Source organism: Ruegeria sp. CDSB136 (assembly GCF_059610965.1).
On sequence record NZ_JBXWOP010000002.1, the window covers coordinates 108180 to 163983 of the forward strand.

Consider the following 55804-nt stretch of genomic DNA (forward strand, 5'->3'; position numbering starts at 1 on the left):
CGATATACTGATCAACATTCATCCAGTATTCGGCTTCCGCCATATCCGTTGGCGTTTCTGCACGCGGGGCGGTGAAACGGGCGAAATACCACGACGAATCGACAAAGGTGTCCATCGTGTCGGTCTCGCGCTTTGCCGGGGCTCCGCATTTCGGGCAGGCGCAGTCACGCCAGGTCGGGTGACGATCCAGCGGGTTGCCGGGTTTGTCGAACGTGACATCGTCGGGCAGGCGGACCGGCAGGTTTTCCTTTTTCTCGGGCACCACGCCGCAGCTGTCACAATGAACAACGGGAATCGGGCAGCCCCAATAGCGCTGGCGGCTCAAACCCCAGTCGCGCAGGCGGTATTTGGTGACGCCTTCGCCCCAGCCGGCCTTTTCGGCAAAGTCGACGGTGGCGTCGATCGCCTCGTCACCCGTCGCCTCGGTCAGGCCAGCGAAGTGATTCACCCAGCGAACCTTTTCGGATTTGGGCGGGACAAAAGCGATCTTGTCGACCGGCGTGTCGTCATCCAGCGCAAAGAAGGTGTCCACCACGGGCAGGCCATATTTGCGGCAGAAATCGAGGTCGCGCTGGTCATGCGCCGGGCAGGCAAAGATCGCGCCAGTGCCGTAATCCATCAGGATGAAGTTGGCGATCCAGACAGGGAGTTCCCAATTCGGGTCCAGCGGGTGTTTTACGCGGATACCGGTATCATAGCCCAGTTTCTCAGCGGTCTCGATCGCCTCTTCCGTGGTGCCACCCTTGCGGCATTCGGCAACAAATTCAGCAACTTCGGGACTTTCTGCCTCAAGCTCCTTGGCAATCGGGTGGTCTGGTGAGATGCCGACAAAGGACGCGCCCAGCAGCGTATCGGGGCGAGTCGTATATACGGTGATCGGCTCTTCGCCATCGGTACGTTCGAACCCAAACTGAAGGCCGCGTGACTTGCCGATCCAGTTTTCTTGCATCAGGCGTACCTTGGCGGGCCAGTTATCCAGAGTGTCCAGCGCGTCGAGCAGTTCCTCGGAATAGTCCGATATCTTGAAGAACCACTGGGTCAGTTCGCGACGTTCCACCAGCGCTCCGGATCGCCAACCGCGCCCGTTTTCCACCTGTTCGTTGGCCAGCACGGTCATGTCGACCGGATCCCAGTTCACCACGGCGTTTTTGCGATACACCAGCCCGGCTTCGAGCATGTCCAGGAACAAGGCCTGCTGCTGGCCGTAATATTCGGGGTCACAGGTTGCGAACTCACGAGACCAGTCGATCGACAGGCCCAAAGGCTTCATCTGCCCGCGCATGTCTGCAATGTTGCCGTAGGTCCAGTCCTTCGGGTGGCCACCAATCGCCATCGCGGCGTTTTCCGCCGGCATCCCGAACGCATCCCAGCCCATCGGGTGCAGCACGTTGTGGCCGGTCGCCAGTTTATGCCGCGCGATCACGTCGCCCATCGTGTAGTTGCGCACATGCCCCATATGGATTCGGCCGGACGGGTAGGGGAACATCTCAAGCACGTAATATTTCGGCTTGTCCGCCTTGTGGTCGGCGGTGAAGATCCCGGCCCTGTCCCAGGCCTCCTGCCATTTTGCTTCGATTTCGTTGGCCGAGTAGCGCGACATGGTGCGGTCCTTCGTGAATGAAAACGCCGGGCATGAACCCGGCGTGGTAATATTGCGATTTGCGGCGGGTGGCTAGAACTTGTTGTCCGCAATGCGTAGCTGGCGTGCGCGGGACAGGATCGCATCCTCGACCGCGCGGGTGGTTGCGGCACTGACCGGAGCACCGCCACTGGTTTGCAGCGAGACAGTCAACGAGCGCGCCGCCAGCGCCGGGTCACTGATATGGACCGTCGCCCGATACGATCGCCCGCCACCCGGCGGCTTGCCATAGCCGGTCACGATCACACCGGTAAACGGGTCAACTTCCTGTACTGGAAGGAAATTCAGCACATCCAGCGAAGCGCGCCACAAATAGCGGTTCACATTTGTGACCTGCTCGGAGTTGTTCGGTCCGAAGACATCCCAGATCGTTGTACGGCCCGGATCGCTGAGTTCGCGTTCCTCGGTCGAAGAGCCATCGACAGTCAACGAGCGTGCATCCCCCGGCAATGGCTGGCTGCGCCCGCAGGCGGCGACAGCGGCGGTCAGTATTATCAAACCCAGAATCGTTTTCAGGCGCATCGTCGACAGGTCCTGCTTCATTGGTTTTGCGTTGTTGGTTGATACTCCTAGACAAGGCGCAGTGCAGCAACAAGCCTATTCTTTTCTTATATTGGCGCAGAATGCGGGTTCCGGGGGTGGAAATCGACTGTGGCATCCTTGCACCAATCCGGGGCCAATGCAGGCGACGCAATTAAGGTAAGCTTGCGCGAAGGGGGCAAAAAGAGCGAAACGGTGTCCGTGCTGAGACATGTGCTGAGGCATATGTCGAGTAGAAAAACTTTTGAAACCGAGGGAAACAAGATGAAAAAAGTTCTCTTCGCATCGACCGCTCTGATTGCAACCGCAAGCGTTGCAGCGGCTGATGTTCGCTTCAGCGGTTACGGCCGTTTTGGTATCGGCTACCAGGAAGACCGTAGCTTCTCGACCTCCGCCGTTGTCCGCTCCGTGACAGCCGGTGGTGCTGTCACCACCACAACCCTGACTGCATCGGTTCAGGGCTCGGACACCATCCTGGTATCGCGCTTCCGTCTGAACATCGACGCAAACGTTGAAACCGACGGTGGCGTAGAGTTCTCGGGTCGTGTTCGTCTGCAGGCTGACGAAAACGCGGCAACCGGCGAAGCCAACTCGGCTGGCCTGAACGGCGCACGTTTCTCGGTCATCTACGGCGGTCTGCGTGTTGACGCCGGCAACGTATCGGGTTCGTTCGACAACTTGGCAAACTACTACGGTAATGAGCCGGGCCTGGAATCGTTCATCGGCCAGTACTCGGGCGTTGACTATGACTTCCTAGCCTATTCGTCGACCGGTTCGGGCGCAAACGCTGTGTTCTTCCAGTACGCAGTTGGTGATTTCGCCTTCGGCGCGTCGTACGACCAGGTTGACGCTGTGACCTCCACAATCGGTACCGTCGCTGGTGGCCCGGCTCTGACAACCGTCGTCGGTTCACGCGACCGTTGGGACCTCAGCGCGACCTACAGCTTCGGCAACATCACTGCCGCTGTTGCTTACGGTCAGACCGACGCTCCGAGCGGTGGCAGCAAGCCTAGCCTGGCTGTTCTGACCCTGGGTGGCGAATGGGGCGACTTCTCGGGCACCCTGTTTGTTGCTGACGATAAAACCCGCGTAAGCGGCACCGACGGCACCGCATACGGTCTGTCGCTGGCTTGGAACGTTGGCGCAGCAGCCACCATCACCGCAGCATACGGTGACGGTTCGGCAAGCAACGACACCCGTCAGTATGGTATCGGCGCTATCTACGACCTGGGCGGCGGTGCATCGCTGCGCGGTGGTGTAGGCAGCTCGAAGCCGGGCGGCGGAAGCAGCACCATCCGTGCTGACTTCGGTGCTCAGTTCAACTTCTAAGTTGATCTGAAACCGCAAGGTTTGAGGGCAGGTCGAAAGACCTGCCCTTTTCTTTTGTGCCGACTTGGTGTTTGTCTGCGCAGGTAGGCAGATTGAGGAACCCCATGTCGCTGCAGGAAATCACCGACCGTATCGCCAAGGCGGAAATTGCCAATGGACGGCCCGCTGGCGCGGTAAAGCTGATCGCCGTTTCCAAGGTTCAGCCCGATGAACGGGTTCAGGCGGTGCTGGATCAGGGCCATCGGTGTTTCGGTGAAAACCGGGTGCAGGAAGCAGCAGGAAAATGGCCCGCCTTCAAAGAGCGGTACGACGGCATTGACCTGCATCTGATCGGCCCGCTGCAAACCAACAAAGCACGTCAGGCGATGGAACTGTGCAACGCGATCCACTCGGTTGACCGCCCCAAACTTGCCAAGACACTGGCGCGTCTGGCGCAGGAACTGGGCCACTGCCCTGACCTTTTCATTCAGGTGAATACCGGGGAAGAGGAGCAGAAGGCCGGAATCATGCCTTCAGATGCGGATGCGTTTGTTGCCGAATGCCGTGACCTCGACCTGCCAATTCAGGGATTGATGTGCATACCTCCGATAGAGGAGGAGCCTTCGCTGCACTTCGCCCTGCTGGCAAAGATCGCAGCACGAAACGGCTTGTCCGGGTTGTCCATGGGCATGAGCGGGGATTTCGAGAAAGCCATCGCGCTGGGTGCAACGCATGTTCGCGTCGGTTCGGCAATTTTTGGCGAGCGGGTCAGGCCGCAGGGATAATCAATCGCGTGCCTTGGGCGACACGCCTGGCAATCCATTTCAGATGGTCCCGGCGAAAGGCCACGCAGCCTTCGGTGGGAAACCCCTGTCGCCGCCATTGATGAATAAAGATGGCCGAGCCGCGCCCTGGAATCGCGTCGGGCCAGTTCCAGTCAACGACGAGCACAAGATCGTACAAAGGGTCTGATCTGCGCAGTTTCTCGTGGCTGTGGGCGTAAGGCGCCCGTACCAGATGGTTATAACCCGCATCCTGCATGTCGTCAGACCATAGATCCCCCGGACCGATCGGACGCGCCCATGGCACGGGCCGACAGATGCGGTCCGGCCGGTACAGCATGGCCACAATCCGGTGCGTTCCAACCGGTGTTGCGCCGTCGCCTTCGCGCTTGTCCGCGCTGATCCCGCCTTTGCCGATGGCGCAGGGGAAGACCCGACCCCGAAACCGGACACCGCGCGGCGTCAGCACAAGATCATTTGGTGTCACAGCAGATGGCCCGACTTTGCCGCCTTGGTCGCCAGATACCCCCGATTATGCGCCGTTTCGCCAACTTGCAGCGGCACCCGTTCGGTTACGGCGATTCCTGTTTTCTCCATCATCGCAATCTTTGCCGGGTTGTTGGTCAGCAGGCGGACTGCGTTGAAGCCAAGGGATTTCAGAATATCCGACCCCAGGCGAAAATCCCTCTCGTCATCCTCAAAGCCCAGGCGGTGATTGGCCTCGACCGTGTCAAACCCTTGATCCTGCAGGAAATATGCGCGCATCTTGTTTGCCAGCCCGATGCCGCGACCCTCCTGATTGAGATACAGCAGGACGCCGGCACCTTCCGTGCCCATCTGGGCCAGTGCCCCGCGAAGCTGTGGGCCGCAGTCGCATTTCAGGCTGCCCATCAGATCGCCTGTAAAACAGGCCGAGTGCAATCTGGCCAGAACCGGCTTGCTCCGATCCGGGCGTCCGATCTCGATGGCGTAGTGTTCTTCTCCGCCGTCTTCGGGGCGAAAAATGTGCAACCGGCCTGCCTCGGACACTTCCATTGGCAGGCGCGCTGCAACGACTTCGTGCAAGGCGCTGCGGTCGGCCAGATGAGGTGCCGCGCGCGTATGATCAATGCAGGTCAGTCCATGCGCTGCCGCAAAGGCGCGGCCGTCTTCGATTGCGGTGACAACAGCGGAAGGCAATAGGCGGGCGGATTTCGTCAGCGCAATCGCGATCCGGTGCAGATTGGCATGTCCCTGACGCTCGGACATCAGGGGGCCTTTCATCGGTGCGTTCAGATCGTCTGACGGATCGGCGACGGCCTGCACCCATCCAATATCCGCATCCGCCGGAAGGATCACGCGCGCCAGATCGCCGTCATAGGCCCGCGCCTTGAGCGTTTCCGCCCGCCGTCCGGTGATCGTGACAACCGGGTCGCTGCCAAGACCCCTGAGATCGGCAAGCCTTTGCGCGCTGAGTGTTTCCGACGCCAGGGCCAACACGCTAAGCCCGCCGTCATCTGTCAGGACCACAGGCAGGCCCATGCGCAGATCTGCCCGCGCCCGTGCCAGCAATTCCGAGATGTCTGGAATGAGACTCATCCGTGTTATCCTATAACGTTTCGTCCATCAGGTAGCCTGATCCGCGGAAAATGTGAAACATTTCCTATACGTCAGACACGAGGTCGTGAGACAGTTGCAGCAAATCTTGTTGATTGCATATTCCACACGCAAGTGATGCAAAAGGCATAGGAGGACGGGAACATGGCTCAGCTCAAGAAAATTCTGCTTGTGGATGATGACGAGGATCTGCGCGAAGCTCTGAGTGAGCAGCTTGTGATGACCGAGGATTTTGATGTCTTCGAAGCATCCGACGGGTCGTCAGCCATGGAGCGCGCCCGCGAGGCGATCTACGATCTGGTGATTCTTGATGTTGGCCTTCCTGACACCGACGGGCGCGAACTATGCCGCCTGATGCGTAAACAAGGTGTAAAAAGCCCGATTCTGATGCTGACTGGCCATGACAGCGACGCCGACACCATCCTGGGTCTGGACGCCGGCGCAAATGATTACGTCTCGAAACCGTTCAAATTTCCGGTTCTTCTGGCTCGCATCCGTGCCCAGCTGCGCCAGCACGAGCAATCTGAAGATGCGGTGTTCGTCCTGGGCCCTTACACTTTCAAACCGGCGATGAAGGTGCTGATCACCGAAGAGGATCGCAAAATTCGCCTGACCGAGAAAGAAACCAATATTCTCAAGTTCCTGTACCGGTCCACCGACGGCGTTGTTGCCCGCGATGTCCTGCTGCACGAGGTCTGGGGCTACAATGCAGGTGTCACAACCCACACGCTGGAAACTCATATCTATCGCCTGCGCCAGAAGATCGAGCCCGACCCGTCCAATGCGCGCCTTTTGGTCACAGAATCGGGTGGCTATAGACTCGTTTCGTAACTGGGTGTGGATTGAGGTGGATCAAAGTGATACTCTGTAAACATATTTAAGGTGATCGTATCCCGCGCATGTCCGGGTCATGACATGTACCTCCCTGTTGGACTGCCGGGCCTCCGGGCCCGGCTTTTTTTATTGCAACCGAAGGTTTACGTGTGAATTTCGGCGCTCCGGCCGTGTGGTTGCGCGCTGGCGTTATGTTAAGTCAGTTGTCTTTCCAGCGGTCTTCATACTCTCCGAGCAATCTGGACATTGTCAGCAGTGATGCGAAAAGCCGGGCGTAAACGTCCCGTGACAACATCGGTTTGTTGTCGTCCAGCAACTGCACGAGATCGCTCACACCTTCGGCAAAAGTATCGCACACCTGGTGGTCCGCGATCGTGGGGTCCAGCGTCCAGATGCCGTTCTGATCGTAGTACGCTGCAGGCTGCGGTTCGTGTTCAATCATGGTGTGGCCTCATTCATCCGATGCACACCTGTGACCGCGACATACAGCGGGCAAGCCTGTTGGCAGGAAGTCACAAGAAATTGGCAAACTCGATAAAGCGATGAAGAAAACGAGCGCCTCACATCAAATTACATGCGGGTTTTTTTTCTCATGGCACCCTGACCACCGGGGCGTTAGGTTGCACCAACCGCGATACAGGAGACCTTCCACATGCCCTTCACAATTGCCACATGGAACATCAACTCGGTCCGGCTGCGCGAACCTATCGTGTTGAAATTGCTGCGGGAAGAGGCCCCCGACGTTCTGTGTCTGCAAGAGTGCAAGTCACCGGTTGAAAAAATCCCGACCGAAGGGTTTGCCGAGTTGGGCTATACCCATCTGATCGCGCGGGGTCAGAAAGGGTATAACGGCGTAGCCATCCTGTCGCGTCTTCCGCTGGAGGAGGTGGGCGACAAGGATTTCGCCGGGCTGGGTCATGCCCGCCATATCGCCGGGCGGCTGGAAAACGGCGTGGTGATTCATAACTTCTATGTCCCGGCAGGCGGCGATGTGCCGGACCGTGAGGTGAACGAGAAATTCGGTCAGAAACTGGATTACCTGACGGATATGCGGGACTGGTTCCATTCGGAGAAACCCGAAAAATCCATCCTGGTCGGTGATCTGAACATCGCCCCGCGCGAAGATGATGTCTGGTCGCACAAACAACTGCTCAAGGTGGTGTCGCACACACCCATCGAGGTCGAGCAACTGGCCGAAACGCAGGATGCGGGCGGTTGGGTCGATGTCACACGCAATGACATCCCCGAAGGCCAGCTTTTCAGTTGGTGGTCCTATCGGGCACGGGATTGGGATGCTGCGGACAAGGGGCGGCGGCTGGATCATGTCTGGGCGACGCCTGATATTTCGAACGCGGGTCATTCCAGCCGCGTTCTGCGCGAAGCGCGCGGTTGGGAGAAACCCAGCGACCATGCGCCCGTCTTTGCGACTTTCGACCTTTGAGCCCGCAACTCTACTATTGGTTTCTGCCCTTTGTGGTTGCATATAGAGGCCAAGTTCGAACGAGAGAGTGTAAGCCATGGAATTTCTGAACGCCGCAGCCGGCGCTGATGTCACCGATCTGATCAAGGACGGAACCGAGGCCACGTTCATGGCCGATGTTGTTGAAGCGTCGCAGGAAACTCCGGTCATCGTCGATTTCTGGGCACCGTGGTGCGGGCCGTGCAAGACGCTAGGACCCCAGTTGGAAGAGGCCGTGACCGCCGCCAAGGGCGCGGTGAAGATGGTCAAGATCAATGTGGATGAGGCCCAGATGATCGCCTCGCAGATGCGCGTTCAGTCGATTCCGACCGTCTATGCGTTTTTCCAGGGCCAGCCCGTTGACGGGTTTCAGGGCGCGGTGCCGGGTTCCGAGGTCAAGGCGTTTGTGGACCGCGTGATCGAAGCGGCCGGCGGCCAAAGCCCGGGCGGACAGTTGGATGATGCCGTTCAGGCCGCCGAAGAAATGCTGGCTGAAGGGGCCGCCGTCGATGCGGCGCAGACCTTTGCCGCCATTCTGGGCGAAGATCCGAACCATGCCGGCGCCTATGGTGGTTTGGTGCGTGCGCATATCGCGTCTGGCGATCTGGAACAGGCCGAAGCCATCCTGAACGGGGCACCGGTCGAAATCTCCGGCACAGCCGAGCTTGAGGCCGCGCATGCCCAGCTGGAACTGGCCAAACAGGCAGCCGACGCAGGCCCGGTGGCCGAGCTGAGCGCCGCCGTCGAAGCCGAACCCGGCAACCATCAGGCCCGGTTCGATCTGGCGCAGGCCCTGCATGCCAATGGTGATGTCGAGGACGCGGTGGCGCAATTGCTGGAACTGTTCCGCCGGGACCGCGAATGGAACGACGGAGCCGCCAAAACCCAGCTGTTCACGATTTTCGACGCGCTCAAGCCAAATGACCCTGTGGTTCTGAACGGGCGGCGCAAGCTCAGCTCGATGATATTTGCCTAATTCCGGATCAGGGCTACACTCGGCTACATGATGCATCCCGCCGATCTGCCGGAAACGGTATCCGTTTTTCCATTGCCCGGGGCGCTGCTGTTGCCCCGTTCTCGCCTGCCGCTGCACATTTTTGAGCCGCGTTATCTTCAGATGCTGGACGACGCGCTCAAGACTCAGGAACGGCTGATAGCCATGGTTCAGCCGAATCCGTGCCAAAGCGATGAAAGCAAGCTGCACCAGATCGGATGTGCCGGGCGGGTGACACAGTTTTCCGAAACGGAAGATGGCCGATATCTGATCACACTGACCGGGATTTCGCGGTTTCGGGTCAAATCCGAACTGGATGCATTTACGCCCTATCGACGGTGCTCGGTCTCGTGGGATGGGTTTGACCGCGATCTGGGCAAGGCGGAACAGGATGACGGGTTCAATCGCACAAGGTTTCTGAATCTTCTGGAGCGATTCTTTTCCTCACGCCATCTGTCGACGGATTGGGACACGTTGAAGGACGCAGATGATGAGTTGCTGGTCAACTCTCTGTCGATGCTGCTGGATTTCGACCCCGAGGACAAACAGGCTCTGCTCGAGGCGCCCTGTCTGCGCACCCGGCGTGAAACGCTTGTGACGCTGATCGAATTCGCCCTGCGCGGCGGCTCTAACGAGGAAAAACTGCAATGAGCGAACCCGACACCACTTTTGATCGCCGCATGCTCGAGGCGCTGATCTGCCCGCAAACCCATACGACGCTGCATTTTGATGCCGAAAAGCAGGAGCTTGTGTCGAAAGCCGCAAATCTCGCCTTTCCGATCCGCAACGGCATCCCGGTGATGCTCGTGGATGAAGCACGAGAACTCGACTGATCGTCTCAGGGTGCCCGGCGGCGTTTTAGATCGCGCGCCCCTGCAGCAGTTTTGGCAGGTCTCCGGTCAGCCCGGCGGCCTCGCGCACAAAGCCCCGGCGCAACCCGGGCATAGAGCCGACGATGCCCATGCCGATGTCGCGACCGAACCGCAGCAGCGGGTTGTCGTTGGAAAACAGCTTGTTGAACACATCCGTCGCCATGGCCAATGCGGCTGTATCGAACCGCCGCCACTCCTGATAGCGTTCCAGCACCAGAACCGAGCTGAAATCCTCGCCCCGCCGTCCGGCCAGCGTCAGCACCTCGGCCAGCGCGCCGACATCACGCAATCCGGCGTTTAATCCTTGCCCCGCAATCGGGTGCATGCCGTGCGCGGCATCCCCAACGAGTGCCAACCGCTCGCCGATGAAGGAATTGGCGATGGTCAGGTTCAGCGGGTAGGTGAACCGGTCGCCCTGCAAACGGATGTCGCCCAGGAAATCCCCGAACCGGGGGCGCAGGACCTGCAGATAGTCGGCTTCTGACAGGGCGTTGATGCGCCGGGCCGTGTCGGTCCGTTCACTCCAGACAATGGAGCTGCGATTGCCGGTCAGCGGCAGAATAGCCAGTGGACCTGGCGGCATGAAGAACTGGTGGGCAATGCCGTGATGGGGCAGGTCATGTTCGATTGCGCAGACCAGCGCCGTCTGCCCATAGTCCCAGCCGGTGCGCCTGATGCCTGCCCGCGCGGCAGTGCCGCTTCGGCGCCCGTCGCATCCGACAAGCAGGCCGCCGGTCAGAACAGAGCCGTCGTCAAGCGTCAGAGACACGCCCGTTGTATCGCATTCCTGCGCAACGACTGTTTTCCCGCTCAGCTGCGTGATGCCCTTTTCCTCGGCCATCGCCTCAAGAAAGGCGCGACGCAGATGGCGGTCTTCGACCATGTAGCCCATCGGGCCTTCTTCGATCTCGGCATGGTCGAAATGCATGAAGAAGGGCGACGGGCCGGCCCCGGCATGCCCGTCGGTGACCTTGATCTCGAGCATCGGTTGCGCGTGCCCGGCAACCCTGCTCCAGACGCCGGTCGCCGCCAGCAATCTTTGCGAAGCAAGAGCAAGTGCGTAGGCCCGGCCGTCAAATGCGGCGTCCTTGCGCACGGTCTCGGCCAGCGCGTCGATTACCGTTACAGAATGCCCGGTCTGCGCCAGTGCCAGTGCCAGTGCGGGGCCGTTCAGGCCGCCGCCAACGATCAGGATATCCGAAGCCTTAGTCATGCCCCGCAATATGCGCGCCCTTTCGGGATTGTCCATGTGCGGTCGTGTCGCTACCGTCCCCTCATCGTAGATAAATGGAGGTGAGGGATGCAGGAGTGGCTGACCATGACCGCGTGCGATCTGGGGCGCGGCATCGGAATGGGGCAGATCGACCCTGTGGATCTGACCGAAACCTATCTGGCGGCCATCGACGCGCATCCGCATCGTGATCGTATTTATGCCCGCGTTACCCATGACCGCGCCCGGGCCGAAGCGAAGGCCGCAAAGGAACGAGCTGGCTTGGGGCTGCGCCGATCCCTGCTGGACGGTGTGCCAATCAGCTGGAAAGACCTGTTTGACACGGCAGGCATCGCAACCGAGGCAGGCACGGCCCTGCTGAAAGGTCGCGTTCCGGATGCCGATGCCGTGGTCGTGCGCAACGCCACCGCCATGGGAACGGTGTGTCTGGGCAAGACACATATGAGCGAGCTGGCCTTTTCCGGCCTAGGACTGAATCCCATCACCGGTACGCCGCCCTGTATTGACGATGAAGAGGCGGTGCCCGGCGGCTCATCCTCGGGCGCGGCGGCTTCGGTAGCATGGGGGCTGGCGGCTTGCGGGATCGGATCGGATACCGGCGGGTCGGTACGCATCCCGTCGGCCTGGAACAATCTGGTGGGCCTGAAAACAACAGCCGGACGCGTCAGTCTTGAGGGCACTGTGCCATTGTGCCTGCGGTTTGACACGGTTGGGCCGCTGGCCCGTTCGGTCGAGGATGCTGCGCACGTGCTGGCGTTGTTGGAAGGTGGCACTCCCGCCGACTTGCGGGGGGCCAGCCTGAAAGGGCGGCGGTTTGCCGATCTGCAGAATGTTGCCAGGGATGATTTGCGGGACGGCCCGCGCAAGGCGCTTGAGGAAGCCCTGAACCGACTGCGAGAGGCCGGCGCGCAAATCGTACCGCTGGATGTTCCTGAACTGAACGACGCCATGGGTCTGACTAGTGTAGTCTATACGACAGAAGCGTATGGGCTGTGGCGTGACGTGATCGAAGCGAACCCCGATGCCATGTATCCGGAAATTCTGGAACGATTCCGCATCGGCAAGGCGCATTCCGGCCCGGACTACGTAGCGGCCTGGTCCAGGCTCAAGGCCTGCCGCAGCGCATGGGACGCCGCAACCGCCGGGTTTGACGCGGTTCTGGCCCCGACGGCACCCATTCTGCCGCCGAATCTGGACCGTCTGATGACCGACCATGACTACTACGTCACCGAAAATCTGCTGGCCCTGCGCAACACGCGCATCGGCAATCTGATGGGTTTGGCTTCTCTGACTTTGCCCACCGGAACACCCGGTTGCGGATTGATGATGCTAGGCTATCCCGGTTCGGAAGAAGCGCTGTTACGGCTGGGATCTGCGGCCGAATCCGCGTTGGCCTGAATGCCACAATCCCCTGATTCGGCACCTCTTTGTCTGGACGAGGCGGGGTGCGCCCTGTAATCTGCCAAAAAATCGGGACAAAAACGATCCCGGCATTGAGGCAGTTGTTATGAATTTCCCCGAGCGGTTTTCGGACCTACCGGCATATGCATTCCCGCGTCTGCGCGCCCTGTTGGATCACCATCAGCCGGGCGGTGAGGTCATTCATATGACTATCGGCACGCCCATGCATAATTTCCCGGCGTGGGTGACGGATATCATCGCCGAAAACGCTGCTGATTTTCAGGGATATCCGCCGAACGAAGGCTCTCCCGTGCTGCGGGGTGCGATCACCGATTGGATCGAACGTCGTTACGGTGTTTCGCTTGATCCCGAAACCAACGTGATGGCCCTGAATGGCACACGCGAGGGTCTGTATAACGCAGCTATGGCGCTGTGCCCGGAGCTGAAAAACGGCCAGCAGCCGATCGTGCTGTGCCCGAACCCGTTTTATCAGGTCTACATGGTCGCCGCGATCTCGGTCGGGGCGCAGCCGGTTTTTGTTCCGGCCACGGCCGCCACTGGTCACTTGCCGGACTATGCCGGTCTGCCCGAGGACGTGCTGAACCGAACTGCGGTGGCCTATATCTGCTCGCCCGCCAACCCGCAGGGCGCGGTTGCGTCGCGGGACTATTGGGCTGAACTGATCCGTCTGGCCGAGAGATACGATTTCCGCATCTTCGCCGACGAATGTTATTCCGAGATTTACCGCGACGAAGTTCCGACAGGTATTCTGACCGTGGCGCAGGAACTGGGAGCGGATCCTGAGCGGATCGTCCTGTTCAATTCGCTGTCCAAACGATCCAATCTGGCCGGGCTGCGTTCGGGTCTGATTGCTGGTGGACCCGAGACGATCAAAAGGGTCAAACAGCTGCGGGCCTATTCTGGCGCGCCTCTGCCAGCGCCTTTGCAGGCCGCTGCCGCCAAGGTCTGGGCGGATGAGGCGCATGTAAGGGAAAACCGCGCGCTTTATCGGGATAAATACGCCATTGCGGACGAGGTGTTCGCTGGCGTGCAGGGCTATATGCCCCCCGAGGCCGGGTTTTTTCTGTGGCTGCCAGTCGAAAACGGCGAGGAAACAGCGTTGAAGCTGTGGCAGGAGACCGGGGTGCGTGTCCTGCCAGGCGCATATCTTTCACAAGGTGATCCGGGCCAGAACCCGGGCGAGCAATTTATCCGGGTCGCCATGGTGGCCCCAAAAACAGAGTTGCAGCGCGGGCTGATCACGCTTCGCGACTGCATCTATTCGTGAGGTACGAGGGCAAAATGGCATCATTGAACGCGCGCAACCGCGATCCTTTACTGGACAGCACAACGCAGGCCGCGATTGAGCGGCGCAGCAAGGAATTGATCGGGATCGCCCTGATCCTGCTTGGTTTTGCGGCAGCGGCAATGATCTGGTCCTACACGCCGGATGATCCGAACTGGATGGTATCGACAGACGCGCCGGTGCAGAACTGGATGGGCCGTATCGGGGCCTCGATCGCTGCGCCTCTGTTCATGATCGTGGGCTGGGGAAGCTGGAGCATCGCTTTGGTGTTGATTGGCTGGGGCATCCGCTTTGCCGGTCACTTCGGCGAAGATCGCGCCGTTGCGCGCCTGATCTTTGCGCCGATCTGGATCGCGGTTGTATCGGTTTATGCAGCGACTTTGGTGCCGGGCGACGCATGGCGCGCCACCCACAGCTATGGTCTGGGCGGTTTGTTTGGCGATACCGTGATGGGTGCGTTGCTGACATTGTTGCCGATTTCCTCGCATTTCATGGTCAAGCTGATGTCGCTGGCGATGGCGGTGGGGATGCTGGCGCTGGGCGTTTTTGTGCTTGGGTTTACCAAAGACGACGTCCGGCGCGGGTTCCGGGCTTTCCTGCTTGGTCTTGTTCTGTCCTACGACATGCTGATGAAGGGTCTTGGCCGCAGCGCATCTGCCACGGCCCAGGCCGCGCGTGACCGCCGCGCGCGGTGGGAAGATCGCAAGGCCGCCCGGATCGAGGCTGATGACCTCGTGTTCCAGGACGATATGGATTTTGCCGATCCTGTATTCGAAGAGCCTGAATTCGGGCCCGGGCCGCAGAAAACCGGGCTGCTGGCGCGGATGCCCGCGTTGATCCGGCGACCGGAACCGATGCCGGAACCCGAGCTTGTCGACCCTGAACCGGTTGCAGGTTTCGACGAAATGCCGGGAGAGGATCGTATCCGTTCGAAAATTTCGGCAGCCGTTCGCAGCCGCCGGGTCGCCACCGGTGAGATGACGCCCGAACCCGATCCGAACCTTCCGCTGACCAAGGGCCGCGGCAGAGGGCCCGACCCACTGATCCTGAACACAGCGCGGGCCGGAGAATTGCCGCCCGAGCCACCCATTACTGCGGCCGGGTTGCCACCCGAACCGCCGTTGACTTCAGGGGCGGCGCCCGAATGGCAGGCGCCTGAGCCGAACGCGTACGTGCCTGAACCCGATCACATGCAGGGCTTTCAGCCGGAACCCGATTTTGACGACGACGACGTTTTTGAGGACGCGCCCGAACCCGCGCCAGAGCCGCGCACGGCAATGAAAATCCCGGTGGCCGAGCCTCGCAAACCGGTCGTGGCACAGCCTGTGCGCCGCAGCCCGCCTCCGTCGCGTCGTGCTCAGGCCGAAGCGCAGCCGACCTTGTCGTTCGAGGAACGGCATTCGGATTTCGAATTGCCGCCGCTGGGTCTGCTGTCCAATCCGGCCAGCATTCAGCGCCATCATCTGAGCGATGAGGCGCTGGAGGAAAACGCGCGGATGTTGGAAAACGTTCTGGACGATTATGGCGTCAAGGGTGAGATCGTCAGCGTCCGCCCTGGCCCTGTAGTGACCATGTACGAACTTGAACCGGCTCCGGGCCTGAAAGCCAGCCGTGTGATCGGTCTGGCGGACGATATCGCGCGGTCCATGTCCGCCTTGTCGGCGCGGGTTTCGACATTGCCGGGGCGTTCCGTGATCGGTATCGAACTGCCCAACGAAAATCGCGAGATGGTGGTGCTGCGCGAAATCCTCGCCAGCCGGGACTTTGGCGATGGCAACCACGCGCTGCCTCTGGCATTGGGCAAGGATATTGGCGGGGAATCCGTCGTGGCGAACCTGGCCAAGATGCCTCACCTGCTGATCGCGGGTACCACGGGCTCCGGTAAGTCGGTGGCGATCAACACCATGATCCTGTCGCTGCTGTATAAGCTGACGCCGGATGAATGCCGCCTTATCATGATCGACCCAAAGATGCTGGAGCTGTCCGTTTATGACGGCATCCCGCATCTGCTGTCCCCGGTTGTGACCGACCCGAAAAAGGCGGTTGTGGCTCTGAAATGGGTCGTGGGCGAGATGGAGGACCGCTATCGCAAGATGTCCAAAATGGGCGTGCGCAATATCGCGGGCTACAACGGCCGCGTGAAGGACGCGCTGGCCAAGGGCGAACTGTTCAGCCGCACGGTCCAGACCGGGTTTGACGATGACACCGGCGAACCCACATTCGAGACCGAAGAATTCGCGCCCGAGGCGATGCCCTACATCGTCGTCATCGTCGACGAGATGGCCGACCTGATGATGGTCGCGGGCAAGGAAATCGAAGCCTGCATTCAGCGACTTGCACAGATGGCGCGGGCTTCGGGTATTCACCTGATCATGGCCACGCAACGTCCGTCGGTCGACGTGATCACCGGTACGATCAAGGCGAACTTCCCGACGCGGATTTCGTTCCAGGTGACCTCGAAAGTCGACAGCCGTACCATCCTTGGTGAAATGGGGGCTGAGCAACTGTTGGGGCAGGGCGACATGCTCTACATGGCGGGTGGGGCCAAGATCACCCGCTGCCATGGGCCATTCGTTTCGGACGAAGAAGTCGAGGAAATCGTCAACCACCTGAAACAGTTCGGCCCACCGGACTACATGAGTGGGGTGGTCGATGGCCCGGCAGAGGAAACGGCTGACAATATCGACGCTGTTCTGGGCCTGAATACCGGTGGAAACACCAACGGTGAGGATGCCCTGTACGATCAGGCAGTCGGGATTGTAATCAAGGATCGCAAATGCTCGACCTCGTACATTCAGCGGAAACTTGCCATTGGCTACAACAAGGCCGCGCGGCTTGTTGAGCAGATGGAAGACGAAGGCGTTGTTTCGTCAGCAAATCACGTCGGCAAACGCGAAATCCTCGTCCCCGAGCAGTAGGATATTTAATAACAAGGGCAAAGCGCTTATCTGGTGTCTCATGAAACAGATAGCCTTTGCCCTTGCTTTGACACTGGCCGCGCCTGCGGCCTGGGCGGCAGACAAACTGCCATTGTCGCAGATTTCAAAATACCTGAACGATATGAAAACCGTTCAGACGTCGTTCACTCAGGTCAACGATGACGGATCGCTAAGTACCGGAAAGCTTTGGATTCAACGCCCCGGCAAGATGCGGTTCGAATATGACCCCCCCAATGATGCCGTCGTTCTGGCGCGCTCCGGATCCGTGATGATCTTTGATCCGAAATCAAACCAGCCGCCCGAGCAATACCCTCTGAACCGGACACCGTTGTCACTGGTGCTGAAGCGAAATGTAAATCTGGGTGAGGCGAATATGGTGGTGGGGCACGAGTTTGACGGGACCGCCACAATCGTTACGGCGCAGGACCCCAAAAACCCCGACGCAGGCCGGATCGAGCTGATGTTTACAGGCGATCCCATTGAGCTGCGTAAATGGGTGATTCACGACAATGCCGGGGGGCAGACCACGGTCCTGCTGGGCGCATTGGAAACAGACGGACGCTTGAACCAGAGCCTGTTCTCACGCCCGAATTAGGACAGGCCGGGTAACTGCCGGCCTGCGCAATGGTGTCAGACTCGGCAGGACGCCAGCTGGGCCTGATAAAGACGCGCACGCGCATCGACATCATCCGCCACGTTCAGCAACCAGGATTTACCGTTGTAGGTGCCACGCGCAAAGCCGGCGTGACCTTCGTGATAGGCCAGGTACTGGTTGCGGGTGTCGCTGGGGTGGATGCCGTTGCGTTCGTAGCTTTTGTTCATGTACCAGCCGATGAAGTCCGACGCGTCGCGAATGCGATCCCGCTTGGCGCGCCGTTTTCCGGTTTCGCGCTGATATTGCTCCCACGTGCCATCAAGGGCCTGGCTGAAGCCGTAGGCGCTGCTCTGACGGCCTAGCGGGATCACTCCCAGTGCGTATTTGTGCGGGGTTCGTGCATCGTGGCGATAGCGGCTTTCCTGATAGATTGTCGCCATCTGAACGTGAATGGGCACCCCCCATTTCCGTTCGGTGGATTTGAACGCCTTGATATAGTCCGGCCTTTCGCGCGCAATACTGCACGCGTCATTCAATCTGCTGGGCGGTTGCTTGGAACCACCCCCACAGGATGCCAAAAGCAGCACCCCAAGGAGTACAACTAGAATTCTGCTCATGTGCCTCGTGCCTTTTTTGTTCATTCTAGCGCAGATTGTAGTTTGAGGAAATCACTTTCGTTACAGAACAATAGCCAGAATGACAGGTAATGCCCCCACGGAAAGAAGAGTCGAGACCATGACCATTCCGGCAACCGCGTCTGAATCGGCCTTGAACCGCTCGGCCAGAAGGTACGATGTGACTGCCACCGGGGTGCACATCTGTAAGACCAGCACACCGAATGCCACGGCCCCAAGATCGAACGTCACTGCAACGGTCCAGCCCAAAACAAAGCAAACGCCAAGCTTCAAAACTGACAGCCAGATTGCCTGCCCCAGCCTGTCGGTGGTCAGCCGTGCAATCGCGACGCCGAGCGTGATCAGCATCATGGGCACCGCCATCTGCCCCAGCAGCTCAAGCGTATTGGTCAGAAACAAGGGCGTTTCCCAGCCTTGCCACAAAAACAGGGCGCCAAACAGCGTTGCCCAGACCATCGGCTCGCGTATGACTTTGCCAAACGCGCCTTTTCCGGCCACCAGATAGATTCCGTAAGTGAATGAAAACAGGGCCGTGACCGCAAGAAAGATCACCGCATAGCCCAGTCCGGCCTGCCCGAATGCAAAAATACACAGAGGCAGCCCAAGATTTCCGGTATTCCCGAAAATGAGCGGCGACAGATACGTGCGCTGCTCCAGTTTCAAAAGATGAACGGTCACTTTGAAGACCACGGCAAGTGCCAGATTCCCGGCAATGGTGGCCAGCGTGAACCGTGACAGATCCCCGCCCGGAATTTCGGTCTGCATCAGGGCGACGAAGATCAGACTTGGCACGGCCAGTGTCATCGCAAACCGTGTCACGAACTGCAAACGGTACTCGAATCCCAGCCTGACCCAGGTAAACCCAATCCCTGAAAGCAAAAATACCGGAGCGACAATTTCGAACACTGTCAGTAGTAGGTTCACAGACTGTTTCCCTGAATTTCAGATCAATGATTGGCATTTTGGCCCGGAAAGAGGTAGTAAGACCTCCGGGGGCTGAAACAATGCTGAAGACAAATGCCAAATACGGCTTGGGCCAGGTGGTCCGCCATAAGAAACATCCCTTTCGAGGGGTGATTTTTGACGTGGATCCGGAGTTCTCGAATACGGAAGAATGGTATCAGGCGATTCCTGAAGACAGTCGGCCGATAAAGGATCAGCCGTTTTATCACCTGCTGGCTGAAAACGACCAATCCTTCTATGTTGCTTATGTTTCAGAACAAAATCTGGTTGCCGACCAGTCCGGAGAGCCGGTTGAGCACCCCGACATTCCCAACATGTTCGGCCCGTTCGAGGATGGCGCGTATCCGCTGCACTTTCATCTGAACTGATAACCGCATAGCTGCCGCCTTCCGGTCGCCGAAACTCAATACCCAAGCGCACATCCGTCTTTTCTGGGGTCACTAGCCCCCTCAAGAACACCGCTTTCACAGATTCGGATCGCCTGTGCACCGCCGAGGGGTGTGTCAGGAATTGAAACAGTGTGGCCAATGTCAGACAATTGTTGCGCTACTGCTTGCGGATATCCGCGTTCCAGTTTCAGTACCCCACCATCGGCAAAGGCGCGCGGCGCATCGATGCAGCCCTGAAGACTCAAATCAAAATCGACAAGATTGGACAGGAATCTGGCGTGTCCGGTCGGCTGGTAGGCCCCGCCCATGACACCGAATGGCATCACTACCCGGCCGTCCTGTTTCAGCATCCCGGGAATGATCGTGTGCATCGGGCGTTTTCCACCGCCCAGCTCATTGGGGTGCCCGCCTTGCAGCGTAAAGCCCGCCCCGCGGTTCTGCAGCAGAATGCCATATTTTTCAGACGCGATCCCTGATCCGAAGCTGTGGAAGATCGAGTAGATGAGAGATACGGACATCCGGTCCCGGTCGACCACCGTGATATAGACGGTATCCTTGTGAACGGACTCGGTCAGCCGTGCGGCGGCCGCCATTGCGCTTTTGGGATCGATAAGCGCTGCCAGCCTGTCTGCAATATCCTGATCGGTGAAACGTTCGGCCCTGGCCGTATGATCGGGGTCCGCAATGAATCGGTTGCGGGCATCGTAGGCCAATTTGGTGGCCTCGGCCTCGATATGAACCCTTTGCGCACCAAAAGGGTCCATCCCGGCCAGATCAAAGTTCTTCAGAATATTGAGCAACAGGATCGCAGTCGCCCCTTGCCCATTGGGCGGGTGTTCGACAAGGTCCGTGCCTTTGTAGTGCCCGCTCATTGGGTTGGTTTGCGTCCATCTGGTGGCTTGAAAGTCGTCTGATGTGTGGACCCCACCCAGTGTGTTCAAGGCGGAAATCATGTCTTGCGCGATGTCACCGGTGTAGAATGCTTCGCGCCCGTGACGAGCAATTTGGCGCAGAATCTCCGCCTGACCCGGAGCGCGAAAGACCTGACCTGTTTCCGGGGCCTTGCCATCGATCAGATAGTGGTCGCGGGCCGCACCCTGCAATACAGCCGCGCCGGATTTCCAGTCGAAGGCCACTCGTGCGGCCACCGGAACACCGGTCTCCGCGTAGTCGATGGACGGTTGCAAAATCGCCTCAAGCCCCAGCCGTCCTTCCGTTTCCGCCAGGTGGCAAAACGCATCAACAGCACCCGGAACTGTCACCGCATCCGGAGTGTTCAGGGGCACGGTCTTCAGGTCCTTTGCGCGCAACGCCTCTGCATCTGCTGCTTGGGGCGCGCGGCCTGAACCGTTCAGCGCGCGAATTTCGTTCTCGCCTGCGCGATTGAACAGGACAAAACAATCGCCACCCAGACCGGTCATTTGTGGTTCGCAAATACCCAGCAAAACCGCACCGGCGATGGCGGCGTCCATCGCGTTTCCGCCCTGCGCCAGTATGTCCAGCGCCACCTTGGCCGCCAAAGGGTGTGACGTCGCACACATGCCTTCGGTCGCCAGTACTTCGGAACGTCCGGGTTTGTGCAAATCGCGCATGACGGGGCTCTCCTCATTGAACGCGCAGACCGTATCGCGCGGCAGAGGAATGTCCAGTCAACTTGAGGGGAGGTTCCTCGGCGCCGGTCACTGGGTGGGGGCTGTGATGCTAGGCGCCGAGGGAAGCTATCTGAGCTACAAGACCCTTTTGCCAATTATTTGCGGCGCGACAATGTTTCGATCTGGGCCTTATTGTGGCCATTTTGGGTCAATTCGCCTCATCCGGGAAATCGAAGCGCAAAGACAACCTATTGCACCCTTCGCGCCGTTCATAATGGATGGCGCTGGTCAATTGGTGAATCAGGAACCATCCGAATCCCCCTTCGGGCAGACTCTGTCTGGTTGCGTTGACGTCCGCCGGAATAACATCGGGCACTCGACGCCCCGGCAAAGGGTTGCCGGTATCCGTAATGATAATAACAAGCCGATCCCTGTGCCGGCGGCACCTGACAAGAACACGGGCTGGGCGATGCCTGCATAGGCATGTTCAACCAGGTTGTTTATCGCCTCGGCCAGCGCGATTTTGACGTCGCTTGCCTTTGGCGCGGGCAATCCGCGCTCGGCGAGGCCGGCGCTAAGACGGGCGATACCCATGCTCGCCTCAGCTTCGGTTGCGGCAAAGCTCAGTTCCAGAAAGTCATGATCATGAACAGAAGCCACGCGAATGGTTTCCTTTGCAACTTTAATCCGCAGTCGGCGTCAGGGCGTCTTCCAGCGTCGCAAATAATCGAAAAACTGTATCCATGCGGGTCAGCCGAAATACTTTCTCGACAAACGGATGCAGACCCGCCAGATCCAGGCTGCGGTCATCGCCAAGCTGTTTCATGGATGCGACGATGGCACCCAGTCCGCTGGAATCGATGAATTCGACATCCGACAGGTCCAGCACCACCCGGCCCGCGCAGCCGTCGGTCTGATTGCGCATATCTTCCTTGAACTGTATCGCAATGGCGGCGTCGATCCGGTCTGCCTGAACCTTGATCACCTGCGTCTCACCGGTTGCCGTACTGATCAGACCCATGTCCAATTGCCCTCCAGAATGAAAAATCCTCGTAGAAATACGCTAGACGGCAATTCTTACCATTCGGTATTCAGAACCCGGAAAACGAGAAGGAGAATCCGGATGAAGCAGGTCGTGATCGCGGGTGCAGCCCGCACCCCAATGGGCGGGTTTCAGGGCATGTTCGATGGGGTTGCGGCGGCCGATCTGGGTGGCACGGCCATTCGAGCGGCCATGAAGGGGGCCGGAGTACAGACCGTGGACGAGGTTCTGATGGGCTGCGTTCTGCCCGCCGGTCAGGGACAGGCTCCGGCGCGGCAGGCCGGTTTCGCCGCCGGTTTGGGCGAAGACGTGCCCGCAACGACCCTGAACAAGATGTGCGGGTCCGGGATGAAGGCGGCGATGATGGCGTTTGACCAGATTGCGCTGGGTCATGCCGACACCATGGTCGCGGGCGGTATGGAAAGCATGACAAACGCCCCCTACTTGCTGCCCAAAATGCGCCGCGGGGCGCGAATCGGTCACGGTCAGGTGGTGGACCACATGTTTCTGGACGGGCTTGAGGACGCGTATGACAAGGGCCGCCTGATGGGCACCTTCGCCGAAGACTGCGCCGAGGCCTATCAATTCACGCGTGAGGCACAGGACGAATACGCGCTGCAGTCTCTGTCCAACGCGCTGGCCGCTCAGGAAAACGGGGCGTTTGACGGCGAAATTGCGCCGCACGTCGTGCGGACCCGCAAAGGTGAATTCACACAAGATATTGACGAACAGCCAAAATCGGCGCGGCCGGAAAAGATTCCGACCCTGAAACCCGCGTTTCGCAAGGACGGGACCGTAACAGCCGCCAACTCCTCATCGATCTCCGATGGTGCGGCGGCGCTGGTTCTTGCCTCCGCCGAAGTGGCCGAGGCGCAGAGCCTGACCGTTCGTGCGCGCATCCTCGGGCATGCCAGCCACGCGCAGGCTCCGGGCCTCTTTACGACCGCTCCGGTTCCGGCGGCGCAAAAGCTGCTGTCCCGCATCGGATGGAGCAAGGATGACGTCGATCTGTGGGAGGTGAACGAAGCCTTCGCCGTCGTTCCCATGGCGTTCATGCGCGAAATGGGTTTGCCGCGTGAAAAAGTGAATGTGAATGGTGGCGCCTGCGCCCTGGGTCATCCGATCGGCGCATCAGGTGCCCGAATCATGGTGACGCTGCTCAATGCTCTGGAAAAACGAAACCTCAAGCGGGGTGTGGCAGCCATCTGCATCGGCGGCGGCGAAGGCACCGCAATAGCAATCGAACGGGTTTGACCCTTCATCTTTTTCCAAATACTCCGGGGGTGAATTGAGCCAACGGCTCAAGAGGGGGCAGCGCCCCCTTTACCCACCACAGACGGGACTTCCACCATGACAGCAGACTACACCATGCTGGCCAGAACCATTGCCGCTCTGACCGAAGGCGAAAGTGACGAGGTTGCACTGATGGCCACCGTCGCCTGCGAGGTGCATCATTCCGACGACCGGTTCAACTGGACCGGGTTTTATCGGGTGACCGAACCGGGGTTGCTGAAAATCGGCCCTTACCAGGGGGGGCATGGATGTCTGGTCATTCCCTTCGACCGGGGTGTTTGTGGTGCGGCTGCGCGCACAGGGCAGGTGCAGCTTGTTCCGGATGTCGACGCGTTCCCGGGGCATATCGCCTGCGCGTCCTCAACCCGATCCGAACTGGTCCTGCCTGTTCACAATGCCGCAGGTGAGGTAATCGCGGTTTTCGACATCGACAGCGATCTGCCCGATGCGTTTTCGGAGGATGACGCCGAATACCTGACGGAGATATTGTCCAAAACTTTCGCGCGAGCCTGATGGAAACGCAGGGGGCGAAAGGCCCACTCTCGGACTTCGACATTTTGCTTCACGCAAAGACCCGCTAAACTCCGAAGGCCTCGAAACCTGGCGGGTCCGGCATGATTCCACACCAATTCTCTACTCAACGGCTTTCGGTCAGCCACTGGAAAGACCATCTTGCCGAACCGCACTTGCGGCGCAAGCTAGCTGACGATCTTGCCGCGCTACTGACCCCTGCGGTCTTGAAAAACCTGCCGCCGCCCATGCAGTTGCGGGACCGGGACATCTCAGCCTGGATCGAGGCTCGTCACGCCGAAAGCGACATTCTGCTGGTGCGTCAAAGCAGCGACAATAAGCTGATCGGACTGATGGTGCTGGCCGTGGATTTGGACGGTGATGCGCCTCCGAGTGTCCATATCGGCTATCTGATTGCAGAAATTGCCTGGGGAAACGGCTATGCCTCCGAACTGTTAAAGGGGCTTCAGACCGCAGTGCTGTCAGGCCCTGCCATGCGACTCGTTGCCGGTGTCGGTCGCGACAATCCAGCCTCTGCCCGCGTGCTTCGGAAAGCAGGCTTTGAACTTTTGACGGAACGCTGTTCCGCCACCACCGAGATTTATGTCCGCAACATCGGCTGACTGACGGTGCAGTCAGGTCTTGTCACTGCATAAGGGTCGGCAGGCCGTTGGCCATGGCAAGATACAGGGCCAAGACCTGCAACGTGGCAACTCCGAACAGCCAGGCCGAGAATCCGCGTTTTCGGGATTTGTGCCGAAACAGCCATCGTCCAAGCAACGCGCCGGGGCTGCCGCCGAGGGCTGCAAGCCACAACAACCTGCGTTCTGGGATTCTGCGCTTGCGCCGCTGCGCCCGGACCTTGTCCCAGCCGAAACACAGCAGGGTCAGACCGTTAACCGCCCAAAGATAGATCACTGCAATCCACATGAGTGGGACATAGCCAATCGGACAGGTCGACCCAAGTGAAAAAATGCTTGGAATTTTCACGGAATCGCGCCATCGTGAAAAACGAGGAGAAAATTTCACGAGAATCGGAGTGGCCCCCGTGAACAGCCAGGCCCCGCAAAGCGCGACACTCGGAGCGGACATCCGCGCCCTGCGCAAGGCGCGCGGGCTGACGCTGACCGATATCGCGACTCGTCTGGACCGGTCCGTCGGCTGGCTCAGCCAGGTTGAGCGCGACAAGTCCGAACCATCGATCTCGGATCTGCGCCAGATTGCCCAGTGTCTTGGTGTTCCGATGTCGATGCTGTTTGCGCATTCCGCGGCGCCTGCCGCCGAACAGGGCTATGTCGTCCGGGCCGGATCCCGGCGTCCGATGGGGTCCGGCGAAGAAGGGCTGATCGAAGAACTGCTGTCTCCTGATCTGACCGACGATTTCGAGATGGTGCATTCTACCTTTCAACCCCAGTCCCGCATGCAAACCCCTGCAAATCGCCCGACGCAAGAGGTCGGTTACATGGTCTCCGGGCGGCTTGATCTCAAAATCGGCGATCGTGAATACACGGTCGGTCCGGGTGACAGTTTTCGGATCAAGCACGAGCCCTATCAATGGTCCAACCCCTATGACGAGCCCGCGGTTGCGGTCTGGGTCATCGCCCCGCCGGTATACTGATGAGCTTTGAGGCCTGGACCATATTCGCGCTGTTCTGGGTGGTATTCGTTACCACACCGGGGCCGAACGCGGTCAATTGCATCTCGAACGGGATGAACCTGCCATTTGCCAAGGCGATGCTGGGTGTTCTGGCCATTGTGACTCAGGCCAGCGCGTTTTTGATCCTGTCGGCACTGGGCGTGACCGCATTGATCGCGGCGTCCCCAACCGGGTTTTTCATCGCCAAACTGATCGGGGCAGGGTTCCTGATCTGGATGGGCGTGCGCGGCTGGATGAACGCGGCAAAGCCGGTACCTGCCACGGAACGTCCAGCGCGGCACGTCTATCTGCATGCACTGGCCATCGCCACGATCAATCCCAAAAGTGTCGCAGGATACCTGGCCGCGTTTTCGCAATTCGTGCAGCCCGATGTGCCGATCTGGCAGCAAATGTCGGTCATCATGCCAACAGCGCTGGTCATTACGACACTCAGCTATACCGGCTTCACACTTCTGGGCGCGCTCATGGGCAAGGCGGCGCTGGGCGCGGTGTTCAACATCTGGGTGCGCCGGATCATGGCTGCATGTTTCATCATTTACGGTGTGCTGCTGGGAACCAGCACCACGCCTACAGCAAGGGGGTAATAGAATGCAGACAGGATCATGTTTGTGCGGCTCGGTTGCCTTCGCGGTCGACGGTGAGCTTTCACCGCCCTCGGCCTGCCATTGCGGTCAATGCCGCAGGCAGTCGGGTCATATCTGGGCGTCCGCCTCGACGCATCAGGACAATCTCAGTTTTTCCGCCAGTGACACGCTCAGCTGGTTTCGTGCCTCGAATATCGCCCGACGCGGTTTCTGCAGCGCCTGCGGCTCGTTCCTTTTCTGGCAACACAATGACGAGGACACGATTTCGATTTCCATGGGGGCGCTTGACGAACCCACGGGCTTCACGCTCGCCCGCCACATCTTCGTGGCCGACAAGGGCGATTACTACGACATCACGGACGATCTGCCTCAAGAGGCACAGTAACAGGGATCAAACAACATGAATGATTTTCCGACAAAAGCCCGAGTGGTTGTTATCGGTGGCGGTGTGGTGGGGGCTTCCTCGCTGTACCATCTGGCCAAGAAGGGCTGGACCGACTGCGTTCTTCTGGAAAAGAACGAGCTGACCGCAGGTTCGACCTGGCACGCGGCGGGTAACGTGCCGACGTTTTCGACCTCGTGGGCGATCATGAACATGCAGCGCTACTCGACCGAGCTGTATGCGCGGCTGGGCGAAGAAGTCGACTATCCGATGAACTACCACCAGTCCGGCTCGATCCGTCTGGCGCACAGCAAGGAGCGGATGCAGGAATTTGAGCGGGCGATGTCGATGGGCCGTTACCAGGGCATCCCGATGGAGATGTGGACCCCGGAAGAGGCCAAGGAACGCTATCCCTTCCTTGAAACGCATGATCTTGAGGGGGTTCTGTATGATCCGACCGATGGCGACATCGACCCCGCGCAGCTGACGCAAGCGCTGGCCAAGGGGGCCCGCGACATGGGCCAGAAGATCATCCGTTTCTGCCCGGCAACCGGCGTGACCCAGCATGACGACGGCACCTGGACCGTACACACGGACAAGGGCGATATCGCCTGTGATTATGTGGTCAACGCCGCCGGTTACTACGCGCAGCGTGTGGGAGAGTGGTTCAAACCTTATGGCGGCCGAACCGTTCCCGCGATGGTCATGAGCCACCAGTATCTGCTGACCGACGAAATCCCCGAAGTCCAAGCGTGGTCCAAGGAAAACGGGGGCAAGAAGCTGCCGCTGCTGCGCGACGTGGATGTCTCGTACTACCTGCGTCAGGAGAAGAACGGCTTCAACCTTGGCCCGTATGAGCCCAATTGTAAGGGCCACTGGATGACAGAAGATGACCCGATGCCCGAGGACTTCAGCTTCCAGCTGTGGAATGATGATCTGGACCGGATTGAGGACATCGTGACCGACGCGATGGAACGGGTGCCGCTGATGGCAACCTCGGGCGTGGGCCGCGTGATCAATGGCCCGATCCCTTATGCACCGGACGGTCTGCCGCTGATCGGTCCAATGCCGGGTGTGAAAAACGCGTTCGAGGCGCACACATTCACCTTTGGCATCGCGCAAGGCGGTGGCGCGGGCAAGGTGCTGGCCGAATGGATCGTCGATGGCGCGACCGAGTGGGATATGTGGGCTGTCGATCCGCGCCGTTACACCGATTACACCGATCAGGACTATTGCAACCAGAAGGGTCTGGAAGTTTATGGCAACGAGTACGCCATGCACTTCCCCCAGCACGAATGGCCCGCCGCGCGCGACAAGAAACTGTCGCCGGTTCATGCCAAGGTGAAAGAGCTGGGCGGTGTCATGGGCGCCTATAACGGCTGGGAACGGGCCAACTGGTTTGCGCAGCCCGGCGACGACACGTCGCTTGAAGCCACCCACACATGGGGCCGCTCGGGCCCGTGGGAGCAGCGCGTAAAGGAGGAATGCGAGGCCGTGCGCGACCATTGTGGTGTACTGGATCTGCCGGGGTTCTCGCGCTTCATGGTCAAGGGCGAAGGTGCTGCCGAGGCGCTGCGTGGTCTGGTCACGGGTGGCCTGCCCAAGACGGGTCGCATGAACCTTGTCTATATCTCTGATGATCGTGGTCGCATCCTGACCGAGATGTCCTGTATCCGGATGGGCGAGGACGAGTTCGTCATGATCACGGCCGCAACTGCCCAGTGGCATGACCGCGACATTCTGCTGAACGCTATGCCCGAAGGCGTTTCGGTCGAGGATGTGACCACCACCCGCGATACACTGATCGTCACGGGGCCGAAGTCGCGAGAGATCCTGTCGGGCATGACCGATGCGGACCTGTCGACCGGATGGCTGACCCACCAGTCGGCAACCGTCGCCGGGCAACCCGCTTACCTGATCCGTGTTTCCTTCGCAGGTGAACTGGGTTGGGAGGTTCATGCCCTGAACGAACACATGCCAGCGATCTATGGCGCCATCATTGACGCGGGTGCCAAGCCCTTCGGGATGTATGCGCTCAATTCCCTGCGTGTCGAAAAGGGTTATCGTGCGTGGAAAGGCGACCTGTCGACCGACTACTCGCTTCTGGAAGGCGGTTTGGAGCGGTTCGTGAAACTGGACAAACCACAGGACTTCCCCGGCAAGGCTGCGATCCAGAATGAAAAGCAGCAGGGCGTGAAAAAGCAGTTCGTCACCATGCTGGTCGAGGCCGGAGATTGCGACGCACCGTACATGTCATGCCTCTGGCATGAAGGTCAGATCGTGGGTGAAACCACATCCGGTGCATGGGGGTATCGCATCAATGCGTCGGTCGCACTGGGCATGGTGCGTCCTGATCTGGCTGCTCCGGGCACCGAACTGGAGGTCGAAATCTACGGTCGGAAATGCCGAGCCGTCGTGCAGCAGGACCAGCCGCTCTGGGATCCGGAAAACGCGCGGTTGCGTGCCTGATCCATCAGGGAAAACTGCGGGTCGGCCAAAAGTCAGGCGGACCCGCAATTTGATGCAACACCGCTGTCGGGCATAATGCATCCGCAAAACCTGTAACGGGGAGAGATGGCAATGACCCATCCGGAGACAATGTCCGGTGTTTACCTGACACGCCATGGCGGGCCGGAGGCACTGGAATGGCGTCAGGATATTCCCCTACCCACCCCCGGACACGGGCAGGTTCTGGTCCGGGTGGCTGCGGCAGGCGTCAACAATACCGACATCAACACGCGTGTTGGCTGGTATTCACCGGATGTCACGGGTGCAACGGACGCGGTCGATCAGGATGTCGATGCCGGCGGTTGGGGCGGCGCTCTGCAGTTTCCCAGAATACAGGGCGGTGATTTGTGCGGCATCGTTGAGCGGACAGGGTCCGGCACCGGATTCCAGCCAGGTCAACGTGTCACCTGTCCGATCAACTTGCCGCGCCCGCGCCCCGGTCAACCCAGCGGTTTCATTGCATTGGGTTCTGAGATTGACGGCGCCTTCGCGCAATACTGCCTGGTCGAGGCAAGCGACCTCTACGACGTGTCAGTGTCACCCCTGTCGGACACCGAGATTGCGGCAATACCCTGCGCTTTCGGCACGGCCGAAAACCTGCTGACCCGCGCAGGTGTAACGGCCGGACAAAAGGTTCTGATAACCGGGGCATCCGGTGGGGTCGGGCTGGCTGCCGTCCAACTTGCAACATTGCGGGGGGCTTCGGTCTGGGGTGTAACCAGCGCCTCCAAAGCAGACGTGGTCAAGGGACAGGGTGCGATAGATACCTTTGATCGCGACGCGGCCTTGCCGCCAGACATGTTCGATGTGGTGGTCGACGTCGTCGGCGGACCGGCATTTCCGGGGTTGATTCTGGCGCTGAAGCCGGGCGGGCAATACGCCGTTTCCGGCGCCATAGCAGGCCCGATTGTACAAGCGGATCTGCGCGATATCTATTTGAGGGACATCACCATTCATGGCTGTACACACCAGGCATTCGACGTTTTCGGACGGCTTGTCGAACTTATCAATGCAGGGCGGATCAGGCCGCTTGTTTCGAAGACGTATCCTCTGAAAGACATTGCCCGGGCGCAGGAAGATTTCCAATCCAAAGCGTTTCCGGGGAAACTGGTCCTGATTCCGTAACGAGGTAAGACATGGCAGACATCACCCTTCTGGACGGCTCCATCGGGCAGGAACTGGTCAAACGCAGTGGCGACCGGGCAACGCCGCTTTGGTCAACGCGGGTGATGATGGATCACCCGGAACTGGTGGGCGACGTTCACGCAGATTATTTTCGCCGCGGCGCTACGATCGCGACCACCAATACCTATGCTGTTCACCGTTCGCGCCTGGAACGTGTGGGGTTGGAAGACCAGATCGGAGCGCTGACGGACACCGCCCTTTCTCAGGCAGAACGCGCACGCGCGGGAACCAAAGGGCGCATTGCAGGGTCGCTGGGTCCGCTGCTGGCCACCTACAGGCCCGACCTGCGGCCCGATCCTGAGGACGCCGCTTCGAAATACGCCGAACTTGTCGAACTGATGGCTGACAGGGTCGACCTGTTCCTGATTGAAACCGTTTCGTCGGTACAGGAAGCAGAAGGTGCGTTGCGCGGCACGGTCAACGGCGGGCGTCCCGTCTGGCTGGCCCTGACCGTCGATGACACAGACGGCACACGTTTGCGGTCGGGTGAACACCTGTCGGAAATCTCACCTCTGGTCGACCGCTTTGCTCCAGAGGCCGTGCTCGTCAATTGCTCGCCCCCCGAGGCCATGCCTGCGGCTTTGCAGATCATCGCAACCATGGGACGGCCGTTTGGCGCCTATGCGAACGGATTCACCGAAATTTCCGAGGGATTTCTGAAGGACGCCCCGACCGTCGACGCGCTTGAACAGCGCAGCGATCTGGGGCCTCAGGTCTACGCCGAACACACCATGCGCTGGGTGGAACAGGGGGCCACGATCGTAGGCGGTTGTTGCGAGGTCGGTCCGGACCATATCGAGGCACTGGCCGAACAGTTACGCGCAGCCGGGCACAGGATTGTCTGAGGGCACGAGAATGCAAAAGCGGACAGGACCCGAACCGCAAGGATCCGGCAAACAGCATCAGTTCGATATCATGGTTGCGCCGGGATACGTTTTGCTGGAGCTCGCGTCATTGGTCGATGTCCTGCGGATTGCCAACCGCGTTTGCCCGAATCCTCCGTTTCGGTACACCTATCGATCGTTGAAAGGCGGCCCTGTTGAAAGCAGCAGCGGCGCAACCGTTTCAACCGAACCGGTTTCTGCACAACCTGATGCCGACTATCTGTTCGTGATCGGCAATTCCGACCCGGACCTGCCGGACCTGTCACTTGGGCGGGTGGTTTCGGACTATACCTACCGCGGCGCACAGGTGTTTTTGCTGGCCGAGGCCGCCAGCCGCTATATTGACGAGCAAGGCACGGATGACATGGCCACCCACTGGGAGAACGCATCTTTCCTGCGCGAAAGGGGCGCCCGGTTCGAAGCCAAGATGTCCATCGCAACCCAGCAGGGTTCGGTCGTCACCTGCGCCGGAATGGAGGCGACCACCGATGTCGCGCTGGCCGTTATCGGGCGCCATGTTTCGGGCCCTGCCAGGATGACGGTTGCTGACATCATGCTGCACGAAAACATCCGGGACTTTTCCTCGCAGCAGCCGTTTTCCGGGGTTCGGACCACGGCGACCGGGGATGCAAAACTGGACCAGTGCATCAAGCTGATGCAGGCCAATATCGAAGACCCTTTGCCGATCCAGGACATCGTCAATCTGCTGGGGCTGTCGAATCGGTCGCTCGAACGCAAGTTCCGGTCGATCTTCGGAACCACACCAAACGGATTTTACCGCGAAATGCGGCTGGCGCGCGCGAACAATCTGCTTCTGAACACTACCATGAGCGTGCGCGAGATCGGCCTGGCATGCGGATTTCCCAACGGATTCTCGTCGATTTACAAGAGCTTTTATGGAATCACGCCGTTTGTTCTGCGGCGGGAAAAGCGGGCATCTTCGCAAAGGTGATTTTTGCAGAGGACCTGACGATTTTGATGCATTTGTTGTCGCACATCCGTGGCATTTTATCCCAAACCTGACACAGCGGAGACATCAGGATGGTTGATCTTCCCACCAAGGCCCGAGTGGTCATCATCGGCGGCGGCGTTATCGGATGCTCGGTCGCGTATCATCTGACCAAGAAGGGTTGGACAGATGTCGTGCTGCTGGAACGCAAGCAACTGACCAGCGGCACCACCTGGCACGCCGCGGGTCTGATCGCGCAGCTGCGCGCGACCGCCAACATGACCAAACTGGCGAAGTACAGTCAGGAACTCTATGGCTCGCTTGAGGAGGAAACCGGCGTCGCGACCGGGTTCAAGCGCTGCGGATCGATCACCGTGGCCCTGACCGAAGAGCGCAAGGAAGAAATTTATCGCCAGGCCGCCATGGCGCGGGCATTCGGGGTCGAGGTCGAAGAAATCACGAACGAGCGCGTGGCGGAGCTTTATCCGCATCTGAACCTCGAAGACGTCAAGGGTGCGGTTTACCTGCCGCTGGACGGACAGGGCGATCCTGCCAATATCGCGCTGGCGCTTGCCAAGGGCGCACGGCAGCGCGGCGGCATTGTCAAAGAACGCGTGAAAGTCACCGAGATCGTCAAACAGGGCCGCAAGGTGACAGGTGTGGACTGGGTTGCCGATGACGGCAGCGCCTCGGGCCACATCGAATGCGACATGGTGGTGAACTGTGCAGGCATGTGGGGGCACGAGGTTGGCCGGATGGGGGGCGTCAACGTCCCGCTGCACGCCTGCGAGCATTTCTACATCGTTACCGAGAACATCGATGGTCTGACGCAGCTGCCCGTGCTACGGGTGCCGGATGAATGCGCCTATTACAAGGAAGACGCGGGCAAAATCCTGCTGGGCGCGTTCGAGCCGAACGCCAAGCCATGGGCCATGGACGGTATCCCGGATACCTTCGAATTCGACCAGTTGCCCGAGGATTTCGACCATTTCGAACCGATCCTCGAAGATGCCTGCAACCGGATGCCCATGCTGGCCGAGGCCGGAATCCATACCTTCTTCAACGGCCCTGAGAGCTTTACCCCCGACGATGCCTACCACCTTGGCCTTGCGCCCGAGATGGACAATTTCTGGGTCGCGGCAGGGTTCAACTCGATCGGCATTCAGTCCGCCGGTGGCGCGGGGATGGCACTGGCCGAATGGATGGATACGGGTGAGAAACCGTTTGACCTTGGCGATGTGGATATCAGCCGGATGCAGCCGTTCCAGGGCAACAAACAGTACCTGTTCGAACGCTCGAAAGAGACGCTGGGCCTGCTCTATGCCGATCACTACCCCTATCGTCAGAAGGCGACTGCGCGCGGTGTGCGGCGGACACCGTTCCACCACCACCTGAAGGAACAGGGCGCGGTATTTGGTGAACTGGCCGGATGGGAACGTGCCAACTGGTACGCCAGTGAAGGGCAGGAGCGTGAGTATCAGTACAGTTGGAAGCGCCAGAACTGGTTCGAGAATTCGGCCGCCGAGCACCGCGCCGTGCGCGAGAATGTCGGCATGTACGACATGTCTTCGTTCGGCAAGATCCGGGTGGAAGGTCCGGATGCCGAGGCGTTCATGAACTATATCGGCGGCGGCGACTACTCGGTGCCCAATGGCAAAATCGTCTATACCCAGTTCCTGAACCGCAGCGGCGGGATTGAAGCGGACGTGACGGTCACCCGCCTGACTGAAACATCCTTTCTTGTCGTCACCCCGGCGGCGACCCGTCTGGCGGATCAGACCTGGATGCAACGCCATGCCGGCAATTTCAACGTGGTCATAACTGACGTCACCGCGGGCGAAGGGGTGCTGGCCGTGATGGGCCCGAACGCCCGCGCGCTGCTTGAAAAGGTCTCGCCCAACGACTTCACCAACGCAACCAATCCATTTGGTACCGCACAGCAGATCGAGATCGGCATGGGGCTCGCCCGCGCGCATCGCGTGACCTATGTGGGTGAACTTGGTTGGGAAATCTATGTCTCGTCTGACATGGCGGGTCATGTGTTCGAAACACTGCACGAGGCTGGTCAGGACATGGGGCTGAAGTTGTGTGGGATGCACATGATGGACAGCTGCCGGATCGAAAAGGGCTTCCGCCATTTCGGCCACGATATCACTTGCGAAGACCATGTTGTCGACGCCGGACTCGGGTTCGCTGTCAAGGTCGACAAGGGCAGTGATTTCATCGGCCGCGAGGCGGTAATCGCGCGCAAGGAAAGCGGGCCAAAGAGTCGCCTGGTGCAGTTCAAGCTGACCGATGCAGAGCCGCTGCTGTTCCACAATGAACCGATCATTCGCGATGGTGAGTATGTCGGCTATCTCAGCTCAGGCAACTATGGCCACACGCTGGGCGGCGCCGTTGGTATGGGATACGTGCCATGTGAGGGCGAGAAGGCGGCTGATGTATTGGCATCGAGCTATGAGATCGACGTGTGCGGTGTGAAGGTTAGGGCAGAGGCATCGCTGAAGCCGATGTATGACCCTAAATCCGAGCGCGTCAAAGTCTGAACCGGTGCGTTGGGGGCGCTGCCCCCGCCGCAGCAAGCTGCGCCTCCCCCGGGATATTTGCAGCCAGATGAATGAAGGATCCCTTGTTCATCTGGCCAAAAATATCCCGGAGCGCGAGGCAGAGCCTCGCAAGCGGTGAAAAGCCAGCTGAAAGCCCAAGGCGCGATCCTATCAAGGTTCTTGATACGTGCGTTCACAGAAATCACAGTTCCCAACCCGGCCTGAACTGCCGTAAAGACGAACGGTATCAGCCGGAGACCTGACATGGCGGACATCGCTGCTCCAACTCAGAACGTCGATACGCCGCGCGGTCTGGCGCTGGCTGTAACCGCCTATGTACTGTGGGGGTTTCTGCCGCTGTACATGAAGGCGATGGCGCATATCGGTCCGGTCGAGATTGTGGCCCATCGGGTGATCTGGTCCGTGCCGGTCGCCGGTCTGTTGCTGGTCGCGCTTGGACGTACAGGTGATCTGAAGGCGGCCCTGCGAAACCCAAAAATGCTGGGCATGGCCTGCCTGACGGCCGCTTTGATTTCAGTGAACTGGGCGATCTATGTCTGGGCTATTGCCACCGGACGGGCGCTGGACGCGGCCTTGGGGTACTATATCAACCCCTTGTTCAGCATTGCGCTGGGCGCGGTTTTGCTGCGCGAACCTTTGAACCGAACGCAGATAGTAGCGGTTGGGCTGGCAGCGCTGGGCGTCATCATACTTGTGCTAGAAGCCGGAGCACTGCCCTGGGCCGCACTGGGTATGATGTTTACTTGGGGCTTTTACGCGTTCTTCAAACGCTCCCTTCCTATCGGGCCAAACCAGGGGTTCCTTCTCGAGGTTCTGGTTCTTCTGATCCCGGCGCTAGCCTACGTGACCTGGCTGGGTGCGCAAGGCAGCGGTCATTTTGGGATGGCTGGGGCGGACACGATGCTGCTGGTGGGTGCCGGTGTGGTGACGGCGGTGCCTTTGCTGGTTTACGCCAACGGCGCCAAGTTGGTGCGGTTGTCCACCATGGGCATTCTGCAATACATCGCCCCGACCATGATCTTCATCACCGCGATTACCTTGTTTGGAGAACAAATCGATCGTGGTCGCATGATCGCCTTTCCGCTGATCTGGGCGGCTTTGATTGTCTATTCGGTTCCGATGATCCGGCAGATTCGGGCTCAGTCCTGACGCAGCGCGCGGGCAACTTCATCCGCCCAGATCGCGTAGGTTTTCGGACTGGGGTGATACCCGTCTGGCGCGGCAAGCGCCGGGTCATCCGGCAAATCCAGCACGAGGTGCCGGCACTGAGGGCGCTCTGCGACCACCTTCTGCAGCGCCTGATCCAGCCGTCGCGCCTGACGGTCCAGAACCCAGGCCAAAGGTTGGGGTAGCGCCGGGAAACGGCCCATTTGCGGGACTGCAGTAACAATCACGCGCCGCGCGCCCATGGTGCCTGTCAGCAGAGACATCAGGCGGGTTTGTCGTTCGGCAAACCGGCGTTGCGTCACGGCGCGGGTGACGTCATTCACACCCAGCGCCGTCACCACGGCATCGAACTGAGTATTCAGTGCCCCAAGACGGTCTATAGTATCCTGCGTTGTATGGCCGGTCGTAGCCTCCAGCCGCCATTCAACACAATAGTGCCGCGCCAGCCGCTGGACGAGTTGCCCGGACAAGGCTTGTTTCTGCGTGCCTGCGCCTACGCCGGCAGCCGAACTGTCACCCGTGATCAGCAACCGCAGCCGGGGCCCGCGGCCATCTCGGCCTTCGCGCGGCCCTGATGGCTCGGGCAGCATCTGGGCATTGCGCCGGACAGACAGGCCCTGCATCGCCAGAACCGGCAGCAGCGGAAGGCGCAGAAGCTGATCAGGGGCGACAGGAGCACGCATGGTCAGCTCAGCGCCTTGCGAAATTCCAGAAAGCGGGCGTCGCTCATCACCCGCGCCATCATCGCCTCGCGCAGGGCGCCGACGGTTTTGTGCGGGCGCATGACCACTTCGAATTTCTGGATCAGGCCATCGTCATTTAGCGTGATCAAATCCACACCCACGGCATCCAGTTCACCGACCTTGCATTGGAACTCCAAAGCCCAGTCGCAACCTTCGCCCATAACGCGGCGATAGCGAAACTCGGAAAACACCTGGCTGACATGCCCAAGCACCGCCGCAACCGGTGCACGCCCGGTCCATGTGCTGTAATAAGTCGGCGGCAGGAACTGCACATTCTCGGCCAGCAGATCCGGTATCCGGGCCTCGTCACCTTTTGCAACCGCGTCCTGCATGCGCTCGATTGTCGGATGCATCTCTGTTCCTCCTCAACTGGGTCCGAGAGTTGCCGAACGATGGGTCGCAGGCAAGGACGACGTTGCGGGAGGTCGCGCGCTGCGATAGGCAAGCCCGCATGAGCGAGACCTACACCCCCCCGAACACGCCACTGGATGTGCTGCATGAAGACGCGCAGCTGATCGTGGTGAACAAACCGCCGGGCCTGCTTTCGGTACCCGGCCGGGGGGAGCATCTATCGGATTGCCTTCTGACCCGGGTGCAGGCGGTTTTTCCTCAGGCCCTGCTTGTTCACCGGTTGGACCGGGACACGTCAGGTGTGATGGTGTTTGCACAAACACCGCATGCGCAACGCCATCTGGGTCAGCAGTTCGAACAGCGCCAGACGCGCAAAACCTATGTTGCGCATGTGTGGGGCCAGGTTGAGCCCAAATCCGGAACGGTTGACCTGCCTCTGATCGTCGACTGGCCAAACCGGCCGCGCCAGATGGTGTGTCACGAGACCGGCAAACCTGCGGTGACGGACTGGCGGGTCGTCCGACATGAGGACCGCAGCACGCGCATCCGGTTGTTTCCCAAAACGGGCCGGTCGCATCAGCTGCGGGTTCACATGCAGGCATTGGGGCACCCGATCCTGGGTGATCCGTTCTATGCGACGGGTGCGGCGCGGGATTACCCGCGCCTGATGCTGCATTCCGAAGAGCTGCGCCTGAAGAACCCCGAAGGCGGAGTTGCGATGAAATTCAGGGCCAAGCCCGATTTCTGAAGCTAAAGCACCCAGCCCCATATCATCTTGAGGTTGCCCAGAGAAAATCGTCTGACACGCCTTCGCTGTTGCACGGACCGACAGTGGCGTTCGGCCATGATCTGGCGTTCAATCTCAAACCCGCGCAAGGTGTGATCCTGCGACCATCTTCCGAGTTTCAGCGTCATCATGACGTGGTTGTCGCGGCTTGGCATGATTGCTCTCCATTTGTTCGTGATATGCCAAGCATTGCAGCCCTCTCCTGACACTACTCTGTCAGTGGGGTGTGCTATTGTGTCAGCAGACCGTCAGGAGGATGCGATGGGCCGATCTACCCGTCTGTTTGAAATTATCCAGATCCTGCGCATGTCCGATGCGCCGGTGACAGCGGATGCGCTGGCTGAGCAACTGGAAGTATCTGTTCGCACCGTGTACCGCGATATCGCGGCTCTGCAGGCGCAGCGGACGCCGATCGAAGGAGAGGCGGGCGTGGGCTACGTGATGCGCCGGGGGTATGATCTGCCGCCGCTGAACTTTGATGCGGAAGAGATTGAGGCGCTGTGGGTTGGACTGTCAATGCTGGCCCGCACGGGTGACAGCACCCTGCAACAGGCCGCAGACCGCGTTTGCCGAAAAATCGAAGCGCTGCAGGTGCCCGCAGACTGGTTGCAGGTGGCGCCGTGGGGGGCGCCTCGGGACGATCCTGACAAAGGGTGTGTTCCGGTTGCCAGCTACCGCGAGGCAATCCGGGCGGAACAGAAACTCAGGCTGGTTTACGTCAATTCCGAAGACGAACGTACGGAACGTGTCGTACGCCCGGTTGCGCTGATCTATCACATCGAATGCACGATGCTGGCGGCATGGTGCGAGTTGCGAAACGGGTTTCGACACTTTCGCACGGACCGGATCTGGGCGTGTGACGTTCTGGACGCGCATTTCTGCGGTCAGGGCCAGCCGCTGCGCAACATCTGGCAGGAGAACAACAATTGGGATGCGTCATCAGCCCCTGCTTGACCGGCAGGTAATTGCCGATTTCACCGGAATGTTGCTTGAGGCTTCAACGGCCTGCCGTGATATACTGGCCCAAACAAATCAAACCCGATGAACGGGTTCATGAGCAGAGGGTAAATCCATGACGATTTCCAAGTTTGTTATTTCTGCCGGGCTGTGTTCGGCACTTGTTCTTGGCGCATGTACCGACCCAGGTACGCTTTCAGTGCAAAGTGACCCCAATCAGAATGCAAAGCAGGGTGCCTTGCTGGGCGGTTTGATCGGTGCAGGCGTCGGTGCTATTGCAAATGACTCGGATCCGCTTTTGGGTGCGCTGGCCGGTGGTGCCATTGGTGCCGCAGGTGGCGGCGTCATCGGCAATCAGCTTGATCGCCAGGCGGCGGAACTGCGTCAGCAACTGGCCAATGACGGGATCACCATCGTCAATACAGGCGACCGCCTGATCGTCACCGTCCCCAATGACATCACCTTTGATACCGACAGCTCAACCGTGCGCCCGGGGCTGCGGTCCGATCTGGTGAAGGTGGGGCAGAATCTGGTCAACTACCCGAATTCGAACGTTCAGATCATCGGCCATACCGACAGCGACGGCGACGCCACCTATAATCAGGGCCTGTCCGAGCGGCGGGCCAATGCCGTGGCCGATATCCTGCAGGCCAATGGCGTCAGCTATTCCCGCATCACTACAATCGGTCAGGGTGAAAACAATCCGGTCGCTTCGAACCTGACGCCGGATGGCAAGGCGCAGAACCGTCGGGTCGAGATTGTCGTCGTGCCCAGCGGCAACGCCTGATCTGATCCAACAATCGTGGACAGGGCACATTCTCTTGCCCTGTCCATGCGCACTGACTGTGCGTCAACAGGGCTATGGTCCCGGTCTATCCCCGTATAAGTTCCCGAAAACAACAAAGCGGAGTTCCCGATAATGTCCGAACCGACCCTTCTGGGCCTGTCCGGTTCGTTGCGCCAGAACGCGACAAACCGAAAGTTGCTGCGCGAGGCCGCGCGGTTGTTCGAGCCCGGCACTTTCATCGAGGCCGACCTCAACCTGCCTCTGTATGACGGTGATCTGGAGGCGGGTGAGGGCATTCCCGCGTCGGTTCAGGTGCTGGCTGACCAGATTGCGCAGGCCCATGCGGTGATCATTTCGACCCCGGAATACAACAAGGGGCCGTCCGGTGTGCTGAAAAACGCGCTGGACTGGGTCAGCCGAACCAGTGGCAAACCATGGGCGGACAAGCCCGTTGCGGTGATGTCCGCCGCCGCTGGTCGGGCCGGCGGCGAACGCGCGCAGATGATGTTGCGCGCCTATATGGTGCCGTTTCAGACGCGCATCTTGCAAGGTCCTGAAATCCATCTTGCCGACAGCTCGAACGCATTTGACGATCAGGGGCGGCTGAGTAGCGAGCGCTATGAGAACCCGCTGCGGACGCTGATGCAGAAGCTGAAAGCCGAGGCCGGTTTCTGAGGCCAAGGCGCGGTACTTGTTCCGCAATGCCCTGGCGCGTAACGTGCGGGCATGTCAGATGAAACTCGGGCCGAAACACAGCAGGACATGATGGATCCCGCGCGCGCCGCTGCCTTGCAGGTGGCGCTGGGACAACCAGTTTCCGTTGCGGCGGGCGCACCGCTTCCGCCGTTTTTTCACCAGTTGTATTTCTGGTCACCGCTTCCACCCGATCAGCTTGGCCGGGATGGGCACCCCAGGGTGGGCGGCGGCCTGATCCCGGATCTGGGCCTGCCACGTCGCATGTGGGCCGGAGGCCGGTTGCGGTTCCGCGCGCCCCTGGTCGCGGGCAAGCCAGCCCGGCGCCGGTCCTTTCTGGAAAGCGCCACGTCAAAAACTGGCCGGACCGGGCCGCTGGGTTTTGTCACCTTGCGGCACGAGATCTGGCAGGGGGAAGATCTGTGTCTGACGGAATGGCAGGATCTTGTTTACCGTGAAGACCCTTCGGCTGATGCAATCAAGCCGAAGCCGCCAACGGCCAGAACCGACCAAACGGATCGCCGAGAGCTTAGGTTTTCCTCAACTTTGTTGTTTCGGTATTCGGCACTGACATTTAATGGCCACCGGATCCACTATGATCTGGACTATGCGCGCGACGTTGAAGGCTATGACGGGCTTGTCGTTCATGGACCGTTGCTGGCGCAGCATCTGATGTTGTTTGCAACCGATCTGATGGGGCCGCTGTCCGAGTTTTCGTTCCGCGCGTCCTCCCCACTCATGCACTTCGAAACGGCGGCCCTGTGCCGGAACGGTCGCGAGCTGTGGGTCGCGGGGCCGGACGGCCGGAAATGTATGCAGGCGGTTGCCACTCCGGTGTCAGAGTGAGGCTTCGGGTCTGAATCCCTCCGGTATCTGATCGCGTTTTTCCAGTATCAGATCGGCCATGACATCGGCCACTTTGGGGGCCATACCGAAACCGATCTTGAAGCCGCCATTGGCAATGTACTGACCCCGGTGCATAGGATGTTCGCCCAGCATTGGTGCGCGGCTTTTGCTGCGGGGGCGGACCCCGGCCCAGCGTTCAATCACTTCGGTGCCGTGCAGAACGGGAACGGCGCGCGTGGCGCGGTCGATCACGTCTTCCAGGGCGCTGTCGGTGCTGGAAGGGTCTTCATAGTCCCGCTCGGATGTCGATCCGATGGCCAGAGTGCCGTCCGCATGGGGCACGATGTGAATTGCATCAACAAAAAGCTGAGGCACCGACCCTGCATCGAACCTAAGCAGGGCAGCCTGGCCCTTGACCCCATTGCCAACAGTTTTGCCATAGTGGCGGTTCAGTTCCAGCAGGCCCGCCAATCCGGTGGTGTGTACGACCCGACCCCGGTCGGGCGCGTCTGTGGCAATTTCGACCCCCATCACGGACAGGGCCGCAACCAGCGCGGCACAGGCCCGTCTGGGAAGCATGCGCGCACTCAATGTGTCGTGGATGACGTATCCCGTCGGGCTGGGCGGGCACCAGGCGCCAGCCTTGGCGGTTTCAACAACGCGCCATTCTGCCTGTCCCTGCCACAGTTCGAGGGCCGTTTTAGCGCGCTGATGCGCAAGATCCAGATTGCGCTGGTCAGCGATGGGCTGCAGGCGACCCAGACGCGCATAACCGGGTGACACGCCACCTGTCGCCTCGACCTGGTTCCAGAACGCTTGGGCCATGATCAGGCTGTCGAACTGAAATGCCTTTTTGGCATTCCAGTTTTCCGGCACATGAGGCGCCAGTGCACCGACCAGACCACCGCTGGAGCCCGAGCCGGGACCAAAAGGATCGACTACCTGCACCTTTGCGCCGCGCCGCGCGCAGGTCCAGGCAATGGACAGGCCGAAAATACCCGCGCCACGCACTGTCACATCGACCATTGCCAATCCCCTTTTCCTTGTTCAGTGTCGCGCCGCCTAGCTACAGGATTCCCCGATGGCAGACCAGCGCGCCGAACTGACCTGGACGGACGAGCAGATCCCGATTTCGGACCGGTTCGACGATCCATATTACTCGCTCCAGAACGGGCTGGAAGAGACACGGCATGTGTTTCTGACGGGCAACGATCTGCCCGGTCGCTTCGCGCCGGGTTTCCGAATCGCCGAGCTTGGATTCGGAACCGGCCTGAACATGCTGACGGTCTGGTCCGCGTGGGAGGCATCGGGCCAAACGACGCCTCTGAGCTTCACCAGTTTCGAAGCCTTTCCGATGGATCCTGCAGACATGGCACGCGCACTGGCATGTTTCCCAGAGCTTCAACCCTGGAGCAGCCGGTTTCTGGCGCATTGGCAAGGTGGCGAATGCGATCTTGGCACACTGCACCTGAAAGTGATCGAAGGCGACGCGCGTGAAACCCTGCCCGCTTGGTCGGACATTGCGGACGCCTGGTTTCTGGACGGGTTTTCCCCGGCCAAGAACCCGGAGTTGTGGCAGTCGGACCTGATAAAGCAGGTCGCCGGTCACACTGTGGCTGGCGGAACAGTCGCGACATATACTGCGGCCGGTTTCGTGCGGCGTGCGTTGACCGAGGCCGGGTTTTCAGTCACGCGTTCGCCCGGATACGGGCGCAAACGGCACATGACACGGGCGATCAAAGAATGAGTCAGCAGAACAACGTGCGGGCCGGGATCGCCCTGATGGTCGCGGCCACAATCGTCTTTGCGTTGCAGGACGGGATTTCGCGTCATCTGGCCGGAACCTACAACACTTACATGGTCGTGATGATCCGGTATTGGTTCTTCGCGGCATTTGTCATCACCATCGCGGCCCGTGCACCCGGCGGGCTGAAGGCGGCAACACAAACCAGCCAGCTTGGGCTTCAGGTCATCCGGGGCGTGTTGCTGGCGGCCGAGATCTGTGTGGCCGTTTTCGGATTCACGGTTCTGGGGCTGATCGACAGCATGGCCGTTTTCATCTGTTATCCCCTGCTAGTGGCCGCGCTCAGCGGGCCGGTTCTGGGTGAAAAGGTGGGCTGGCGGCGCTGGTCTGCGATCGGGGTAGGATGCATCGGAGTCCTGATCATTCTCGAACCGGGTGTTGGCGTCTTCAACCCCTGGGCTGTCATTCCTTTGATTTCGGCCCTGATGTTTGCGGTCTATGGATTGCTGACCCGATACGTTGCCCGTCGCGACAGCACGGCCACCAGCTTTTTCTGGACGGGTGTCGTCGGGGCGGTGGCCATGACGCTGGTTGGCATGTGGTTCTGGGAACCGATGGCCCAGGCGGACTGGTTGTGGATGGCACTATTGTGCGTCAGCGGCGTGACAGGGCATTGGTTGCTGATCAAATGCTATGAAATGGCGGAAGCCAGCGCAGTTCAGCCCTTTGCCTATTTCCATCTGGTCTGGAGCGCATTGTTGGGCATTTCGATATTTGGCGAAACGCTGCGCCCAGCTGTTGTCGTGGGCGCGGCGCTTGTCGTGGCGGCAGGTCTGTTCACCCTATGGCGCGAAAGACGCCAGGGTTGAGCCGGTAAGTTCCTGCGAAAACGGAATGGGCAGGGCCGGCTTGCCCAGACGCGCGCGATAGACGGGCATGCTTTCCGCGACGCGCATGACATAGTTGCGTGTTTCGCTGAACGGGATGGTTTCGATCCAGTCGATGACGTCGACCTCTCCGGCGCGGGGATCGCCAAAGCGTTCCATCCACGAAATCGGACGCTTGGGTCCCGCGTTGTACCCGGCCGCCATCATGACCACGTTGCCGTTGAACTCGGCGGCCAGCCCGGACAGGTAGTTCGCCCCCAACTTGGCGTTGTATTGCCAGTCCGATGTGAGGCGTCCGGTCTGATGGCCGCTGAGGATACCCATCTCCTGCGCGACCAGCTTGGCGGTGGCTGGCATGACCTGCATCAAACCACGTGCGCCGGCTCCGCTGACCACGACCGGGTCAAACTCGCTTTCCCTGCGGGCAATGGCTAGGGTCATTTCTTTCGCCATGGGCAGGCCCATATCGGCCACCGGATGGACAGGGTAGTAGGCCGCAGGCAGAACCGATCCTGTTCTGGCGGCGCGCTTGGCGATCATGACTGCCAGATGTGGCTCCTTGAGTTCCAGCACCAGATCACCCAGTTGACCGGCCTCAACCGGATCGAGACCTTCCACCAGATGGGTCAGAAACTGTTCTGTCAGATTATCTTCGCCGGCTCGCAGCAGCAGAAGCCCAGCTTCCAATACACTGGAATTCGCAAACCCGGCCTGTTTCCAATGCGGTGCACGGCGCGGGTTGGCCAGCTCGCTGTCAAACGGGCGCCCGATGCGCTCGGCAGCCAGCAGGCCATAGAAGGAAGTTTGGTAATCCGCGCCGATTACGTAGGCGTCATAGGCCTTGTCCGCATCGCCCTGCGCCGCATAGGCCCGGCCCAGCCAATAGCCGCCGCGCCCTTTGGAAATTGGCGACTGAACTGCGGCCGAGAAATTCTGGAAATGGCGCACGGCCGTATCCGGATCGTTCAGTTTGCGCAGCGCGAGGAACCCGGCGAGCCATTCCAGATCCGCGTAACCATAGCCCATTTCGGGCGTCATGTGATGGTTGGCCGCCACGTCATAGGCGCGTGCGATATTTCCGTTGCGCATCTCCAGCCGCGCCAGCCTGCGCCGCCCTTCGGCCCATTTGTCCGGCTCGCCCAACGCCTGTGGGCTGGTCGAGCGTTCCAGCATCAAATCGATGGCGCTGTCGTCAAGTTCCTTGCGGTCCCGCCATACGAATCGGTCGAAGGCCAACCCGGCTGACGACGCCAGCGAGTCCGGTACTGCCGAAATCTTTGCATCCACACCGGGCTGGCGTTTTTGCAGCGCGATTCTGGCTTCGGCCAATTTGCGTTCATCCGCACTGACCAGCGGCAACATCTGATCAGCGCTAACCAGATGCCCGTCCCAGAGCATACGGTCCAGCCGGGCCGCGTGATGCGGTTTCAGCAATTTGCCGAAGTTTTCCAGATAGTCCTTCTGCAAACCCGACCCCATGGGCATCGTGCGCCAGGCCATCACGATATCCGCCTCGGCATCGCCCCTGCGACCCTTGGCCATCAGGGCAACCGCGAAATTCAAGGCACCCTCAGCGGTTTGCGGCGGTGAGCCGTCGTAGAACTTCAATACCCGGTCCGGGTCGGCCCCGGTGAACGAAGGTTCGCTTTTGCGGCGCAGCCACCCCAGTCCGGGCCAGTCCGACCGGCGGTCGAGAAACACAAGTACATCGCCCGAACTGCCAAAGCCGCTGCGCAACCAGTGCCAGACGATGATGTCACGAGACACCGACCCGCGCGTTCCTGCGACGCGCAGGGCCTCGTTCCAGTCGCCTTTGCGCATCTCGTTCAGCGCGGCGCGCAGGTCCGCGGCGGCATCCGCGCGCGCCTGAGCCGTCGAACAAAGAATCACGGTGATCAATACCGCCAGAAAACGTGTCATCCCTTGCATTTCCCAACCAACCAAGGATACAGCCATTCAGGATAAACCTTGCGCCGCCGGGATCAACTCACAAACCGAAGATTGTGATAAAGGGTGGCGCGTTCACAGCAAACTGTACGCTAAGGAGCGTTCCATGTTCAAAGGCTCGATGCCAGCACTCGTCACCCCGTTCCGAAACGGTGAGTTGGACCTGGACACGCTCAAACATCTGGTGGAATGGCAGATCCAGGAAGGTTCGACCGGGCTGGTACCTGTGGGAACCACGGGCGAAAGCCCAACGCTCAGCCATGAAGAACACGAAGTGGTGGTGGAAGAGGTCGTCAAGGCCGCTGCCGGCCGCGTACCGGTCATCGCGGGTGCCGGATCCAACAACACGGTCGAAGCGATCCGGTTCGTGCAGTTCGCCGAGAAGGTCGGCGCGGCTGCGGCTCTGGTTGTCACGCCGTATTACAACAAGCCGACCCAAAAGGGTCTGATTGCCCATTTCAGGGCGTTGCATGATTGCGCGGGTATTCCGATTGTCATTTACAACATCCCGGGCCGCTCGGTGATCGACATGACACCGGCGACAATGGGCGAACTGGCACAGCTGTCGCGCATTGTCGGGGTGAAGGATGCAACCGGCGATCTGGCGCGGGTCAGCCAGCAGCGGGCAAGCTGCGGTACCGATTTCTGCCAATTGTCCGGGGAAGATGCGACCGCTCTGGGCTTCAACGCGCATGGCGGGGTCGGATGCATCTCGGTGACGGCAAACGTGGCCCCGCGCCTGTGCGCCGAATTCCAGCAGGCGACCCTTGCAGGTGATTACGCCAAGGCGCTGGCCTATCAGGACCGTCTGATGCCCCTGCACGAAGCAATCTTCATCGAACCCGGCCTTGTCGGCGCCAAATACGCGCTCAGCAAACTGAACCGTTGCAGTGAAGACGTGCGCTCTCCCCTGACAGGGCTGGACAGCAGCACAAAATCCGCCATCGACGCGGCAATGGCCCACGCCGGACTTCTCTGAACGCGTTCGAGACGAAAAAAGGGCGGAATTCACCGGGTGAAGCCGCCCTATTTCTTTCCGGTATCCGGACTTCTTTGGTTCGAAATTCCCCCGGTGGTGGACTGAGCCTATGGTTCAGGAGGGGGCTGGCCCCCTCGTTTCAACGCTTGCCGTAATACAGTCCGACCACATGCTCTGCCTGAGCGAAGAACAACCAGCGTGATACGGCAACGCCAGCCAGGTGCGACAGCACCGCCAACAGCACAAAGAAATGGCTGAACGGCAATACCAGCAACACAACGGGGACCAGGAAGGCCAGCGTGAACGAAATGATCCGCAGCTTTTCGGCGTGTTTGCGTCCGACCACATGCACGAATTCGCGCAACAGGTAGTTGGTCCCGGTATGCGGCGGTTCAAACGCCCGGACGGTCCCCCTCGACCCAAGCCCGGTTGCGGTGCCCAGATCGGTCCCTGAAGCCGCAAGGGCTTTGTCGCCCCGCACCCAGTACAGAATCTGAACCAACCCGGCAATCATCAGCAGGGGACGGGCCAATCCCGTCTGTCCGGCCAGCAAGGCGCCGCCAGCCAGGCTGAAGGTAAGAAACATGAGCGGGGTCAGTTTCATGTTCCAGCGTGGAATGGTTTTCAGCTGGGTATAGATCATCGAGGTGGTAAACACGGTCGCCAGTGAAAACAGCGCCCCCAAGGCGCCCAGAACGCTCCAGCTCTGGCCCAGAAAGACCGCGCCAAAGGCATAGAGGCCCATAAAAACCAATGCGATGACCGCGCACCAGCCCTCACGCGAAAGCCAGCTTGATCGCCATTGGGTGAACGCCTTCAGCGCGCGTTCGGGGTGGCCCAGATGGAAGGTCGACGCCATCAGGCCGCCAACGGCCAGACCATAAGCGATAGCGTAGAAAACAAAAGCCACCCAGCCGGTGACGTCCGGGCTGCCAAGGCCAAGAAAGAACAGCAGGCCAAAACCAAGGCCGGACAGCGTGGTGAAGATGATAACGGAAGGTGCCGGATGCATCAGAGCTTCTCCAGAGTTTTGTCGAGCCAGCCCAGAAAGCCCTTAGGTTCTTCGGCGACGGGTGCCAGAAGCGGTGCCAGGATGTCGATCTGTTCTTCGACAGTGTCCTTCGGGCGCGGCGGCAGGTATTTGTTGACGGGCTTGGTGCCCATTTCCGGCATCAGATCCATGCCATCCCGTTCGGCGACCAGTTTTGATACATCGCTGTTCGGATCACCCAGATCGCCAAAATGCCGGGCCCCGGCGGGGCAGGTACGCACACATGACGGGATGCGATCCACCTCGGGCAGGTTGTCGTTGTAAATCCGGTCGACGCAGAGGGTGCATTTTTTCATCACCCCTTCGGCCTGATCCAGTTCGCGGGCGCCGTAAGGGCAGGACCATGCACACAGGCCGCAACCGATGCAGTCGCTTTCATTGACCAGTACGATTCCATCCTCGACCCGTTTGTAGCTGGCTCCGGTCGGGCAGACGGTGACACAAGGCGCGTCTTCGCAGTGCAGGCAGGATTTGGGGAAGTGGATCAGCTGGGCGTGCCCTTCGGCAGGCTGCACCTCGTAGGAATGCACGCGGTTCAGGAAAGTCCCCGACGGGTTGCCGCCATAGGCATCCTGATCCGACAAAGGCGCGCCATAGTTTTCGGTGTTCCAGCCTTTGCAGGAAATCACGCAGGCGTGGCAGCCGACACAGGTGTCCAGGTCGATCACCAGACCCATCTTGCGCTCGGTTGACTGAGGGAGTTGGGTCATGTCATTGGATCTCCGCTGCCGGGGAGGGGGCCAGCCCCCTCTTGAGCCTCCGGCTCAATTCACCCCCGGGATATTTCTGGCCAGATGAAGTTTGGACCTCGGTCATTTGCCCACCTTCCATGCCAGATCGGTCGGACCGGTTCCGACAGGTGATTTGATCGGTGGGAAGGCCGGCTGGCTTTCCGTCATTTCCTGCGGCGCGGCTGCTTTTTCGATTTTGACTTTCAGATCGAACCATGCGGCCTGCCCGGTGATTGGATCGGAGTTTGCCCAACGCAGCCCGTCACCTTTCGGGGGCAAAAGCTCGTGGATCAGATGGTTCAGAAGGAATCCCTTGGTGGCCTCGGGGGCGTCCTCCTGCAGGGCCCACGCGCCTTTGCGTTTGCCAATGGCGTTCCAGGTCCAGACAGTATTGTCGTTCAGCGCCGCCATTTCCATCACCGGCACGGTGATTTCACCATGCGGAGACGTGACTTTGGCCCAGTCGCCGTCCGACAGGTTGTGTTCTCGCATCAGTTTGGTCGGCACATAGAGCGGGTTGCGTCCGTGCAACTGGCGCAGCCACGCATTCTGGGTGCCCCAGCTGTGATACATTGCCATGGGCCGCTGGGTCAGGGCGTTGACGGTGAACCCCTCGTTCCCGGTCTGATCGGTTTCGTACCAGATCGGCAAAGGATCCATCGTGTCCTTGATGCGCTGGCGTAGATGATCGGGCGGTTGGCGCTCGCCATGCCCTTCGGCTGCCAGTTGGAATTTTCGCATCGGCTCGGAGTAGAGCTGGAACAGGTATGGTTGTGGACTGTCATAGAGGCCCAGGTTGACGGCCCAGTTCTGATAGGCGCTGTTCCAGGGTTTGTAGTACAGCGCCTCATCCGGCACATGTTCGACGTAGAACCCGCCGTTTTCAATGTAACGGTCCAACTGATCCGGGTTCACCTCGCCGCGCCCGGCCTGATCGCCGTTCTCGCCGCGGAAGCCGGCCAGCGGGCCAATGCCCGGCTTGCGCTGGTGGTTGACCATATAGTCGGCGTAATCGGTGTACTTGGCGGCGCCGTCTTCGTTCGTAAAGCCGGGCAGGCCCAGCTTGTTGGCAAGCTGGATCAGAACCGTCTGGAACCCGCGCACATCCCTGTCAGGCTCGATCACCGGCCAGCGGATGGCGTCTGCGGCGCCGTCCGCCTCGCAGATCGGGCGGTCAAGCAGCGAAATGCAATCGTGCCGCTCCAGATAGGTGGTGTCGGGCAGGATAAGGTCGGCATAGGCGACCATTTCCGAGGAATAGGCGTCGGAATAGATGATATGCGGGATCACATATTCGCCGTTTTCATTCTTGTCCGTCAGCATGTCCATGACACCCTTGGTGTTCATGGTCGAGTTCCAGGACATGTTGGCCATGTACATGAACAGCGTGTCGATCTTGTAGGGATCGCCGGCATGTGCGTTCGAGATCACCATATGCATCAGACCATGGCTGGACATCGGGTTTTCCCAGGTGAACGCCTTGTCGATCCGCGCTGCGCTGCCGTCGGCCTTCAGCGCCAGATCATCCGGACCGCGTACAAAGCCCAGATGCGGGCCGTCCAGCGGTGAGTTCGGTGTGACCTTGCAGTGTGGCGTCGGGTGTGCCTCGACCGGTTTGGGGTAGGGCGGTTTGAACCGGAAGCCGCCGGGCACCTCGACCGTGCCCAGAATGATCTGCAGCACATGCAGCGCCCGGCAGGTCTGGAATCCGTTGGCATGGGCCGAGACGCCGCGCATCGAGTGCATGGCGACGGGGCGGCCGATCATCTTGTCATGTTTCTCGCCCCGGAAATCGGTCCATTCCTGATCGATCTGGAAGGCCTCGTCAAAGGCGACGCGGGCGAGTTCCGCTGCAATGGCGCGGATGCGCTTGGCGGGGATGCCGCACTTTTCGGCGATGGCTTCGGGGGCGTATTCCTCGCTGAGGTATTTCTCGGCCATCAGGTGGAAGACCGGGCGGTGGGTGACGCCGTCTTTTTCGTAGGTGGCCGACAGGTCTGGGCGCACGCCGGGTTTGTCAAAGGCGGTCAGTTCGCCGGTTGCACGATCAATGACCAGCGGTTTGCCGTCTGTATCGCGCAGGAACAGGCCCTGTTCCGGCCCGTCCGAGGCGTTTACCAGCACAGGCGCGTTGGTGTAGCGGCTGAGATAGTCCAGATCGATCTTGCCGGCTTTCATGAGCACATGGATCATCGACAGGATGAACAATCCGTCAGTGCCGGGTGTGATGCCAACCCAGTCGTCAGCAACAGCGTTATAGCCCGACCGGATCGGGTTCACGCCGATCACCCGCGCGCCGCGCGCCTTGATTTTGCCGATGCCCATCTTGATCGGGTTGCTGTCATGGTCTTCGGCCACGCCGAACAGCATGAACAGCTTGGTGTGATCCCAGTCGGGCTGTCCGAATTCCCAGAATGCGCCGCCCATCGTGTAGATGCCGCCAGCTGCCATGTTGACCGAGCAGAACCCGCCATGGGCTGCATAGTTACAGGTGCCGAAATTCTGCGCCCAGAAGCTGGTGAAGGATTGGGACTGGTCGCGGCCGGTGAAAAAGGCCAGCTTCTCGGGGTTGTCTTCGCGCAAGGGCTTCAGCCAGCCGACGGCGATGTCCAGCGCCTCGTCCCAGCTGATTTCTTCGAACTCGCCCGAGCCGCGCGGCCCAACCCGTTTCAACGGTGCGCGCAGCCGTGACGGCGCGTTGACTTGCATGATCCCGGCACTGCCCTTGGCGCACAGAACGCCCTTGTTCACCGGGTGATCGCGGTTGCCTTCGATATAGGCGACCTTGCCGTCTTTCATGTGCACATTGATGCCGCAACGGCAGGCGCACATATAGCAGGTGGTCCGCCTGATCTCGTCCGAGACCTTGGGAGAAGTGTCTAGGATCGGCTGCTGATGCGTCATTGGCGGGTCCTGTCGGTTGTGTCGGGATGAACTTGTCACTTTCATTCCGAATTGAGAACACCGTTCTGCGAACGGCGCAAATATAAGTTCTATGTTCCGTCGGCCTGCAGGGCGGTCACGGCGATCATCTGAGTCACATCCTCGGCGCTGCAGCCGCGTGACAGGTCGTTGGCCGGCTGTGCCAGCCCCTGCAAAACCGGGCCGATGGCAGAATATCCGCCAAGGCGCTGGGTGATTTTGTAGCCGATATTGCCCGCGTCGAGATTGGGGAAGATCATGACGTTGGCCTGACCGGCCACAGACGATCCGGGGGATTTGCGATCTCCGACCGATGGTACGAAGGCCGCATCGAACTGCAATTCGCCGTCGACCTCAAGATCTGGTGCCGTCTGCCGCAGGGTTTCGGTGGCTTCGATGACCTTGTCCACAGCGGCGTGTTTCGCACTGCCCTTGGTTGAAAAGCTGAGCATGGCGATTTTGGGATCAACACACAGCAATGCCCGCGCGGAGTTGGATGATGCGAGTGCGATCCTGCTCAGCTCTGCAGCGCTGGGATCGATCACAAGGCCGCAATCGGAATACAGCATCGCCCGCGCGCCGGGCATTGCGTTTTCTGGCGGGTACATCAGGAAGAATGAGGACACCATTCCCGCGTCCGGCGCCATGCCGATCACCTGAATGGCCGTCCGCACGATATCACCGGTGGTATGGACAGCACCGCCAACCGTTCCGGTGGCGCGCCCGCTGCGAACCAGCATGGCGGCATAAACCAGAGGAGATTCGGCGGCTTTTCGGGCTTTGGCCTGATCCACGCCTTTGTGCTGGCGCAGTTCGAAATAGGTTTGGGCAAACTCTTCGGTCAGATCCGAAGTTGCAGGGTCGTGTATCGTCACGCCATCTGATGCGGACGCGCCCAGGTCTTTCAGAGTGGCTTCGATGTCGGCGTGTACGCCGACCAGAATGACATCGGCCAGTTCAGCCGCATGGGCGGCTAGCGCCCCCGCAACAATGCGGGGATCACTGCCTTCGCATAAGGAAATTACAGGTCGGGTTGCCGGGGCGCGCTGACGCAACAGCTCGATGGGTGTCAGGGTCATGCGCTCCGGCTCCGTCCTGCAATTACACGATCTGTTCGCGCATGTCGTCTGCGGACACACCGGCAACGGCGACGGGTTTCTTCATCGCGTCACGGCGGAACGGTTCGCCCAGTTCCTGGTTGATCAAGGCTTCGATCAGGGTGGTGATGCCGTTCTTCTGATCTTCGATCGCCTGGTTCAGTGCTGCGGTCAGCTCGTCCTGGGTGCGGGCAACGACGCCTTTCAGACCACAGGCCTGCGCGATTCCGGCGTACGAGACCTTGGTGTCCAGTTCGGTGCCGACGAAGTTGTCGTCGAACCACAGGGTCGAGTTCCGCTTTTCCGCACCCCACTGGTAGTTGCGGAAGACGATCTGGGTCACGGCGGGCCATTCGTCACGACCGATGGCGGTCAGTTCGGTCACGGCAATGCCGAAGGCACCGTCGCCCGAGAAGCCAACGACCGGAGTGTCCGGGCAGCCGATTTTGGCGCCAATCACCGATGGCAGGCCATAGCCGCAGGGGCCGAACAGGCCGGGGGCCAGGTATTTGCGGCCTGCCTCAAACGACGGGTAGGCGTTGCCGATGGCGCAGTTGTTGCCGATGTCGGACGAGATGATCGCCTCTTTCGGCAGTGCGGCCTGAATGGCGCGCCACGCCATGCGCGGGCTCATCCAGTCGGGCTTGGCAGCACGGGCGCGTTCGTTCCAGGTGGTGCCCGGATCGTCCTGCTCGTGATCCATCGAGGTCAGTTCCTGCGCCCAGCGCGACTTGGTTTCCGCGATTTTCGCCTTGCGCGCATCGCGTCCTTCATCGCCTGCTGTGTCCGAAAGCTGCGCCAGAATATTGGTTGCAACGGTGGCCGCATCGCCCACGATGCCAACCGAGACCTTCTTGGTCAGGCCAATACGGTCGGGGTTGATGTCAACCTGGATGATCTTGGCGTTTGTGGGCCAGTACTCCATTCCATAGCCGGGCAGGGTCGAGAACGGGTTCAGACGGGTGCCAAGGCAAAGAACAACGTCGGCTTCCTTGATCAGCTCCATACCCGCTTTCGAACCGTTGTAGCCCAGCGGGCCGGCAAACAGCGGATGGGAGCCGGGGAAAGCGTCGTTGTGCTGGTAGCCAACGCAAACCGGCGCGTCCAGACGCTCGGCCAACGCCTTCGATGCCTCGATTCCGCCCTTGGACAGAACAGTACCGGCGCCGTTCAGGATGACCGGGTTCTTGGCTTCCGACAGCAGCGCGGCGGCTTCGGTGACGGCGGATGCGCCGCCCGAGGGAAGTTCGAATTCGACGACGGCAGGCAGGTCGATATCAACAACCTGGGTGAAGAAGTCGCGCGGTACGTTGATCTGTGCCGGTGCCGAGGCGCGCTTGGCCTTGGTGATCACGCGGCTCAGAACTTCGGCCATCCGCGAGGGGTCGCGCACTTCTTCCTGATAGCAGACGCAGTCCGCGAACATGCGCATCTGTTCCATTTCCTGGAAGCCGCCCTGACCCATGGTCTTGTTCGCGGCCTGCGGGGTGACCAGCAGCAGCGGGGTGTGGTTCCAGTAGGCGGTTTTGACGGCGGTGACAAAGTTGGTGATGCCGGGGCCGTTCTGCGCGATCATCATCGACATCTTGCCGGTGGCGCGGGTGTAGCCGTCGGCCATCATGCCGCCCGAGCCTTCGTGTGCGCAATCCCAGAAAGTGATGCCAGCTTTTCCAAAAATGTCGGAGATCGGCATCATAGCCGACCCGATGATCCCGAACGCGTGTTCGATTCCGTGCATTTGCAGGACCTTAACAAAGGCCTCTTCCGTGGTCATTTTCATGTGTGCGCTCTCCAAGCAAAGGTGGAACGGGCCAGGCACCTTGCCTTGCCTTTGCATATGGTTTTGGCGCAAGGGTGGCAGCTGCGTTAGGGCCAGAACGCGCGGCGGAATATGTCCAGAGTCGGGTCGGATCACTCGCCAATAAAAGGTACCGCCGGTCCCCTGTCGCGCCGTTGGCGTCCTTGGGAGGGTGAGGCACAGGGCGATTCTGTTTGAAAGCCGGGCGTCCTAATACGCGCGGATTGCGTCGGCAATCAGCTTGATACCCGGGGCTATGCGATCCGAAGTGATTGACGAATATCCGAGGCGGTAAAAGTTCTGCGGGCGGTCCGGTCCGGAAAAGAATGGCTCGCCCGGTTCGATATGTACGCTTTGGCTTTGCAGGTTGCGCGCAAGCTGTGTCGCATCCACATGGTCGGGTGCCGACATCCATATCGATGATCCGCCCAACATACCGCGACCGGCAACCGTCAGGCCGTATTGTTCTACGGCTTTCTCAAGGGCGTCCCGCCTTTGGGAAAGCGCGTTCGACATGCGTCGGATCTGCGCGTCATAGTGCCCGAGCGACAAGAAATAGGCGGCCGTGCGCTGGATGTGGCCGGGCGGGTGGCGCAGAACCAGCGATCTCAGGGCGCGGGCTTCGCGAATGAAGGGCTCGGACCCGACCATGTAGCCAAGGCGCAAACCGGGAAACAAAGATTTCGAGAAGCTGCCGACGTAGATTACGCGCCCGTCCCGGTCCATGGATTTCAAAGCGGGTGAGGGCGCGCCAAGAAAGGACATCTCGAATTCGTAATCGTCTTCGACGATCATCGCGTTCAGTTGGCGCGCCCTGTTCAGCAGTTCGCCCCTTCGAGACACCGGCATGGTCGCGGTGGTCGGGCTTTGGTGACTTGGCGTGGTGAAGATGACGTCCGTATCGTCGGGGATGATGTCCGGCGAAAGGCCGTCCCGGTCGACCTTCAGCGGTGTGAGCTGACACTCGGAGTGGCTCAACAGTTCGCGGAGGGCGTAATAGCAGGGGTCCTCAATCGCCGCCTTGCGTGTTTTGTTCAGCAGTATACGCGAGGCCAGCCAAAGCGCGTTCTGGGCGCCCAGCGTGATCAGAATCTCTTCTGGGCGCGCCGCGATTCCCCGGCGCGGCAAGGTATGACGGGCAATAAACTCGATCAGCAGGGGATCATCCTGATCCACATAGTCGCCGGTCAGCGAGGCAAAATCCTTGTGACCCAGCGCCCGTACGGCGCACAGACGCCAGTTTGCGTGATCGAACAGGGTTCGGTCTGCCTGGCCGTAGATGAAAGGATACCGGTAATCGCGCCAGTCGCTGGGCTTGGGAAGGACATCGCCTTCGGAGAACCGGCGCGCCAGCGCGGTATTCCAGTCAACATTTTCAGCCCCACGCTGAACCGGAGTGTATTTTGGCGGCACCGGCGCGTTGTTTGAGACGTAATACCCGGACCGCCCTTTGGCAGTCAGGTAGTCATTTGCCAGAAGCTCGGTGTAGGCCAGAGTCACCGTGATCCGGCTGACGCCCAGATGCGCGGCAAGTTTGCGGGACGAGGGCAGTTTTTCGCCAACGTGGAACCGCCCTGACAAGATGCCTTCGGCAATCATCTGCTGGATTTGCGCCTGCAGCGTGCCCTGTCCGTTCAGCTCAAGAAAGAATGTGTCGACCGATATCCCCATAGGGCCTTAT

55 protein-coding genes and 1 pseudogene (1 of these 56 running past the window's edge) are annotated in these 55804 nt (G+C 60.0%); 32 read left to right on the top strand and 24 right to left on the bottom strand.

Translation table 11 applies throughout. From position 1 onward, the window contains the following. Window positions 1–1600, bottom strand: partial view of a leucine--tRNA ligase gene (leuS, locus tag AC2FIR_RS02920; RefSeq protein ID WP_496745094.1) — the 5' portion only. Its footprint begins 938 nt before the window's first position; the window shows 1600 of its 2538 coding nt (coding positions 1–1600); the start codon lies at window positions 1598–1600; its stop codon lies beyond the left edge, outside the window. A 72-nt stretch (window positions 1601–1672) separates the two neighbouring features. Further along, window positions 1673–2161, bottom strand: coding sequence for a DUF3576 domain-containing protein (locus AC2FIR_RS02925; protein ID WP_496745216.1), 489 nt, complete (start codon window positions 2159–2161; stop codon window positions 1673–1675). A gap of 282 nt (window positions 2162–2443) precedes the next feature. On the opposite strand from AC2FIR_RS02925, the gene AC2FIR_RS02930 reads away from it, so the two are divergent. Further along, complete coding sequence (locus tag AC2FIR_RS02930) at window positions 2444–3508, top strand: porin (protein WP_496745092.1); 1065 nt, start codon at window positions 2444–2446, stop codon at window positions 3506–3508. 104 nt (window positions 3509–3612) lie between these two features. After that, window positions 3613–4272 (top strand): YggS family pyridoxal phosphate-dependent enzyme, encoded by a 660-nt coding sequence (locus AC2FIR_RS02935; protein ID WP_321249586.1) that lies wholly within the window; start codon window positions 3613–3615, stop codon window positions 4270–4272. Here AC2FIR_RS02935 and AC2FIR_RS02940 read toward each other — a convergent pair. Continuing rightward, entirely contained in the window at window positions 4256–4756 is a 501-nt protein-coding gene (locus tag AC2FIR_RS02940) for a L,D-transpeptidase family protein (protein WP_496761891.1), read from the bottom strand. The two genes, AC2FIR_RS02935 and AC2FIR_RS02940, sit on opposite strands and share 17 nt — an antisense overlap. Continuing rightward, window positions 4753–5847 carry a GTP cyclohydrolase II gene (gene ribA, locus AC2FIR_RS02945; protein WP_480904440.1) on the bottom strand — a complete coding sequence of 365 codons (1095 nt, stop codon included), beginning with the start codon at window positions 5845–5847 and terminating at the stop codon, window positions 4753–4755. Before ribA ends, AC2FIR_RS02940 begins: the two co-directional genes overlap by 4 nt. Window positions 5848–6009: 162 nt before the next feature. Here ribA and AC2FIR_RS02950 point away from each other — a divergent pair, with 162 nt between their 5' ends. Next, window positions 6010–6696 carry a response regulator transcription factor gene (locus AC2FIR_RS02950; protein ID WP_170614245.1) on the top strand — a complete coding sequence of 229 codons (687 nt, stop codon included), beginning with the start codon at window positions 6010–6012 and terminating at the stop codon, window positions 6694–6696. A gap of 202 nt (window positions 6697–6898) precedes the next feature. Here AC2FIR_RS02950 and AC2FIR_RS02955 read toward each other — a convergent pair whose 3' ends face one another. After that, on the bottom strand, window positions 6899–7141 hold the full coding sequence (locus AC2FIR_RS02955; RefSeq protein ID WP_170614246.1) for a hypothetical protein: 243 nt from the start codon (window positions 7139–7141) through the stop codon (window positions 6899–6901). A gap of 210 nt (window positions 7142–7351) precedes the next feature. On the opposite strand from AC2FIR_RS02955, the gene AC2FIR_RS02960 reads away from it, so the two are divergent. The 4 genes from AC2FIR_RS02960 to AC2FIR_RS02975 all read left to right on the top strand — a co-directional run bounded on the left by AC2FIR_RS02960 (window position 7352) and on the right by AC2FIR_RS02975 (window position 9985). Then, window positions 7352–8140 (top strand): exodeoxyribonuclease III, encoded by a 789-nt coding sequence (locus tag AC2FIR_RS02960; RefSeq protein ID WP_170614247.1) that lies wholly within the window; start codon window positions 7352–7354, stop codon window positions 8138–8140. A 76-nt stretch (window positions 8141–8216) separates the two neighbouring features. Then, window positions 8217–9134: a thioredoxin gene (trxA, locus tag AC2FIR_RS02965; RefSeq protein ID WP_496761894.1), complete on the top strand. Its 918-nt coding sequence runs from the start codon at window positions 8217–8219 to the stop codon at window positions 9132–9134. Window positions 9135–9161: 27 nt separating this feature from the next. Then, window positions 9162–9803: an LON peptidase substrate-binding domain-containing protein gene (locus AC2FIR_RS02970; protein WP_170619278.1), complete on the top strand. Its 642-nt coding sequence runs from the start codon at window positions 9162–9164 to the stop codon at window positions 9801–9803. Next, on the top strand, window positions 9800–9985 hold the full coding sequence (locus AC2FIR_RS02975; RefSeq protein WP_170614250.1) for a Trm112 family protein: 186 nt from the start codon (window positions 9800–9802) through the stop codon (window positions 9983–9985). The genes AC2FIR_RS02970 and AC2FIR_RS02975 overlap by 4 nt, the downstream gene beginning before the upstream one ends. Before the next feature lie 25 nt (window positions 9986–10010). Here the strand turns inward: AC2FIR_RS02975 and AC2FIR_RS02980 are convergent, their stop codons facing one another. Continuing rightward, a complete protein-coding gene (locus AC2FIR_RS02980; RefSeq protein WP_496761896.1) occupies window positions 10011–11273 on the bottom strand; it encodes an FAD-dependent monooxygenase in 1263 nt (420 codons plus the stop codon). A 51-nt stretch (window positions 11274–11324) separates the two neighbouring features. Between AC2FIR_RS02980 and AC2FIR_RS02985 the strand changes: the two genes are divergently transcribed. The 4 genes from AC2FIR_RS02985 (at window position 11325) to AC2FIR_RS03000 (ending at window position 17496) form a co-directional block, all read left to right on the top strand. Next, window positions 11325–12653, top strand: coding sequence for an amidase (locus tag AC2FIR_RS02985; protein WP_170614251.1), 1329 nt, complete (start codon window positions 11325–11327; stop codon window positions 12651–12653). Window positions 12654–12762: 109 nt separating this feature from the next. Continuing rightward, the gene (locus AC2FIR_RS02990; RefSeq protein ID WP_496761898.1) at window positions 12763–13944 is read left to right on the top strand and encodes an aminotransferase class I/II-fold pyridoxal phosphate-dependent enzyme; all 1182 of its coding nucleotides are present in this window, start codon (window positions 12763–12765) and stop codon (window positions 13942–13944) included. A 14-nt stretch (window positions 13945–13958) separates the two neighbouring features. After that, complete coding sequence (locus AC2FIR_RS02995; protein ID WP_170614253.1) at window positions 13959–16880, top strand: DNA translocase FtsK; 2922 nt, start codon at window positions 13959–13961, stop codon at window positions 16878–16880. A gap of 40 nt (window positions 16881–16920) precedes the next feature. Next, the gene (locus AC2FIR_RS03000) at window positions 16921–17496 is read left to right on the top strand and encodes a LolA family protein (RefSeq protein ID WP_170614254.1); all 576 of its coding nucleotides are present in this window, start codon (window positions 16921–16923) and stop codon (window positions 17494–17496) included. A 35-nt stretch (window positions 17497–17531) separates the two neighbouring features. On the opposite strand, the gene AC2FIR_RS03005 is transcribed toward AC2FIR_RS03000, so the two are convergent. Beyond that, the gene (locus AC2FIR_RS03005) at window positions 17532–18113 is read right to left on the bottom strand and encodes a transglycosylase SLT domain-containing protein (protein WP_170614255.1); all 582 of its coding nucleotides are present in this window, start codon (window positions 18111–18113) and stop codon (window positions 17532–17534) included. 60 nt (window positions 18114–18173) lie between these two features. Next, a complete protein-coding gene (locus tag AC2FIR_RS03010; protein ID WP_170614256.1) occupies window positions 18174–19055 on the bottom strand; it encodes an AEC family transporter in 882 nt (293 codons plus the stop codon). Window positions 19056–19135: 80 nt separating this feature from the next. On the opposite strand from AC2FIR_RS03010, the gene hspQ reads away from it, so the two are divergent. Continuing rightward, on the top strand, window positions 19136–19462 hold the full coding sequence (gene hspQ, locus AC2FIR_RS03015) for a heat shock protein HspQ (RefSeq protein WP_170614257.1): 327 nt from the start codon (window positions 19136–19138) through the stop codon (window positions 19460–19462). 35 nt (window positions 19463–19497) lie between these two features. On the opposite strand, the gene AC2FIR_RS03020 is transcribed toward hspQ, so the two are convergent. The 4 genes and pseudogenes from AC2FIR_RS03020 to AC2FIR_RS03035 all read right to left on the bottom strand — a co-directional run bounded on the left by AC2FIR_RS03020 (window position 19498) and on the right by AC2FIR_RS03035 (window position 22096). Continuing rightward, on the bottom strand, window positions 19498–21075 hold the full coding sequence (locus AC2FIR_RS03020; protein WP_170614258.1) for a gamma-glutamyltransferase family protein: 1578 nt from the start codon (window positions 21073–21075) through the stop codon (window positions 19498–19500). A gap of 208 nt (window positions 21076–21283) precedes the next feature. Further along, window positions 21284–21466, bottom strand: a complete 183-nt coding sequence (locus tag AC2FIR_RS03025) for an ATP-binding protein (protein ID WP_480552851.1) — start codon at window positions 21464–21466, stop codon at window positions 21284–21286. A gap of 116 nt (window positions 21467–21582) precedes the next feature. After that, a pseudogene (locus AC2FIR_RS03030) lies at window positions 21583–21669 on the bottom strand (ATP-binding protein); the annotation flags it as partial. Between the two features lie 88 nt (window positions 21670–21757). Beyond that, window positions 21758–22096 (bottom strand): STAS domain-containing protein, encoded by a 339-nt coding sequence (locus AC2FIR_RS03035; protein WP_170614259.1) that lies wholly within the window; start codon window positions 22094–22096, stop codon window positions 21758–21760. Window positions 22097–22198: 102 nt separating this feature from the next. Here AC2FIR_RS03035 and AC2FIR_RS03040 point away from each other — a divergent pair, with 102 nt between their 5' ends. From AC2FIR_RS03040 to AC2FIR_RS03050, 3 genes are all read left to right on the top strand, one after another. Then, a complete protein-coding gene (locus AC2FIR_RS03040) occupies window positions 22199–23371 on the top strand; it encodes a thiolase family protein (protein WP_496761901.1) in 1173 nt (390 codons plus the stop codon). A 96-nt stretch (window positions 23372–23467) separates the two neighbouring features. Continuing rightward, window positions 23468–23923 (top strand): GAF domain-containing protein, encoded by a 456-nt coding sequence (locus tag AC2FIR_RS03045; RefSeq protein ID WP_170614261.1) that lies wholly within the window; start codon window positions 23468–23470, stop codon window positions 23921–23923. A gap of 101 nt (window positions 23924–24024) precedes the next feature. Beyond that, a complete protein-coding gene (locus AC2FIR_RS03050) occupies window positions 24025–24543 on the top strand; it encodes a GNAT family N-acetyltransferase (protein WP_170614262.1) in 519 nt (172 codons plus the stop codon). A 22-nt stretch (window positions 24544–24565) separates the two neighbouring features. Here the strand turns inward: AC2FIR_RS03050 and AC2FIR_RS03055 are convergent, their stop codons facing one another. Beyond that, entirely contained in the window at window positions 24566–24910 is a 345-nt protein-coding gene (locus AC2FIR_RS03055; RefSeq protein WP_480440844.1) for a DUF1294 domain-containing protein, read from the bottom strand. 58 nt (window positions 24911–24968) lie between these two features. On the opposite strand from AC2FIR_RS03055, the gene AC2FIR_RS03060 reads away from it, so the two are divergent. The 9 genes from AC2FIR_RS03060 (at window position 24969) to rarD (ending at window position 35785) form a co-directional block, all read left to right on the top strand. Next, window positions 24969–25538: a helix-turn-helix domain-containing protein gene (locus AC2FIR_RS03060; RefSeq protein WP_170614263.1), complete on the top strand. Its 570-nt coding sequence runs from the start codon at window positions 24969–24971 to the stop codon at window positions 25536–25538. Continuing rightward, window positions 25538–26161, top strand: a complete 624-nt coding sequence (locus AC2FIR_RS03065; protein ID WP_170614264.1) for a LysE family translocator — start codon at window positions 25538–25540, stop codon at window positions 26159–26161. The genes AC2FIR_RS03060 and AC2FIR_RS03065 overlap by 1 nt, the downstream gene beginning before the upstream one ends. Before the next feature lie 4 nt (window positions 26162–26165). After that, window positions 26166–26546 (top strand): GFA family protein, encoded by a 381-nt coding sequence (locus AC2FIR_RS03070; RefSeq protein WP_496715810.1) that lies wholly within the window; start codon window positions 26166–26168, stop codon window positions 26544–26546. A 15-nt stretch (window positions 26547–26561) separates the two neighbouring features. Further along, the gene (locus tag AC2FIR_RS03075) at window positions 26562–29012 is read left to right on the top strand and encodes a GcvT family protein (protein WP_170614266.1); all 2451 of its coding nucleotides are present in this window, start codon (window positions 26562–26564) and stop codon (window positions 29010–29012) included. Window positions 29013–29123: 111 nt separating this feature from the next. Then, the gene (locus tag AC2FIR_RS03080; RefSeq protein ID WP_170614267.1) at window positions 29124–30176 is read left to right on the top strand and encodes a zinc-binding dehydrogenase; all 1053 of its coding nucleotides are present in this window, start codon (window positions 29124–29126) and stop codon (window positions 30174–30176) included. 11 nt (window positions 30177–30187) lie between these two features. Then, entirely contained in the window at window positions 30188–31081 is an 894-nt protein-coding gene (locus tag AC2FIR_RS03085; protein ID WP_496745071.1) for a homocysteine S-methyltransferase family protein, read from the top strand. 10 nt (window positions 31082–31091) lie between these two features. Next, window positions 31092–32072: a GlxA family transcriptional regulator gene (locus AC2FIR_RS03090; protein WP_170614269.1), complete on the top strand. Its 981-nt coding sequence runs from the start codon at window positions 31092–31094 to the stop codon at window positions 32070–32072. 89 nt (window positions 32073–32161) lie between these two features. Beyond that, window positions 32162–34615 carry a GcvT family protein gene (locus tag AC2FIR_RS03095; protein ID WP_496745069.1) on the top strand — a complete coding sequence of 818 codons (2454 nt, stop codon included), beginning with the start codon at window positions 32162–32164 and terminating at the stop codon, window positions 34613–34615. 264 nt (window positions 34616–34879) lie between these two features. Then, on the top strand, window positions 34880–35785 hold the full coding sequence (gene rarD, locus AC2FIR_RS03100) for an EamA family transporter RarD (protein WP_496745068.1): 906 nt from the start codon (window positions 34880–34882) through the stop codon (window positions 35783–35785). On the opposite strand, the gene AC2FIR_RS03105 is transcribed toward rarD, so the two are convergent. Further along, window positions 35776–36486, bottom strand: a complete 711-nt coding sequence (locus AC2FIR_RS03105; RefSeq protein WP_170614272.1) for an SGNH/GDSL hydrolase family protein — start codon at window positions 36484–36486, stop codon at window positions 35776–35778. The two genes, rarD and AC2FIR_RS03105, sit on opposite strands and share 10 nt — an antisense overlap. Before the next feature lie 2 nt (window positions 36487–36488). Next, window positions 36489–36899, bottom strand: a complete 411-nt coding sequence (locus AC2FIR_RS03110; RefSeq protein ID WP_480813017.1) for a nuclear transport factor 2 family protein — start codon at window positions 36897–36899, stop codon at window positions 36489–36491. A 98-nt stretch (window positions 36900–36997) separates the two neighbouring features. Between AC2FIR_RS03110 and AC2FIR_RS03115 the strand changes: the two genes are divergently transcribed. Next, complete coding sequence (locus AC2FIR_RS03115; RefSeq protein ID WP_496745066.1) at window positions 36998–37645, top strand: RluA family pseudouridine synthase; 648 nt, start codon at window positions 36998–37000, stop codon at window positions 37643–37645. 2 nt (window positions 37646–37647) lie between these two features. Here AC2FIR_RS03115 and AC2FIR_RS03120 read toward each other — a convergent pair whose 3' ends face one another. Next, the gene (locus AC2FIR_RS03120) at window positions 37648–37839 is read right to left on the bottom strand and encodes a hypothetical protein (protein WP_170807328.1); all 192 of its coding nucleotides are present in this window, start codon (window positions 37837–37839) and stop codon (window positions 37648–37650) included. A 106-nt stretch (window positions 37840–37945) separates the two neighbouring features. On the opposite strand from AC2FIR_RS03120, the gene AC2FIR_RS03125 reads away from it, so the two are divergent. From AC2FIR_RS03125 to AC2FIR_RS03140, 4 genes are all read left to right on the top strand, one after another. Then, window positions 37946–38638, top strand: coding sequence for a helix-turn-helix transcriptional regulator (locus tag AC2FIR_RS03125; RefSeq protein WP_170614276.1), 693 nt, complete (start codon window positions 37946–37948; stop codon window positions 38636–38638). A 118-nt stretch (window positions 38639–38756) separates the two neighbouring features. After that, window positions 38757–39428: a YiaD family glycine zipper/OmpA-like lipoprotein gene (locus AC2FIR_RS03130; protein ID WP_170679489.1), complete on the top strand. Its 672-nt coding sequence runs from the start codon at window positions 38757–38759 to the stop codon at window positions 39426–39428. A gap of 132 nt (window positions 39429–39560) precedes the next feature. Then, window positions 39561–40103, top strand: a complete 543-nt coding sequence (locus AC2FIR_RS03135; RefSeq protein WP_170614278.1) for an NADPH-dependent FMN reductase — start codon at window positions 39561–39563, stop codon at window positions 40101–40103. 51 nt (window positions 40104–40154) lie between these two features. Beyond that, window positions 40155–40967 (top strand): HTD2 family dehydratase, encoded by an 813-nt coding sequence (locus tag AC2FIR_RS03140; protein WP_170679491.1) that lies wholly within the window; start codon window positions 40155–40157, stop codon window positions 40965–40967. On the opposite strand, the gene AC2FIR_RS03145 is transcribed toward AC2FIR_RS03140, so the two are convergent. Beyond that, on the bottom strand, window positions 40959–41993 hold the full coding sequence (locus AC2FIR_RS03145; protein WP_496745062.1) for an NAD(P)/FAD-dependent oxidoreductase: 1035 nt from the start codon (window positions 41991–41993) through the stop codon (window positions 40959–40961). The two genes, AC2FIR_RS03140 and AC2FIR_RS03145, sit on opposite strands and share 9 nt — an antisense overlap. Window positions 41994–42048: 55 nt before the next feature. Here AC2FIR_RS03145 and mnmC2 point away from each other — a divergent pair, with 55 nt between their 5' ends. After that, window positions 42049–42714, top strand: a complete 666-nt coding sequence (gene mnmC2 / locus AC2FIR_RS03150) for a tRNA (5-methylaminomethyl-2-thiouridine)(34)-methyltransferase MnmC2 (RefSeq protein ID WP_480813022.1) — start codon at window positions 42049–42051, stop codon at window positions 42712–42714. Beyond that, complete coding sequence (locus AC2FIR_RS03155; RefSeq protein ID WP_170614282.1) at window positions 42711–43580, top strand: DMT family transporter; 870 nt, start codon at window positions 42711–42713, stop codon at window positions 43578–43580. Before mnmC2 ends, AC2FIR_RS03155 begins: the two co-directional genes overlap by 4 nt. On the opposite strand, the gene AC2FIR_RS03160 is transcribed toward AC2FIR_RS03155, so the two are convergent. Continuing rightward, the gene (locus AC2FIR_RS03160) at window positions 43554–45518 is read right to left on the bottom strand and encodes a lytic transglycosylase domain-containing protein (RefSeq protein ID WP_496745059.1); all 1965 of its coding nucleotides are present in this window, start codon (window positions 45516–45518) and stop codon (window positions 43554–43556) included. The genes AC2FIR_RS03155 and AC2FIR_RS03160 overlap by 27 nt on opposite strands. A gap of 133 nt (window positions 45519–45651) precedes the next feature. On the opposite strand from AC2FIR_RS03160, the gene dapA reads away from it, so the two are divergent. Next, entirely contained in the window at window positions 45652–46524 is an 873-nt protein-coding gene (gene dapA / locus AC2FIR_RS03165) for a 4-hydroxy-tetrahydrodipicolinate synthase (protein WP_496745057.1), read from the top strand. A 139-nt stretch (window positions 46525–46663) separates the two neighbouring features. Here the strand turns inward: dapA and AC2FIR_RS03170 are convergent, their stop codons facing one another. The 6 genes from AC2FIR_RS03170 to pdxR all read right to left on the bottom strand — a co-directional run bounded on the left by AC2FIR_RS03170 (window position 46664) and on the right by pdxR (window position 55794). Continuing rightward, window positions 46664–47536, bottom strand: coding sequence for a dimethyl sulfoxide reductase anchor subunit family protein (locus AC2FIR_RS03170; protein WP_496745055.1), 873 nt, complete (start codon window positions 47534–47536; stop codon window positions 46664–46666). Further along, complete coding sequence (locus tag AC2FIR_RS03175) at window positions 47536–48285, bottom strand: 4Fe-4S dicluster domain-containing protein (protein ID WP_170614286.1); 750 nt, start codon at window positions 48283–48285, stop codon at window positions 47536–47538. The genes AC2FIR_RS03170 and AC2FIR_RS03175 overlap by 1 nt, the downstream gene beginning before the upstream one ends. A 102-nt stretch (window positions 48286–48387) precedes the next feature. Further along, entirely contained in the window at window positions 48388–51210 is a 2823-nt protein-coding gene (locus tag AC2FIR_RS03180) for a molybdopterin oxidoreductase family protein (RefSeq protein ID WP_496745053.1), read from the bottom strand. An 89-nt stretch (window positions 51211–51299) separates the two neighbouring features. Continuing rightward, window positions 51300–52307 (bottom strand): phosphate acetyltransferase, encoded by a 1008-nt coding sequence (gene pta / locus AC2FIR_RS03185; RefSeq protein ID WP_170619273.1) that lies wholly within the window; start codon window positions 52305–52307, stop codon window positions 51300–51302. A 22-nt stretch (window positions 52308–52329) separates the two neighbouring features. Continuing rightward, on the bottom strand, window positions 52330–54105 hold the full coding sequence (gene xsc / locus AC2FIR_RS03190; protein ID WP_170614289.1) for a sulfoacetaldehyde acetyltransferase: 1776 nt from the start codon (window positions 54103–54105) through the stop codon (window positions 52330–52332). 228 nt (window positions 54106–54333) lie between these two features. Next, window positions 54334–55794: a MocR-like pyridoxine biosynthesis transcription factor PdxR gene (gene pdxR, locus AC2FIR_RS03195; RefSeq protein ID WP_321249500.1), complete on the bottom strand. Its 1461-nt coding sequence runs from the start codon at window positions 55792–55794 to the stop codon at window positions 54334–54336. Window positions 55795–55804: the final 10 nt, after the last annotated feature.

Bases quoted from the DNA above. Each gene is read 5' to 3' on its own strand.
- AC2FIR_RS02925 (WP_496745216.1), bottom strand. From the start codon at position 2,161: ATGCGCCTGAAAACGATTCTGGGTTTGATAATACTGACCGCCGCTGTC.
- AC2FIR_RS02930 (WP_496745092.1), top strand. From the start codon at position 2,444: ATGAAAAAAGTTCTCTTCGCATCGACCGCTCTGATTGCAACCGCAAGC.
- AC2FIR_RS02935 (WP_321249586.1), top strand. From the start codon at position 3,613: ATGTCGCTGCAGGAAATCACCGACCGTATCGCCAAGGCGGAAATTGCC.
- ribA (WP_480904440.1), bottom strand. From the start codon at position 5,847: ATGAGTCTCATTCCAGACATCTCGGAATTGCTGGCACGGGCGCGGGCA.
- AC2FIR_RS02950 (WP_170614245.1), top strand. From the start codon at position 6,010: ATGGCTCAGCTCAAGAAAATTCTGCTTGTGGATGATGACGAGGATCTG.
- AC2FIR_RS02955 (WP_170614246.1), bottom strand. From the start codon at position 7,141: ATGATTGAACACGAACCGCAGCCTGCAGCGTACTACGATCAGAACGGC.
- AC2FIR_RS02960 (WP_170614247.1), top strand. From the start codon at position 7,352: ATGCCCTTCACAATTGCCACATGGAACATCAACTCGGTCCGGCTGCGC.
- trxA (WP_496761894.1), top strand. From the start codon at position 8,217: ATGGAATTTCTGAACGCCGCAGCCGGCGCTGATGTCACCGATCTGATC.
- AC2FIR_RS02970 (WP_170619278.1), top strand. From the start codon at position 9,162: ATGATGCATCCCGCCGATCTGCCGGAAACGGTATCCGTTTTTCCATTG.
- AC2FIR_RS02975 (WP_170614250.1), top strand. From the start codon at position 9,800: ATGAGCGAACCCGACACCACTTTTGATCGCCGCATGCTCGAGGCGCTG.
- AC2FIR_RS02980 (WP_496761896.1), bottom strand. From the start codon at position 11,273: ATGGACAATCCCGAAAGGGCGCGCATATTGCGGGGCATGACTAAGGCT.
- AC2FIR_RS02985 (WP_170614251.1), top strand. From the start codon at position 11,325: ATGCAGGAGTGGCTGACCATGACCGCGTGCGATCTGGGGCGCGGCATC.
- AC2FIR_RS02990 (WP_496761898.1), top strand. From the start codon at position 12,763: ATGAATTTCCCCGAGCGGTTTTCGGACCTACCGGCATATGCATTCCCG.
- AC2FIR_RS02995 (WP_170614253.1), top strand. From the start codon at position 13,959: ATGGCATCATTGAACGCGCGCAACCGCGATCCTTTACTGGACAGCACA.
- AC2FIR_RS03000 (WP_170614254.1), top strand. From the start codon at position 16,921: ATGAAACAGATAGCCTTTGCCCTTGCTTTGACACTGGCCGCGCCTGCG.
- AC2FIR_RS03005 (WP_170614255.1), bottom strand. From the start codon at position 18,113: ATGAGCAGAATTCTAGTTGTACTCCTTGGGGTGCTGCTTTTGGCATCC.
- hspQ (WP_170614257.1), top strand. From the start codon at position 19,136: ATGCTGAAGACAAATGCCAAATACGGCTTGGGCCAGGTGGTCCGCCAT.
- AC2FIR_RS03020 (WP_170614258.1), bottom strand. From the start codon at position 21,075: ATGCGCGATTTGCACAAACCCGGACGTTCCGAAGTACTGGCGACCGAA.
- AC2FIR_RS03035 (WP_170614259.1), bottom strand. From the start codon at position 22,096: ATGGGTCTGATCAGTACGGCAACCGGTGAGACGCAGGTGATCAAGGTT.
- AC2FIR_RS03040 (WP_496761901.1), top strand. From the start codon at position 22,199: ATGAAGCAGGTCGTGATCGCGGGTGCAGCCCGCACCCCAATGGGCGGG.
- AC2FIR_RS03045 (WP_170614261.1), top strand. From the start codon at position 23,468: ATGACAGCAGACTACACCATGCTGGCCAGAACCATTGCCGCTCTGACC.
- AC2FIR_RS03050 (WP_170614262.1), top strand. From the start codon at position 24,025: ATGATTCCACACCAATTCTCTACTCAACGGCTTTCGGTCAGCCACTGG.
- AC2FIR_RS03065 (WP_170614264.1), top strand. From the start codon at position 25,538: ATGAGCTTTGAGGCCTGGACCATATTCGCGCTGTTCTGGGTGGTATTC.
- AC2FIR_RS03070 (WP_496715810.1), top strand. From the start codon at position 26,166: ATGCAGACAGGATCATGTTTGTGCGGCTCGGTTGCCTTCGCGGTCGAC.
- AC2FIR_RS03075 (WP_170614266.1), top strand. From the start codon at position 26,562: ATGAATGATTTTCCGACAAAAGCCCGAGTGGTTGTTATCGGTGGCGGT.
- AC2FIR_RS03080 (WP_170614267.1), top strand. From the start codon at position 29,124: ATGACCCATCCGGAGACAATGTCCGGTGTTTACCTGACACGCCATGGC.
- AC2FIR_RS03085 (WP_496745071.1), top strand. From the start codon at position 30,188: ATGGCAGACATCACCCTTCTGGACGGCTCCATCGGGCAGGAACTGGTC.
- AC2FIR_RS03090 (WP_170614269.1), top strand. From the start codon at position 31,092: ATGCAAAAGCGGACAGGACCCGAACCGCAAGGATCCGGCAAACAGCAT.
- AC2FIR_RS03095 (WP_496745069.1), top strand. From the start codon at position 32,162: ATGGTTGATCTTCCCACCAAGGCCCGAGTGGTCATCATCGGCGGCGGC.
- rarD (WP_496745068.1), top strand. From the start codon at position 34,880: ATGGCGGACATCGCTGCTCCAACTCAGAACGTCGATACGCCGCGCGGT.
- AC2FIR_RS03105 (WP_170614272.1), bottom strand. From the start codon at position 36,486: ATGCGTGCTCCTGTCGCCCCTGATCAGCTTCTGCGCCTTCCGCTGCTG.
- AC2FIR_RS03110 (WP_480813017.1), bottom strand. From the start codon at position 36,899: ATGCATCCGACAATCGAGCGCATGCAGGACGCGGTTGCAAAAGGTGAC.
- AC2FIR_RS03115 (WP_496745066.1), top strand. From the start codon at position 36,998: ATGAGCGAGACCTACACCCCCCCGAACACGCCACTGGATGTGCTGCAT.
- AC2FIR_RS03120 (WP_170807328.1), bottom strand. From the start codon at position 37,839: ATGCCAAGCCGCGACAACCACGTCATGATGACGCTGAAACTCGGAAGA.
- AC2FIR_RS03125 (WP_170614276.1), top strand. From the start codon at position 37,946: ATGGGCCGATCTACCCGTCTGTTTGAAATTATCCAGATCCTGCGCATG.
- AC2FIR_RS03130 (WP_170679489.1), top strand. From the start codon at position 38,757: ATGACGATTTCCAAGTTTGTTATTTCTGCCGGGCTGTGTTCGGCACTT.
- AC2FIR_RS03135 (WP_170614278.1), top strand. From the start codon at position 39,561: ATGTCCGAACCGACCCTTCTGGGCCTGTCCGGTTCGTTGCGCCAGAAC.
- AC2FIR_RS03140 (WP_170679491.1), top strand. From the start codon at position 40,155: ATGTCAGATGAAACTCGGGCCGAAACACAGCAGGACATGATGGATCCC.
- AC2FIR_RS03145 (WP_496745062.1), bottom strand. From the start codon at position 41,993: ATGGTCGATGTGACAGTGCGTGGCGCGGGTATTTTCGGCCTGTCCATT.
- mnmC2 (WP_480813022.1), top strand. From the start codon at position 42,049: ATGGCAGACCAGCGCGCCGAACTGACCTGGACGGACGAGCAGATCCCG.
- AC2FIR_RS03155 (WP_170614282.1), top strand. From the start codon at position 42,711: ATGAGTCAGCAGAACAACGTGCGGGCCGGGATCGCCCTGATGGTCGCG.
- AC2FIR_RS03160 (WP_496745059.1), bottom strand. From the start codon at position 45,518: ATGACACGTTTTCTGGCGGTATTGATCACCGTGATTCTTTGTTCGACG.
- dapA (WP_496745057.1), top strand. From the start codon at position 45,652: ATGTTCAAAGGCTCGATGCCAGCACTCGTCACCCCGTTCCGAAACGGT.
- AC2FIR_RS03170 (WP_496745055.1), bottom strand. From the start codon at position 47,536: ATGCATCCGGCACCTTCCGTTATCATCTTCACCACGCTGTCCGGCCTT.
- AC2FIR_RS03175 (WP_170614286.1), bottom strand. From the start codon at position 48,285: ATGACCCAACTCCCTCAGTCAACCGAGCGCAAGATGGGTCTGGTGATC.
- AC2FIR_RS03180 (WP_496745053.1), bottom strand. From the start codon at position 51,210: ATGACGCATCAGCAGCCGATCCTAGACACTTCTCCCAAGGTCTCGGAC.
- pta (WP_170619273.1), bottom strand. From the start codon at position 52,307: ATGACCCTGACACCCATCGAGCTGTTGCGTCAGCGCGCCCCGGCAACC.
- xsc (WP_170614289.1), bottom strand. From the start codon at position 54,105: ATGAAAATGACCACGGAAGAGGCCTTTGTTAAGGTCCTGCAAATGCAC.
- pdxR (WP_321249500.1), bottom strand. From the start codon at position 55,794: ATGGGGATATCGGTCGACACATTCTTTCTTGAGCTGAACGGACAGGGC.